The organism is Paraburkholderia sabiae (assembly GCF_030412785.1).
GTDB classification, from domain to species: Bacteria; Pseudomonadota; Gammaproteobacteria; order Burkholderiales; family Burkholderiaceae; genus Paraburkholderia; species Paraburkholderia sabiae.
The window spans coordinates 519,043-576,713 of record NZ_CP125297.1 but is presented as its reverse complement, the minus strand read 5'-3'; the positions used below and the strand labels follow the sequence as shown (position 1 = coordinate 576,713).

Sequence of the window (57,671 nt, the reverse complement as noted above, 5' to 3'; positions counted from 1 at the left end):
GAAACTCATCTGCTGATTTCCGCCATACTCGGTCCTACTTCAGGCCCGCTTGCTTTACCGCTGATGCTTGCCGACTTAGTACTTATGACTGAGAAGGGAGCTTTATGTATGGGTCGGCCGGATATGGTGAAGGCCATGCTGTCGCAGGAGTCCGACGTCTATTCACTAGGCGGAACAAACGTTCACAGCAAGGACTCAGGTTCGGTTCAACTGGTATTTGATGACGAAGGAGGCTTGTTCCGATGCTTAAAAAAATTGGTTAATGACATTTTCAACGGCAGATCACGCAGCGCTTTTGAATATCAAAATCCCGATCCGACGGATTTTGAAAAGTTGATACCATCGGATCACCGAAAACCGTATGACATGCATGATTTGCTATATTCCTTCATCGATAAAGGCAGCCTGACCGAAATAAGCGCACTACACGCAATGGAGATATTGACGGGCTATGCAACCATCCAAGGAAATCTGGTTGCGGTTATCGCCAACAACCCTCGACACAACGGAGGAATAATCCATCGAAAATCTGCGTCCAAAATGGTCAAAATGATAAACATCGCGGCGAAAACCAAAACTCCGATTGTATTTGTTGCTGATGTCCCTGGATTCATGATCGGCAAAGAAGCGGAGCGAAGCGGCATATTCTCTGCGGCAGCAGAATTGTTTCGATCGCATATTCAATGTAAGGTGCCGAAGTTACTTCTCGTTGCTCGAAAAGCTTACACGGGCGGTGTCTACGCTATGTGCGGGCCGGGGTTCGACCCGGTGGCAGTGCTGGCATATCCGCATGCGCACATTGGCGTTTTCAGCCCGGATACGATGAACAAAGTTTTATCCAGCCTTGATGAGGACGCCATGGCTACAGCGCGAACACTAACCAAAGAAATTGAAGACCCCAAGTTATTAAAAATTAGTGGATTAATCACCGATGTCATCAAGATAGAACAAACGAGAGACGAAATAACTAAATATTTATTCCCCAACAGATGACCGACCTCGTATTTTCCCAATCGTTTGCTTTTTAAAGTGTCAAGATTTATAATTATGTGCGAACTACAAGGCGCGATGCACTTCGAATATTTTCGTCAAAACGGCCAAGTATTGGCAGACTTCCTGATGCCTGATTCTGAGAATATTAGAAGCTTTGCGCCATTCCACTCACGATGGTTCCACCAAATCATGTCCTCGGGCTTCGTGGCAGCATTCTTTCGCTATTTTTGATGCAATCATTGCATCACACAGCGCACCGGAAGATGCTTTGGACCACCAACGAAGTTGGACGCGATGAATTCAATTTCACCCGCCGGCTCGATAAACCGCAACCTCGGAATCAGTTCTTCAAACAGGATGCGCATCTCCATGTTTGCGAGATGCTGACCAAGGCACACGTGGGCGCCAACGCCGAATGCAAGATGCCGGTTCGCTTTGCGGTCGATATTGAAATTGAACGGCTCAGGAAAGACTTCCTCATCACAATTTGCTGAGCCGTAGCAAAGCATCAGCCAATCGCCCTTTCGTATTGTTCGTCCTCGGACGTCGGTGTCGACAGTTGCCGTACGCATGAAATGTCGCACTGGCGATGCGTAGCGAAGGGTTTCGTCGAGAAACTGCGGAATCAGCGAATGATCCGCCTGAAGGCGCGGCAGAAGATCAGGGAAGCGGCTCAACGCCCACATCGCGACTGAGATGGACGATGAGACCGTATCGTGCCCCGCCGCGGCGATGATCACGTAATAGCCAAGAAGCGTTGCCTCATCGATAGGCTGGCCATTGACCACCGCGTTGGCTAGTACGCTCGCGATGTCGTTACGCGCATTCGCCCGACGGTCTTCGGTCAGGCGCTTGAAGTAGTCCTTGAAGTCGGCCACAACGGACAGCAGAGCCTTGCCCATTGCGCTGCTCGCGCCGCCTTGGCGCTGCATCTCGCGCTTGTATTCCGCATCCTCGCTTCCGAACATCTCATGGGTCAGAGCCAAAAGCCGCAGCGTATCCTCCTGCGGAACGCCGAGAATATCCATGATCACGTTCAGCGGGTAGTGGGATGCAACGTCGTTCGCAAAATCGATCACTTGTCCGTTTCGCTGCAGCAGTTTCTCGGTCATCGCACGTGCCAGCGATCGAATGCGGCCGTCAAGCTTGATGATGCTGTTCGGCATGAACCATGACTGTGTGAGCGCACGTAGATTCTTATGCTCTTCCCCATCGACATGCACAAGCGAGCGGACAATGTTCGGACTACCAGTTGCGGAAATGACATGCTCAATCGCCGCTCTCGGCCGGCAGACGACAGAATACTCGCCGCTGCAAAATGAGACGGTGTCTCGTGAAATCATGGAGACGTCGGCGTATTTCGTGACGACCCAGAACGGATCATGCCCGTCCGCCATTGCACGCCCGACAGGGTTGTTCGCGCGCGCCCAAGCATACGTTTCATGGAGACGATCAGGGTTGGTATAGTAATGCGGATCAACCAGATGGTTTGCCATGTATTTTGGCAGGTCGAAATTTGACATGTTTATGACGGTAGGACTGTTTAAAATACGTCGTGAAATCGACATGGCCAATAACCACACGCAAAAAAAGCACTGAAGCGGTTGCGACACAATTGCGTTCGCCCCATCGTCCCGCGAAACTTTCTGAGACTGGGACCGATACGCCGTGATGCACGCACTTCACGACCACCACTTGCTGCAACGTTCGCGCAGTCGATGTCCACGCGTGCCCCGAATGATGGCTTGGATGCGCGTAGAGTATCGTGAGCTTGTCAAGTGACTGGCTCGGCGCGCCTGCAATTGCGTCGACATCTGCGCCGATTTCGCGGGCTCCGTGCTCTTTCATTCGGTTATCGACCGTATTCCTCTTGAATGTTGCAGTGAATACACAAATTCCCACCTTGCATGTTGACCGTTCGGGGGCAGAGATCGTACGACTGGTGAAAATCTTACGCTTCTTGCGATCATGAAGGCAACGACCTTAAGCTGATAAAGGTGTTCGCCCCTGCTATCAGGGCGAGGGAACCGAGCGTAGCGAATGCGGCTGACAATATCGCGGTGAGTTGGTTTACTCGAAGTAACTGGCCAAACAGCGAAGCGGTCGACCTATCAATCACGGCATAAGTGTACCGTTGCACCTTTCATCGGAAAAGAGCTTGCAAATAGGCGGCATGATTGAAATCAATGGTTTAGTGCGGCACCAAGCTCGACTGTGACAGCGAAATCGATTTTCGCCAGCATCGGCTCGGGGTCGATACAATCGATCCGGGCTGTGTCGCGATAAAGCGGTCGAGACGAGCATATGCGCCTCGTGTGTGACGTTTGCGATGTTTCGCTCATGCGAGGGCCAGTAGTGATGGCGCGCTCATAGTAGCAGATAGCTTCCGGAAGGCCGCCGGGGTCAGCAAATAGATGGAGAGACACGGGTTGCGTGGGCAACTTTTCGGCCACGTTCCAGGGCAGCAGGTCGTCAATTCGATTGCTTTGTGGTCGGCGACGTGAGCCAGAGCGTTCTGAGCGTAAAACCTGTCAGCCGTTGGCGCATAGCCAGCCAGGCCGCCCTGTTACTATCTTCACTCCTCGACAATCGAGGATTTGGCCAGCTAGGCCCGGCATGATTCTCGCCCCCAGTCGCAGTCATGATCCGGGGGTGTTGTCACCGGGCCTGGTGGGTGGCTGGTGATCGCTAATAGGGGCTCGGCCACGATATCTTGAGGCCGTCCGTAACGTGGATGCCGAGACTTGCCACCGATGTTGCAGGCCAAACCGTTCAACCTGCAAAGCCTTCGATGCAAGAAAACCAACAACATAGCTCAGTCGACGTATTCGTCGGCGTCGATGTCGGCAAAGGCCATCATCATGCCGTCGCCCTCGATCGGACTGGAAAGCGCCTGTACAACAAGGCACTGCCCAACGATGAGGCCAAGCTGCGCGCCCTCATCACCGAACTCAAGACGCACGGCCAGCTCCTGTTCGTCGTCGATCAGCCCGCCACCATCGGCGCGTTGCCCGTGGTAGTCGCCCGTGATGAAGGTGTCCTGGTCGCATATCTACCGGGTCTGGCTATGCGCCGCATCGCCGACCTGCACGCGGGTGAAGCCAAGACCGATGCCCGCGATGCCGCCATCATTGCTGAAGCCGCGCGCTCGATGCCGCATACGCTCCGCTCACTTCGATTGGCTGACGAGCCGCTCGCCGAACTCACCATGCTGTGCGGCTTCGACGACGATCTCGCGGCACAGATCACGCAGACCAGCAACCGCATTCGAGGCCTGCTCACCCAGATCCATCCGGCGTTGGAACGGGTTCTGGGACCGCGCCTCGACCATCCGGCCGTGCTCGATCTGCTTGAACGATATCCGTCACCCGCCGAGCTCGCCTCAGCCAGCGAGAAAACACTCGCCAACCGCCTCATCAAACTCGCACCTCGCATGGGCAAGAGCCTGGCTGCCGAAATCGTCCGGGCGCTCAGCGAACAGGCGGTGATCGTGCCCGGTACTCAGGCAGCAACCATCGTCATGCCACGTCTTGCCCAGCAGCTCGCGTCCTTGCGCAAGCAACGCGAGGAAGTTGCCAGCGAAGTTGAACGCCTGGTGCACGCACACCCTCTTTGGCCGGTCCTGACCAGCATGCCGGGAGTCGGCGTCAGGACCGCCGCCAGACTCCTCACTGAAGTCGCTCACAAAGCGTTCGCCTCAGCCGCGCATCTGGCTGCCTACGCCGGCCTCGCCCCGGTCACCCGACGCTCGGGCTCGTCCATTCGGGGCGAACATCCGTCCCGACGGGGTAACAAGGTGCTCAAGAGAGCGCTCTTCCTCTCGGCCTTCGCTGCCCTGCGCGACCCACTCTCAAGAGGCTATTACCCGCGCAAGGTCCAGCAGGGCAAGCGCCACAATCAGGCGCTCATCGCTCTCGCACGACGACGCTGCGACGTGCTGTTCGCCATGCTGCGCGACGGCACCCTTTACCAACCAAAATCCGCCTCTACTGCTTGACGAATCACATAGGGGCACCCCCCCACAATTGACTGATCCGACACTCGCCCTACAGTTGGGGATTGGCCAGAATAAACGTTTCAAAAGAGTTTGAACTTTGTCTTCTCGCCGCACTGGCTGATCTAATGGCTCAGCGTACCGTAACGATATGGCTGAACGCTCAGTAAGTCACCAGTGCTTTTTCGCTCCAGCTCGCAGGCACTTATCCGACAGATGCACAGGACTCTGTCGGTGCTGCAACAAAGCGCACAAACGCCTTCCACGAGAAGAGCCACCAGACTTACACAATTGCACCCCATCGCGTCGTTCCATTGACAGAAGCTCGCCTGCTGCGCCGGGGAACGTGTACTGGAGCCCTTGTTCCGGTTAGCTCTACCGTCCGTCGAGGAACGCCGGCCTGAACTCGGAGACGACTTCAGGCCAAGTAGGTTCTGTCCGCTGTCATTGCACCTGGGCGAACGGCGTACCCGTCGCGAAGAACCCGGCGTGCCGCGGACAGGCGGGCTGTTGCGCACTAATGCGACGGAAGATGCGCCACTACGAAAGCTAACACTGCCATAGGTCCGACGCCCTTCCGACAGAAAGAGCATGCGCGCCATTCACCTCCGTTTATTCGACGATCAACCCATGCCGGACGGAATACCGTATCATCTCCACATTGTTGGAAAGTCCGAGCTTCTGCATTAGGCGCGTCTTGTATGTACTGATCGTTTTCGCGCTGAGCGAGCACGCGTCGGCGATTTCGTTGATGCTCCCGCCCGCCGCGAGCATCTGCAGCACCTGAAATTCGCGATCCGACAGCACTTCGTGCGGCGGCACGTCGCCGCGCTGTGTTTCGAAGACCATGGCATCGACGAGTTTCGGGTCGATGAAGCGGCCGCCTTCCGTGAGCTTGCGGATCGCCGCGAGCAGCACGTCCGGGTCGCTGTCCTTGGTCAGATAGCCCGTCGCGCCCGCGCGCAATGCGCGCGATGCCACCTGTGCTTCATCGTGAATGCTCAGCACGAGTACAGGCAGCGACGGTTGCTCCACCCGCACTCTGCGGATCAGATCGACACCACTGATGCCGGGCATTGTCATGTCGAGCAGCAGCAGATCCACGACGCAACTGCGCAGCCTGTCGATCACTTCCGTCCCTTGCGCCGCTTCCGCCGCGACCATGATATCGCTCGTGGTTGCGATGATCTGCCTGAGTCCGCCACGAACAATCGCATGATCGTCCGCAATGAGTATTCTAATCATGTTCGACGTCCGCCATCGAGCGGAATGTGAATGGAAACCGTGGTCCGCGCACCCGGCCGGCTGCCGATCAGAAACGATCCACCGATTAGCAGCGCGCGATGCCGCGCATGAAAGCAGCGCCTGAAGACCGTGAGAAACAACGCATCGACTGCCTCGCTCACTAGGTTGACGAGCGCGGTGCGGCGAAGTAGCAATGGAGATTCGACACCGTTACCTCACGCCAATCCGCTGGATATCAGCCTTCACTCGGCGCACAAGATAGTCTTGTTGCACCATCACGATCCAGCGTGATCGCGTAACTAAAGCCGAGCAGCGTCGCGAGAAACCGAAGTTTCGGGGCGTCGCCGCGTGTAGCCAAACCGTTCTACCGCGCGTTCAACCTGACTAACGCCATATTTCCCGCGAGTGTCGCCGTTTGGCTATCCTATTCTGCACTCGGTCTCAAAGACGAATTCACTGCGCCCGCGGGGGTCCGAAATGGCCTGATGAAACGGTGTGCCGCTCCCCGAGTGCGTCTTGCCCTGATTCTTCTCTGCGGTTATTGCCTGCTTCTTCACTCCTTACGCCTGCGACGCTAACCGGGTGCTTTTCCGGCGACACGCCCACAGCCATCGGACTCGCCACGGGCGCCGGGCGTTCGATGAGAACGTCGATCTTGTCCGCCGTTTCGCAAAGCGAGCAAGATCCGTATTTGCCAAGTTAGTCCGTGTCGTAGCGGCGCGATTTACGCATTGTTTTGCCCAAACGTCTCAGCGCGGCAGGCGTTCTGTCTCATCGCTCGCTCCGAGAGATAGGCAATTGTCACACTTCGCGTGCCATGCCATTTTCGACGGCGGAGTTTCGCACAACCGGTTTAACGACACTGTCAGGGTGCACTGGAATACCGAGGCAGAACATCCTGATTAACGCGTCAGGAACTCCTGAGCACCATTTGCTCGTAGAGCCTGCTGGCGATGCTGAAGACGAAATGCGCTTTATCGCGACCATCGCTTCCCGACGATTGCCATCAGTTGCGCTGTGCGACCGTGCTACCGCCTCCAGTTGAGCATGCGCGCATCGAAAAGTTATTGCTCGAACGGAACGTTGCCGTCCACTACGCAATCATTCGACGTTGGTGCAACACGTTCGGCGCAGGCTTCTCACGGTGCGGTCAAAGCGGCTCGCCGCGCATCCCGCACCACACGACATTTGATGACGTGCTTGGACGTTTCGCGGCGCCGTGAGCGCCTCGAGGGCAAGCGCATTCGGCTGAAGTCCTGGTCGGTTGTCGCGCCGTCGCGGGGAGGCGGGTCTCGAGATCGGCGGGCAGAAGTGCACGCTGCGCGGCTGGATGCGCTCAAACGCACACGGGTCGCCGCTTTCCGATTCGCGTAACACCGATTTTCCGGGCGGTCGACCTAACCTGAGCGCCTGTGCTCCACGGCGAACTTGATCTGCTCGGCCTGATCATCAATTTCGAGTTTGCGCTCCAGATTCTGCCGATGCGTTTCAACGGTTCTCACTGACAGACCGCAGCGCTGTGCGATCTGCTTGCTCGACAGACCTTCGGCCAGTTGATCAAGAATGTTACGCTCTCGCGGTGTCAAACGCTCCCTAGGATCACGAAGGGTCGATGCCTGGATAAGCCGCGCGCCAAGTTCTTCGCTGAAGAACGTCTTCCCATCAAGAACCGCACCGATCGCGCAAATGATTTCCGCGCCCGGCAAATCCTTCAAAATATAGGCGCGAGCACCGGCGCGAACGGCGTTGGTCACATACTCAACGTTGTCGTGCATCGACAGCACGAGCACGCGTATGTCAGGAAAGCGCTCATGCAACAGCGCCGCGAGCGTCATCGCGTGTTCCGCATGCCTCGCTTCGCCGACGACTGCAAAGCCTGGCACAGCCTCCAGCCGCGCGCGCAAGCCGTCGCGCACGAGCGGGTGATCGTCGACGAGGATAAGGCGCGCAGCGTCCTTAGAATCGCTCATAAGTGGTTCGCCTCCAGTTCTTCCCGAAGCAAGCCGTTCACGAAAAGCGGCACGGTCGCCATGACTGTCGTATGGCCGGCGCGTGAATCGAATTGCAGGTTGCCGTTGAGCGCCTCGAGCCGCTCGCGCATATTGCGCGGACGGACGCCCGCATGCGGATCGGCCTGCACCCGCGCGACATCGAAGCCCCGTCCGTCGTCGCTGATCGAAAGCGTGACATTGCCGGCCGACACTTCGAGCGACAACGCCGCGCGAGCCGCGTGCGCGCGCCTGAAAATATTGGTCAACGCTTCCTGCGCGATACGGAAGAGCGCCGTCTTCATCGTATCGGGCAAGTGCGCAGCGTGATCGTGCGCAATCTGCGTAAATCAAATTGACAGATGACTCTGCGCGCTCAGTTCGCGCGTCAGCTGTTCGGGCGCGGTGGCAAGATCATCGAGCATCGAGGGACGCAGCACATGCGAAATACGACGCACTTCGCGCAATGCATCGCCAAGCGTTCCGATGCCCGTGGACAATGCAGCTTCCGCCGGCGGGACGCGCGTTGCGCTCAGTTCGAAGCGCGCCAGCGCCGATTCGAGCAACAGCTTCACGGACACCAGCATCTGACTGATGCCGTCATGCAACTCGCGCGACAGCCGCGCGCGCTCGATTTCCTGCGATTCGACCACCTGTTGCGCGAGCCGCTTTAGCTTCGCGTCCGCGCTGCGATATTCGCTGACGTTGAGCACCAACGCGCGCACGGCGATCACGCCCAGACCGGCGAGCGCGATCGCGCCGATCCACAGCATCGCGCGCTCGATATCCGCCGACGCACGCTGGTCGATGCGCACGAGCGTGGTGTCCACGTCGACGAGATAGATGCCGGTGCCGAGCATTCAGCCCCAACGCGGCAACGGCACCACATAGCCGAGCCTCGGCGCGAGCTTGTCGGTCGAAGGACGATGCCACACATAGCGCACATAGCCGTCGCCCTGCGCTGCGGCGGCGATCAGTTGCTGGATGGTCAGCGAGCCCGCCGGGTCGCGCAAGGTCCACAGGTCGCGTCCGACCAGATCCGGCTCGCGCGAGTGCATCAGTGAGCGGCCATGCATGTCGTAGACGAAGAAGTAGCCGTCTTGGCCGAAGTCCATCTTTTCGAGCATCGCAAGCGCACGATCGCGCAAGATCGCGTCGTCGCGCGCGTTGCGGCCTGCTTCGTCGTGGAGCGGCTTGATCGCGGTCGTGGCCAGATCGACGTAATGGCCCAACTCGATCTCCTTGCTCGCCATGTATGACGACTGCGTCGTATTGTGCCGCGATCGCGGCCAAAACGGCACGATGGCGAGCAGGAAAATGTTTGCCTTGAGTTTCATCTGCGAATAGCCGGTCGGACTGCCTACGAAGTTCCACGTAGCGCGCTTACGTAGTTGTGCGCTTGTGGCGCATGCGACGAACACGAATACTACACGCCCAAAGCATCGCACATCTTCGACCATGCGCGGCGTCACGCAATGCGCCGCAATGGACCCGGCCAGCAGCGCTGACGGGTGTTCGTAAAACTATATTGGAGACTCCCATGAACCGGGCATCCAGTTTTCTGGTGTGGGCGGCAGTCGCACTGTTGGGCGCATTCGCGTTCGGCACCATCGCGCTCGCGCACGAAAAGGTCAGCGCCCTCTGGGTCGTGGTGCTTGGTTGCGGACGCGAACTGCGACCGGTGAGCAAGGCCCACGACAAACGTGTCGCACCAACGCCGAATGATTTCGAAGCGGACGACAACGCCCCGGCTGAACGACAACTTTTCGATGTCGCGCAGGCTCAACTGAACCGGGTAAACATGCGCACGGCGCGACTGTTGACGCGTGGCGTCAATCGATGGCCGCGATGAAGCGCAATTCTTTCGCCTTCCGCATCGCCAGATGTTATCCGACCCGCTCGGCAACGTGACAATACCTCCCGACCGAATGTCCGATTCGCGGACCAAGCTATTAAACGGGCTGGCGACACAACCCGCCAATGCGGTACGTTCGCACCGGTACATGTCCGGTCACCTTGTGACTGCTGCTCTCTTTAGATCGCGCCCAACCCCAGTCTCGTCTGACCACATTTCTTCTTCGATCACTGTTTCTTCTTACATTTTATACATGCCATACTTGCGAGGTGCAGCGCATAATGAAGATTCGAACGGCTGAGAGTATGCGGTAAATGAACGTTCCACGTTTTTCCGAAAAACGAAACAACTGCCAAGTCCTCTGGGAGGACGCGGACCGCGTCCTCTGTCGGGTTTGTCAATCTCGCGGCAGCGAAAGCGTTCTGGTTGTGCAGACCACGGCGGCGAATCCCCCAGCCGACACCATCCTTCGCCTCACCCATGAATTCGAGCTGAAGGAGAAACTCAATAGCACATGGGCAGTACGGCCGATAGATATGATTCGCGGAGAAGGCCGGACTGTATTGGTGCTCGAAGACCCGGGCGGTGAGCCGCTCGAACGGATGATCGGCGCGCCGATGGAAATGGGAACTGTTTTACACGTTGCCATCGGCATCGCTGAAGCGCTGGGCAAACTCCACCAGCGCGGTTTCGTCCACAAGGACCTCAAGCCCGCTCATATTTTGGCAAACTGTGCGGATGGTTCCGTGCGGCTCACCGGCTTCGGCATCGCTTCAGAACTGCCCCGCGAGCGTGAATCCTCAGTGCCACCTGAGACGATTGCGGGCACGCTGGCATATATGGCGCCGGAACAGACAGGGCGAATGAATCGCTCGATTGATTCCCGAAGCGACCTCTACTCATTTGGCGTTGTGCTGTACCAGATGCTCACCGGTGTATTGCCGTTCAACGCCGACAATCCGTTGGAATTGGTGCACTGCCACCTTGCGCGCAAGCCGATGGCGCCGAGCGAGCGGGTGGGGAGAATTCTGCCCGTCGTCTCGGAAGTAGTTATGAAGCTGCTCGCTAAAACGCCCGAGGAGCGCTATCAGACTGCGGCTGGTGTGGAACGTGACCTCCGACGTTGTCTCACCGAATGGAAACGTCGGCGGCACATCGAAGTCTTCGCGCTCGGCGAGCACGATACGCCTGATCGGCTGTCGATTCCCAATAAACTTTATGGTCGGCAACGTGAGATCGATGCTATGGTCGCCGCGTTTGACCGCGTCATGGCTAGGGGCACACCGCAATTGGTGCTGGTTTCCGGTTATTCGGGCATCGGCAAGTCCGCGATCGCGAATGAGCTACAGAAGGTGCTCGTGCCGCCACGAGCACTCTGCACATCGGGTAAGTTCGACCAATACAAGCGCGACATACCATACTCGACACTGCTGCCCGCTTTTCGTGATCTGGTGCGCCGACTTCTCACCCTGCGAGAGGCGGAACTGGCGATTTGGCGCGAGGCGTTCACGGAGGCACTGACGCCAAACGCGCGACTCGTAACCGACCTACTCCCCGAACTTAAGCTCGTCATCGGCGACCAGCCGCCCGTCCCCGAACTGGATTTGCATCAGGCACAACGCCGTTTCCAGCTTGCCTTTCGGCGGTTCGTGAGTGTCTTTGCCCGGCAGGAACATCCGCTGGTGCTGTTTTTCGATGACCTCCAATGGCTCGATACCGCGACGCTGGACCTGTTGCAGGATTTTCTAACTTGCCCGGATCTGAAGTATCTGATGATCATTGGCGCCTATCGAAGCAACGAGGTAGACACCAATCATCCGCTGATGAATAAGCTTCGGACATTCAGGAGCATGACCGCGGCGGTTGACGAGATCGTGCTCCTACCGCTCACCCGCGAGAACGTGGGGCAATTGATTGCAGAAGCGCTCCACACAACGCCGGAACTGGTCTCGCCACTTGTGCAGCTCATACATGATAAGACTGGCGGTAATCCGTTTTTCGTCATTCAATTTCTACACGCACTCGCCGACGAGCATTTACTCACTTTCGACCACAACCTGGCCTGTTGGCAGTGGCGTCTGCCACAAATTCGCGCAAAAGGCTACACGGACAACGTGGCAGACCTGATGGTCGTAAAGCTGGCCCGCCTCCCTGCCGAAACACGGGGGGCATTGCAACTGTTCGCCTGTCTCGGCAATACCGCAACGCTCGGGATTCTGTCGAAAGTGTTGGGGAAAACCAAGCAAAGTGCGCGCACGTTGCTGATACCAGCGGTGAAAAAGGAGCTTGTCGATGATCTGGGAGAAGCCTACAGGTTTGCGCACGACCGGGTGCAGGAAGCTGCCTATTCGCTGATCCCAGAAGGCTCGCTTCCGAAAGTCCATCTGCGTATCGGGCGCCTGCTCGCGACACAAACCACTCCCGAGAAGCGAGAGCAGGCGATATTCGATATCGTCAATCAACTCAACCGCGGGACAGCGCTGATGGATGATCAGGAGGAACGCGACCAACTTGCTGCATTCAACCTGATAGCCGGCCAGCGCGCCAAGAAGTCGACGGCCTACGAATCAGCGCTCACTTATCTCATCATGGGTGCGCAACTCCTAGCCGACGACTGCTGGGCGCGCAAGCACGAACTCATCTTCACACTCGAGCTAACTCGAGCCGAATGCGAATTCCTGACCGGGCGACTGTCGAACGCAGAGCAACGCTTGAAAGTGCTGTCACTTCGCGCAACACGTATCATCGAACAGGCGGTCGTCACGTGCCTGCAAATGGACGTTTACCTGACTCTTGATCAGAGCGATCGCGCAGTCGCTGTTTGCCTCGAACATCTCTGTCGCGTCGGGATCCATTGGTCAGCCCATCCTAGTGAAGAAGAAGTACAACGAGAGTACGACCGCATCCGGATCCGGCTTGAGGGTCGAGTGATAGAGGACCTCATCGATTTGCCGCTAATGAACGACCCAGATTCTCTTTCGACGGCTGACGTGCTGAGCAAACTCTTGCGCCCAGCATGGTTCACGGACGCGAATCTGGCTTCGCTGACGATATGCAAAGCGGTCAGTCTCAGCCTGGAGCATGGCAACTGCGACGCGTCCTCTTTCGCGTATGTTATGTTTGCACGGATAGCGGGACCGCGGTTTAACGACTATCAAAAAGGGTTCAAGTTTGCCGATCTCGGCTACAACCTCGTCGAACAACGGGGCCTCAAGCGCTTTCAGGCGGTCACGTATCTTTGCTATGCGCTTTACGTCGCGCGCTGGACGAAACACGTGCGGATGAGCCGTGAGGTGCTGGATAGTGCATTCAAGGCGGCGAATCGAATCGGAGACCTCCCGTCTGCCGCCTACACGTGCTGCCATGTTGTTTCCAACCTGCTCTTTGTCGGCGAGCCATTAGGCGCGGTGGAGCATGAAGCCGAACAGGGCCTAGTCTTTTCCGAAAAGACGGGCTTTGGCATGGTTGTCGATAACCTGAGCACGCAGCTCGCGTTAATTCGAATGCTCCGCGGCTCAACACTCCGATTTGGGAGCCTCGATGATCGCAACGTCAACGAACTTCGCTTCGAGCATCGTTTGTCGGGCAACCCCGCGCTGGCGACCGCTGCGTGCTGGTACTGGATCAGGAAATTGCAGGCCCGCTATATTGCCGGCAACTACGCGGAAGCTGTTGACGCTGCAGGGACGGCGCAACAACTGCTCTGGACGTCTTCGTCACATTTGGAGGAATGTGAGTATCACTTCTATGACGCGCTGGCCCGAGCTGCATATTACGATCATGTTCCGGCCGTAGAGCGGCAGGTTTGCCGAGATGCCATAACGACGCATCACCGGCAACTGAAAATCTGGTCGAAGAACTGCCCCGCAAATTTCACAGATCGCGTGGCGTTGGTCGGTGCCGAGATTGCCCGGTTGGAAAACCGCGATGTTGACGCGATGCGGCTCTTTGAAGAAGCCATCCTGTCAGCGCGCGCTAATGGCTTTGTCCATAACGAAGCTGTAGCGAACGAACTCGCGTCCCGTTTCTACGCGACACGCGGTTTTGAGAAGATCGCACGCATATATGCCAAAGAGGCCCGACAGGCCTACCAACGGTGGGGTGCCGATGGCAAGGTGCGACAACTCGACGACCTTCATCCGCATCTAATGGACGAGGAGCGAGCGCCAACGCCAACTACCACTATCGGGGCGCCCATCGAACAATTGGACCTCGCTACCGTGATCAAAGTATCGCAGGCAATTTCGCGCGAGATCGTCTTGGACAATCTGATCGATACTGTCATGCGCACGGCGATCGAACAGGCGGGCGCGCAGCGGGGGATGCTCATCCTACCAGACGTCGACAAACAATGGATAGCGGCTGAAGCTACAACGGACGGCAGCATGGCTCGCCTGCAGTTGAGGACTGTGCCCATTAAGGCGACGTTGATGCCCGAATCAGTGCTTTACCATGTCTTACGCACGGGGGAGAGTGTCATCCTCGACGATGCCGCAGAGGACCCTGCATTTAGCACGGATCGCTATATCCGCGAGCATCGGCTGCGTTCTATCGTGTGCTTGCCTCTGACGAACCAGGCAAAGCTTACGGGCGTGCTCTATCTCGAAAACAATCTGATCACCCGCGCATTCGCTCCTGCTCGAATTGCAGTGCTTCGCCTTCTGGCCTCACAGGCAGCAACATCGCTTGAGAACACTCGCTTGTATGAGGACCTTACGGAGCGCGAAGCTAGAATCCGTCGCCTCGTCGACGCAAACATCATCGGCATCATCGTGTGGAACGCTAATGGCGACATTCTCGAGGCCAATGACGCATTTCTGAGAATGGTGGGATACGAGCGCGAGGACCTCGTCTCGGGCCGCATACGCTGGAGAGATCTGACGCCACAGGAGTGGCAAGAGACCACGCAAGATGCCCTGGCGCAGATTTTTCGGACGGGGCGCGTGCAGCCATCCGAAAAGGAATACATTAGAAAGGACGGCAGCCGTGTACCTGTTATGGTTGGCAGAGTTGCTTTCGAATCCAGTCGGAAAGAAGGCGTCGCCTTCGTGGTCGATCTGTCGGAGCGAAAAGAAGTGGAGCACCGCTTGCGGGAATCATACGAGATGCTGCGCGAACTCACCTCACGTCGCGAGACGGCACGCGAAGAAGAGCGCAAACGTATTGCACGTGAAATGCACGACGAACTCGGGCAGCATCTCACCGCACTTCGCCTAAGACTCTCGGCTTTGAAGATGAAACTGTACACTGACTGCCCGAAGCTTGTCGAGCAGACGCAGGCACTGGTTTCTCTCGTGGACCAAACAATGCAAGTTGTACGGGGCGTCATCACATCACTACGCCCAGCCGCGCTGGACACAGGCATCGTGGCCGCACTCGAATGGCTCGCTGCCGAGTTCAATCGCAATCGACGTATAGAGTGTCGCCTGCTCGTGCACGATGAGAACATCGCAATGGACGAGGACCGGGCTATCGTGCTGTTTCGCCTAGTTCAGGAGGCACTGACCAACGTCTCTCGTCATGCGAAAGCCACGACGGTGGTCATCACGCTCGAGCGGACGGCTAATGCTTATCTTCTCGAAGTACGTGACGACGGCGAAGGTTTCGACGTTCAGGCTGCCCGAAAGAAATCCTTTGGCCTGGTGGGAATGGAAGAGCGCGTTCTGATGCTCGGCGGCCAAATCGAAATTGTCAGTTCACCGGGTGCCGGAGCTGTAATAAAAGCGAGCCTGCCTGATAGTTAGGAAGAGATGGCAAAATGCGCGATGTTCGTCAACCGCACGCCGCACGCCATGCGTAAGAATTCGCCGCAACGGCACAAACAGTTGGTCCAGACGCCATGCGGTACCGGAGCGCGGGCGCGGCCCGCCGTGGGTAACCCGTGCGAGCGTCGAATGGGTTTCGTTGCGGACGAAAACAGCCCCGTTTCGACAGCAACTTCGCGATGTCGAGCAGTAACCCCAAATCGTTATTACCAGCGCACGGCGCAACAGACAATTTCAATGTGGCCGCCGAGCGGCGGGACGGGGCACTGACCATGACCCCGCGAGAGTTTCTCAGTCCTTTCGTGCTCCTTCCGAGAAAACGAGTGTGCGAGCCCCGTCTTACTCCTGTCGGGCGCACGCGCACCATCGCTGCGCGCCCGTATGGCATCTACGTGAGGACCACACGCACGTCAGCGGACAATATCAAAGCTGTAATCTGTCTTCGAAATATCAATGGTATTCGCGTCCATTGTTTCGAAGAACTCATCCAGCAGCGCCAATAGAATTCGCAAGCCGCCGGAATACCCCCAAGTCGGGTAGCGATGATAGTGATGGCGGTCGAATATCGGAAACACGAGCCGTACGAGGGGCGTTCCAGTGTCGCGCTCCAGATACTTTCCGTATGTGTTGCCAATCAGGAAGTCCACTGGCTCCGTGAATAGCAGCGAGCGCATGTGCCAAAGATCGCGTTTTGGGTAGACCTTACATCCTGCACCGTATGGCGATGCATCCAACAAGGCTCTGACCTTCTCTGCCCAGCCATCGTTGCCATTCGTTGCGAGCACGTGCACCGGCTCCGCACCGAGTTCAAGCAGGAATTGCGTGTACCCGAGCATCTGGTCGGGATCGCCATAAAGGGCGTAGCGTTTGCCGTGCAGATTCGCCTGACTGTCCGCCATGGCATCGACGAGTTGGCCGCGCTCTTTTTCGAGCTCTGCGGGAATTGGTCTGCCGGTCACACGCGAAATCTCCATGAGGAAGTGGTCGGTCCCGCCAACGCCGACGGGCGCATTCAGCGAGATCACTTCCTGGCCATGATCGGCGATGAACTTGGCCGTCTTCTCACAGCAAAACTCCTGAAAGATGAACGTTGCCTTTGCGTTCAACGCACGTTCGACCTCCTCTTTCGTTGTTCCGCCCTGGTACATCCGGAACTCGCCATCGGTTGGCGTATTCCATGTCTCGGAGGGATCACAAATGATGTTGACCTTTACCCCGAACAGATCAAAGATCCGTCGGATCTCTTTCATATTGCCGACCACGAAACCGTCGAATCCACCGATAAAGTTCACGGTGTCGTCCGTCACGCGAGTGAGCGGAGTGGTAGTGCCGGCCTTGCCGTCCCAAAAATACTTCAGAATGCCCAATAGCGCATTGTCGTAGCCGGTCACATGGCTGCCCACAAACGCGGGCGTGTGGGCAAACGGCACGTCATAGTCTTGCGGTACGCTGCCCTTCTGCTTGCTGTTCTTGATGAACGCATCGAGGTCATCGCCGATCACCTCTGCCATACATGTTGTTGAGACGGCAATCATCTCGGGCTTGTACAGGTTGTATGCATTCGCGAGGCCATCGATCATGTTGTTCAGCCCACCGAACACCGCGGCGTCCTCCGTCATCGACGAACTGACGCACGACGTCGGCTCCTTGAAGTGTCGCGAGAAATGCGAGCGGTAATAAGCCACGCAGCCCTGTGAGCCATGCACGAACGGCAATGTCTTGTAAAAACCGTTGGCCACGAAAACTGCGCCAAGCGGCTGGCACGCCTTTGCTGGATTCACTGTCAGCGAATCTCGAGCAAAATTCTTCTGCTTGTAATCCTCAGTCTTCGTCCATTCGGCGACCTGCGTCACGGCCTCATCAGGATGATTGAACTCGAAATTTTCCCTCTTGTTGCGGAGAAGTTCCTGATACTCTGGCTCGCGAAAAAGCAGTTCGTGATCGAGAATTTTATCGGTGGATTGGGGCATGACACGCTCCTGAATCGAAAATCTGAACAGCCGTCTGTCGGCACCGTTGTGGCATTAGCGCCCGGTTGCGCTCAGGCAGCCTTTTTCCACGGAGCCTTCGAGAGACCCCATACTGGACTCGAGATCGCCATGTCCATGTCGCGCGCAAAGATCGCGAAGCCGTCGTAGCCGTGATAGGGGCCGGAGTAATCCCAGCTGTGCATCTGCCGGAAGGGGACGCCCATCTTCTGAAAGACGTACTTTTCCTTGATGCCCGAGCCGACGAGATCCGGCCTCGTGTGCTCAACAAATTTCTCGAATTCATAGCCGGTCACGTCGTCGTAGATCAGTGTGCCGTCGTTAACGTGGTGCGTCGTGCGCTGGTAGTCGTCGTTGTGAGCGAACTCGTAGCCGGTACCGACGACTTCCATGCCAAGGTCTTCGTACGCCCCGATAACGTGACGCGGGCGCAAGCCGCCCACAAACAGCATCACCTTCTTGCCTTGCAGACGCGGCTTATACCTAGCTATGACAGCATCCATCAACGCGCGGTATTTAGCGATCACTTTTTCGGCATTCGCCTTGATCGTGTCATCAAATCGGCTCGCGATCTCACGCAGACTCTTCTCGATCATTGACGGACCGAAAAAGTTGTACTCGACCCACGGAGTCCCATACTTCTCTTCCATGTGCCGGCTGATGTAGTTCATTGACCGGTAGCAGTGCAGCAGGTTAAGCTTGGATCTCGGCGTACTTTCGAGTTCAGCAAGCGTGCCATCGCCCGACCACTGCGCGATGACACGCAAACCCATCTCCTCAAGAAGGATCCGGCTTGACCACGCATCGCCGCCGATGTTGTAGTCACCGATGATCGCGACGTCGTAAGGTGTCGACTCAAGTGAGGGCCGCCTGTTCGGATCGGCGTGGTCGAACACGCAATCGCGGATCGCATCGTTTGCAAGATGATGGCCGAGTGACTGCGACACACCGCGAAAACCCTCGCAGCGTACCGGCACGATCGTGTGCCGCCCGTACTGCGTGCTCTTCTTCTTTGAGACTGCCTCGATGTCGTCACCGATCAGACCGATCGGACATTCAGTCTGGATGGAGATACCTCTGTTGAGCGGAAAGAGCTCCTGGATCTCGTCGATGATCTTGTCGAGCTTCTTGTCGCCGCCGAACACGATGTCCTTCTCCTGGAAATCGGAAGTGAACTGCATCGTGACGAACGTATCGATGCCCGTTGTGCCGACGTAGTAGTTGCGGCGCGAACCCCACGAGTACTGGCCGCAGCCGACGGGGCCGTGACTGATGTGAATCATATCCTTGATCGGCCCCCAGACAACGCCCTTAGAGCCGGCGTACGCGCAGCCGCGAATCGTCATCACGCCGGGCAGCGACTTGATGTTGGACTTCACCCCACAGTCGGGCTTGCCCTGTTCAAAGGAACCCAGATGCTTGGCGCGGCGCTTGGCCATCTTTTCGGGGTAGGCCTGCAGCACTTCGTCGATCAGGGCCTTGTTGGCGGCCTTGCGTTCTTCAACCGTCGCGGTCATTGCATATCCCATAAGTGGAGAATGTCATCGCCGGATCCGGCCGCCGCACGGCGACCTTCGCCCGGCATTCGTCAGGCGGTCAGTTCGGCCGCCGTTTTGCCGACCTGCGACTCGTCGACCTGCACCATGATGCCTTTCTCCATCAGCAGGTCTTCGAGCTGGTCCATCGTGATCGGCGTCGGAACCACGCCATTGCCGCCGTTGTGATGAACCTTCTCGGCAAGCGCGCGATACTGGCCCGCCTGTGAGCTGTCCGGCGCATACTCGATCACGGTCATTCGCCGCAGTTCCGCGTGCTGGACGATGTTGTCGCGCGGCACGAAGTGGATCAGCTTCGTGCCGAGCATCGTCGCGAGCGATTCGGCAAGCTCCAGTTCCTTGTCGGTCTTGCGCTCGTTGCAGATGAGCCCGCCCAGGCGCACGCCGCCACTGTTCGCATATTTCAGGATGCCCTTCGAGATGTTGTTCGCTGCGTACATCGCCATCATCTCGCCTGACATGACAATGTAGATTTCCTGCGCCTTGTTTTCGCGAATGGGCATGGCGAAACCACCGCACACCACGTCGCCGAGCACGTCGTACGATACGTAGTCCACGCCGTCATACGCGCCGTTCTCCTCGAGGAAATTGATCGACGTGATGACGCCACGGCCCGCGCAGCCGACGCCCGGCTCAGGACCACCCGACTCGACGCAGCGGATGTCCTTGTAGCCGATCTTCATCACGTCATCGAGTTCCAGGTCCTCGACCGAACCCGCTTCCGCCGCAAGCGAGAGAATTGTGTCCTGTGCCTTCGCGTGCAGTATCAGGCGCGTCGAGTCAGCCTTTGGATCACACCCTACGATCAGGATCTTCTGCCCGAGGTCGCTCAACGCTGCAAGCGTATTTTGCGACGTGGTGGACTTGCCGATGCCGCCTTTGCCGTAGAAGGCGATTTGCCGAAGTTGAGACATTGTCGTACTCCATTGACATGGAAGGTGAAACCAGGGTTGCGAGTCAGATCTGCAAAGCAGCGACCATGTCCTCAGCCTGCGGTGTCCGTATGGTCTTCTTCTGTCGAGTCACGCATCGGCCGGAATGTGTCCGCGCGGCCCCATCGATGCAGCTTTTGTGCCATGAGTGCGCAGATCGTCGAAACCCTGGCCGGGCCGGGTTTCCGCCGGGTTCCCCCGAGTGGCCACCTGCGACGTTCGCGACGTCGCCTTCCCGACAAATCGCGCGCCTTTTGTCGCAAACGACATGGGCAGCACCGGGCAGCCTGTCCGTATAGCCTGCCTGGCGTTGGCCCCTGGCATTGGTACGGATGTTGCAAAGTTCCCCGCACATCCCGCCGGGATGTGTGAACCAGCGCACCGGTCCGCGCATGCAATATCCATCAAAGAGGAACACTAATGACTGACACGATCAGCCACCATGAACTCGATGAAACCCCGTTGGCCAGGCTGCAACACCAGGGCCGACTCCTCAACGCGGTCTTCAGGGGGCATACGAACGCGCCTCGCCGGATCGGTTTTCGCGGCGAGCTCGCGCTACGCTTCGGACCGCGGCTCGCCGACGAGGCGCGCCCGCCCGAGCTTTCCTGCGAACAGGTCATGGCCGTAGCGGACGTCAACGACCCGCACCTGTCGTTCTTTGCGGGTTGGCTACTGAGCTTCGAATACCTGCGAGACGTCGCGGAAGTGCTCGGCAATGTCCTCTCGCCCCGCGGAAAGTATTTCCTGTTCTGCGACAACGTCGATCTGTCCAGACGCTACCAGGTGCCGTATAACGGAGCAGTGTTCTACGTGCTGCCGATTGTGGAATCGACCGTCTACAACGAGATGCTTGAGCTCCTGCATTTGGAGAAGAGCGAGCTGAAAACGAAAGACACGGCCGGCAAGCTCGACGCGGTCGCCGACGCCGCGATTCTCTTCGAGCTGTCGTTTGACACGATCAGCTACGCGGAAGGACTCGAAGCGATGGGGCCGGTTCGCAATCCAAACGAAAACAGGCCAGTCTGACCTATCATTTCAGCGTTTCGGGCGCGCGTGACGGCGACGCCTATCCGCACGGCGAAGACAGCATAGCTGCCGCGTTGCTGGGTGAAGGTCCACACGTCGGCGCGCTCGACGACGAAGGTCAGGCACTCTGGCACGCGTGTCCGGGCGGCGCACCCGCATCGATCCTACGATTGGTCGGGCCCGTCCTCGATATCGATCACACGAATGGGAACGACATCACGTGCCTGATGCAGGCCGCCGCCAGCGGCCGGCTCGAGGTGATGTGGCTGCTGATATCGCTCGGCGCCAGCGACAGCCTCGTTGCGCCCGACGGTCGAAATGCATTCGACATGTCCACCGATTCCGGACTGCAGCTCTTGCATACGGTAGGCCGGCTCAGGGACGCCCGGCGGGGATCGATTTCCGCCACCGATCGGTACGTCGCGGAACTGAGGCAACCACGAATTCCGGGTAGCGTCCTGCCGGATAACTTTTTGCGCTGAAGGAACTCATGCCGCTATACGACTATCTATGCCGCAACTGCGCGTTGCATTTCGAGGCGCTGGTGCGTGCTGGAACGACGCCTCTTTGTCCACGCTGTCGCAGTACCTCGCTGGATAAACGGGTCAGTGCGCCGTGTGCTCCCGCCCGCAGCAAAGCAATAATTGCGGCGGCGCGCCGCCAGGCCGCGCGCGACGGCCATTTCAGCAACTACACGGCCATAGAACGCAGCAACCTTCTGCGCCGCGGTTGAAGCAGCAGCAACATTTACGGTGGCTTGTCTGGCCGGGAGTTGAAGCTGGCCCCTTGAAGGACAGATAGCGGCTTCAGCGCCGAAGTTGATCGCCGTGCCTGCGTATCCACGCGTAATCAAACGCCGATTCTAGGGCAAGCCGAACATGAAGCCACGGCAAACCGAACACAGATTCCACGGTCGCCCGAACGCACTTTCCACGCTCGGGCGGACACTGAGGCGATGGAGTAGCGACGCGGATAATCATGGTTGTTGGCGCCGATGCAAAACTGACCCGGCGCGGGTCAACGGTGGCACCCTCGACAATTTTTGTCGGAGTGCCCATTGGCAAATACTAGGTTGACCATGCGCAAGACTCGAGAAGTACTGCGGCTGCATTTCGAGTGCGACCGCAGCCATCGTGAGATCGCCCAGGCGATGGGCACGTCGACCTCGACGGTGTGGCAGTATCTGCGCGGCACGAGGCTGGCAGGGCTGAGCTGGCCGTTGCCGGCAGATCTGCAGACTGACGACGTCGCCCTTGAAGCACGCCTTTATCCGCCGCCGACGCAGCGCGAACCGCCTTGCGGCATGCCGCACTGGCCAACGGTACATCGCGAGATCGGCAGGCCGGGCGTGACGCTGGACCTGCTGTGGCAGGAATACAAGGCGCAGCACCCCGACGGTTACGGTTACAGCTGGTTCTGCAAGGCCTATCAGGAATGGGCACAACGACTACCGGTTACGCTGCGACAGACCCACGTGCCGGGACAGAAGCTGTTCGTCGATTACTCGGGCAAGAAGCTCGGCATCACCAATCCGGACACCGGCGAAATCCGCGAGGCAGACTTGTTGTTAGCGCCGATGTGAAACTGACCCACCCGCCGAGGTAAACCTGACCCACCTGGGAGAGGATGGCGGCTTTTTGCCGCCGATGCTGACTCAGGAGCAAGCAGTGGAAATCAAGGTATTGGCAAGACGGGGAACGGCGGTACGGGAGATAGCGCGACAGACGGGCCTGACACGCAACACGGTGCGTCGCTATCTGCGCGACGACCAGGCTGGCCGCTACAAGCAACGCGAGCCACGCCCGACGAAGCTCGAGCCGTTCAAGGACTACGTGCTCGAACGTGTTGCCGCCGCGCGCCCGCACTGGATTCCGGCAACAGTGCTGCATCGGGAGCTGCAGGAAGCTGGCTACGAAGGGAGCATCAGCCAGCTCAAGGCGTTCCTGGCGCCGTACAAGCGCCATGAAGCGGAGCCGGTGGTTCGGTTCGAGACACCGCCGGGCAAACAGATGCAGGCCGACTTCACGGTCATCCGTCGCGGCCGTGCGCCGTTGCTGGCGCTGGTGGCGACGCTTGGATACAGCCGCGCGAGCTTCGTGCGCTTTACCGCTGGCGAGGACGCCGCAACGCTGTGCGAGTTGCCTGCGCGAAGCGTTCGTCTACTTCGGCGGCACACGAGCTATAGCGCGTTGAGCCATTCGATGAGTGATTTGTCGTCTTTCCAGACGGCGCGAGCGCGGGATACCCCCGAATTTGAAGAACTTATCTCGCAGGCACGTAACGCTTCGGTCTTGGCGCGTAACGTCAGCTCGGCATATCGATTGGTGGTATCGAGGCTAACGTGTCCGAGCCAGCCTCGGATGACGTTGACTTCGACACCAGATTCAAGGAGGTGGACGGCGGCAGTATGTCGAAAAAGATGAGGACTGACATGTCGCGGCTGCGGACCGTCCGTGTCCCACGGCGCTGCATGTCGCCGCACTATCTTGTAGATACCAAAGCGTGTCAGGGGGCGGTTCTTAACTGCGCCGAACACCGGACCATTGGGCAATGTGCGTTGCTCATCGAGCAGTTGCTGAAGATATTTTACTGTTTCATCCCAGAGCGGGCACACGCGCCACTTGTCGCCTTTGCCGTGCAGATGGACCTTGGCTGGAGGCGCTAAATCGAGATGTTCCCTACGAAGTTCGGCGACTTCCTGAACCCGGGCGCCCGTGTTGTATAGAAAGAGCAACAGTGTTCGGTCGCGAAGTGCAAAACGCCCTTGCTTTGGAAGAGACCGAAACAATGCTGTCACCTCCTCTTGCTCGAGGTAATGGGTATCGGGCAATGATGTCCGCTTGACGGGAATTGCCGCGATTTGCTGGCATGCTGCCAACATCTCTGGCACGCGCAGCGCGAGGTACGCGTAGAAGGTATTCAGCGCCGCCCGCCGCTGGTTGCGAGTACGCACGGAGTTGCCGCGCTGCTGCTCCAGATACTTGAGGAACGTCAGCACGCGCTCAAAGGTGAGGTCCTCGACCTTCAGAGAAGTAATTGAAGTGCGGCGTTGCTCGGATACAAATCCGAGAAACAGGCGAACTGTGTCGCGATAACTTCGGATCGAACCTTGGCGCAGGCCTTTCTGCACGGGAAGGTGATCGATAAAGAATGACTGTATCAATGAGCCGAGAGATGGGTTCATGATGGGAGAACCTCCCTGAGAGTTGCCGCAGCGAATGCCTTGTAACGGCGATTAGCCTGCTCAAGGAGCTCAGGTGTCGTCGACAGGTACACCGCGGTGGAGCTCACGTCGACATGCCCCATGAACGTCGAGAGCGCGAGGAGATTTGCCTGTGGATCAAGGCCGAGACGGTACCATCGTGTGAGCACGCCGACGGCGAATGCGTGGCGGAGATCGTGCAAGTGCGGATACGAGATGCCCAGTGGAATCTCAAGGTGCAGTTTGGGAATGAGGGCGTGAAAAGTCTGGCTGATCGTGCATGGGTTGATTGCCCTTCCACCACGTAAGCAGAACAGCGGACTCTCATCCTGAGCGGGGTATGTGGCCGCTGTCTCGCGTTGACGCAAATGCCCGGCGAGCAATGCCCCAACCTTCGGGCCGAAAGGTACCAGGCGGCTCTTGTAGAACTTCGTTTCGCGGATGACGAGCAGTTGACGCTGAAGGTCAACGTCCTTGATTCGCAGCCTGCAGACCTCGCCGACCCGCAATCCGAGTCCGTACAGAACAGCGAAAATGACGAAATACGTGTCGCCTCGCCCTATGGTGCCGCCTTTATCGGGAAGCGTCTTGGCAAGCGCAAGCAACTTCTTAATCGACGCCGTGTCGAAAATGAAAGGCGTTCGTTCATATCGTGATCGGCGCGGTGGTGATAGTAGTGGCGTCGCGACAAGCTTCCCATGATTGACGAGATACGCGAACAACCTCCCAATCGTACAGCGCAGATGGTTGTAGCTTCTTGGATGTGGTCGCGGACGCGAGAGCAGGAACTCATCCACGACGGTCGGGGTCACCTGGGAAAAACTGCGGATCTGCTTGCGTAGCAGGTATGCGTCGAATAGAGCGAGTGCCTTCTCTTCGACGTCGAAACGCCTGCCCAGCGAGCGCTTGTAGCCGAGGAACTGTTCGATATCTGGACCGAGAAAGCTCTGGAAGCTGGTAGAAGATCTCATAGCACATCCTCTCCATCGCCTTGCGCGACATCGCGAAGTTGATCGATTGCCAGCTTGCCGTAAATCTGGGTCGAAGAGATGCTTCGATGGCCAACATAGTCGCCAATATGCTTGAGGGAGAAGTGAGCATTCAGCAAGCGCTGTACGCAGCTGTGCCGTAGTACGTGTGAGCCTGCCCGTGGAACGCTGATGCCTGCTTTGCGAATGAAGTGGGCAGCCCGGCACACCACGGCCGCGTGACCAATCGGAGCAAGCGGCGCCGACATGCGCATGAAGATCTCGCGATGCGTTGTGGCCGGTCGCCCATTCTTGAGGTAGTCGACGATCGCTGATCCGGCCACTGCCGAAAGCGGATAAGTGGTGGTGTTGCCTGCCTTGCGGTCCCGGACTCTAAACCGCTCGTTGCGCCAGTCGATATCGTCCAGGGTAAGCGAGGCAACTTCGCACGCCCGCAGGCCGTATGTAGACAGCAGCAACAGCATCGCGTAGTCGCGCCTGCCACAGGGAGAACGCCGGTCAACGCTTGCCAGGACCTGTTCGACCTGATCCCAGCTGATAGATCGGGGGATACCTGCGTGTCGATATGATTGTGGAAACTCGACGAGCGGGCTCAGGTCCCGGGACAAGACTCCTTCCCGATACAGATAGCGCAGAAAGACGCGCAACGTTCCGCACGCGTTACAAAGCGTTGTCCACGCAACACGTGGACCATACTCGGCAATGAACCCGCTGATTACGGTTGGCGAAACAGCCTGTAACCGGATGCTGTTGCGCTCGAGGTAGGTGGCGAACTGATGCAGATGGAAGCGGTAGTGGAGAATGGTACGTGGCCGAAGCCCCTTCTCCTCAACAAGAAACGCCATGAATAGCGGAGCCTCTCGTTCGAACGGGTTATCTGGCTTTGTGGACGACTTGGGCCATCGTAACCCTCAACTACCAGGCGAAGCATTTGGCAAATAGGATTGCGAACCTCATGAGAAAACTTGCTCCGCCGGGCAGCACTGCGTCCACGCCCATGTCGACAGATCCAAGTCTGCACAAACGGCTCGACGTAATCGCTTAGCTGCGCGAAATCCCTCGCACCGCGCGCCTTCGCGTACTCCCAAAGCTCACCAGCACGGGCACGCGATGCAACACACTACGGGCCGTGTAGTGAGCCTCTGTCAGCCAAGTGACGTATTCCTCAATCGCCGGAGCGAGCCATGACAAACGAATGCGGTCGACGGTCTCTGGACGAAAGTAATAGTGCTCGAGCATGACAATCTCCCAAGGAAAGTGGGAAATCACCATGCCACAGCAAGCGCGTTATGTTGCCTAGCAGTGCAGCAGAGCGGCTCTCAACGTCCGGATGAAGACGAATGGCCACATAACAGTCTCGGGCACAGAAGTTCGATAACGCGAAGTCCGTGGTCATCGAGCGCGACGCGTTTGGTGAAGGCGATGGTGAATCGATGCGCAAGGCGCGAAGCTCGTTGACTGCAACGACCGAGTCCGAGTAAAAGGGCAAAGCTCCCGCGTCGCTGCGTCCTGTTCGCGACGGCGTGGAATACGCATGTATCCCTCACCGAAGGCTTCGTGGTGCGTCTTGTCACCCTCTTCACAATGCTGGTGCTTGCATACTGTGCAGGGCTTCGGGGATGCGAGGTCGCGCGTTTGATGCTGGGCGACGTCGATCTGCGTGACCAGTGTTGAGCGGATGTCTTATGTCGCAGAACATGAACTCGCGGCAAACTCTCGAGATCCGGGAGACGAAGTTTTTCAAGAACCGTCGGCTGCCGCTGGCTCCTGGAGTCATGACCTCCCCTCAAGCACTATCTTGTTGTGCGTGAGCAAGCCGGCGCTCCAACGAAACCTCTTCCATGAAGGGATGGCAAGCAGAGGAATCTTTCCCAGCACACGGTATGCTCCTATCGCGACACGTGGAAGATGTTCCTTCAATTTACCGCCGGTCGTGGGCGACGGAAGATCACGCAGCTGTCGCTAGCGGAACTGCAGGCCAGTGAGGTGCTCGTGTTCCTCGACTATTTGAAGAAAGACAGGCAGGTGTCCATCGGCACGCGCCACTGTCGACTCGCCGTCAGCTTCTTTGCCTTCGTCGCCTATCGCGAGCCACTGGCGATCGCGCAGTGCACAGAGATCGCACACATCCCGGTCAAGAAGACGTCCCCGGCCCGCCATGTGTTACATGGATGCCGAGGAGATTGCGGCGGTCCTTCGAGAGCCGGACCAATCGAGCCTGGAAGGGCAGCAGCGAGATCACGCGTTGCTGTACAACACGGGAGCACGAATCCAGGAGGCGCTGGATGTGTGTCCAAGAGCCATCCGCTTTGAATCTCCTTCGCAAGTAGAGCTATTCGGCAAAGGACGAAAGCGTCGTATTTGTCCTTTGTGGCCGGAAACGGTGGCCGTAATCAAGGCGCTGCTCAGGCGACAGCCGCGTAAGGATAACGAGCCTATCTTCGTCAATCGATATAGGCAGCCGCTCAGTGCAGACGGGGTTCGCTTCAAGCTCAAGGAGTACGTTTAGTCAGCTTCGCAGCAGGTTCCATCGCTCGCGACAAAAAGGATCACACCGCACACGTGGCGTCACGGCGTCGGAGTTCAGCTCGTCGCTGCCGGTGCCGAGGTGACGGTGATCCGCAGCTACCTCGGCCGTGTTCGACTGGATACGACCAATCACGACGGGCGTAATGACGCCCTCGTCGAACACGACATAGTCGGCCCTGCAAAATTCATTCTGCGAGTTGAGGCAAACCGAGCGAGGGGTGTAAAGGCAGCCTCATCGGTATGAAGTCGGCGAACAGGCGCAGGACCGCAAGAACGAAAAAAACGGGCTTGATGCCCAGCCGCACGATAGCGCGCAGCAGCCAGCGCAGGTTATAGCCGACGGCGCACAGCACGGAATGCAGTGCATCGCCGGTTTGTCCTTTGAGCCAGCAGCGTCGCATGCCGTGATCCTGCTTGACGTGACCGATGATCGGCTCGATGGCCTGTCGTCGTTTCAGCCAGCGCCGCTGGGGTGCCGACAGGGTCCTGCTCTTGCCGCGGTGCACGAGCTGTACCGGCGCAACGTCGGCATCGACACCACGAAACCCGAGATCGACGAGTGTCGTCTTCACACGCGGTGTGCCCGGCACGTCCTGCAACGGGATCGATGTCTGCTCGAGCTGTTCAGCCAGGGTGTGGCCGTCGTAGGGGTTGCCCGGGAACGCGCGTGCCCCGACGATCAGTCCTTGTTTCTCCGTGATCGCCAGACTGACCTTGACGCCGAACTCGTAAGGCTGGCGCGCCTTGCCCTTGCCGATGCATTCAACTTCCGGCGCATGCAATGCGTACAGTTTGTTCTTGTCCTTCGCACGCTGGCGGCAGATGCGCCACGCCCGCTCAAGCCAGGCGCGCAGCTGTGCCTGCCGTTCGTCCGGAGCCTCGGACAGCTTGCGTTCGATGTCACGCAGCAACCGGCCCAATACCGTGCGCTGACGTTTGAGTACACGACGCAGGCGCCTGAACTGCTTTGCGTGCGCATAGCCGCCGGCACGGCGACGCAAGCGCTTGCCCTCACGTTCGTAAGTCTGCTTCAGGTTCAAACCGGCACGCTGGGCCAGTTGCACGAGCCGGGCGCGCGCCACATCAAGCAGCCGGCTGTCGGTCGGATACGCGATCGCCTTCTCTTGCACCGTAGTGTCGACGATTACCCGCTCGAATTCGCCGGCGTGACCGTCTTCATCTACACCGCAGCGGTGATCGTCGTCGCCAGCAACTCCTCGACACCCGCTTCGCCCAAGGCCTGACGAAAGCGCACCAGATTGGTCGGGTCGCACGGCAAACGCGGCTGGAAGTACTCCTCGCCGCAGAAAAACTGGAAGTACACGTCCTGCGCCCAACGCTCGCACACCGTCTCGTCGCTCTCGTTGTACGCGTGCTTCAGGTAGAGCAGACCGACCATCAACCGAACCGGCAACCGTGGCCGGCCAGCCGCGCTCGGGCCACCTCCAGCCAGCACCGGTGCCACGCCGAACAGATCGATGCCTTCACTGACCTGGTCTTCACGAGCACGCCGCTCGAACACCGGACCCAGCGTTGCTTCGATCGACATCCACGGCATCCTCGTGGCCAGCACCGCCAGCGGGTGACGAAGATCGATCATCGTGTCCAGGCGGCTGCGGAAAAAGTCGGGGGTGCTCATCGGCGGCGCTCGCAAACTCCCAGAAAGAAATTCAGATCAATATCGTTTCTGGGAGTTCAGTGAATCACAAATCCACGGCGAATCCTTACTGCACCTGCCCGTTCGGACTTCTGAAGAACCGACGACATAGCTGACTGTGCCACCGAAGTACCGGAAGGCTTCTTCGTGCAGTTGTGCCCAGACCTGCACCTGTACGAGCCGGAGATCAGTCGGACTGGCGAAGAGGTATCCCGCCCGACTCGTCGAGCAGGCGTGCGATCACGCGCTGCGCCATCCAATCCCAAACTGCCGCCTCAGGCGTGCTTCCAGCTGCATACACTGAAGTTCATCGCCGAAGGCAGCAACGCACTGATCATCGGCAAACCGGGTACTGGCAAGTCGCACGTTGCGAAGGCCATTGCCTACCGGGCCGTCCTGCGGGGCTACAAGCTGCAGTACCCCGAGACCAGTGAGTTCTTCAACCGCTACGTTCTCAGTCCACCCGCGCAGCGGGAAACGCGCCTGCGCGCCATCCCCGATGGCGATCTGCTCGTGCTCCACGACCTGTTCCTGTCACGAACGATTCCCGACGACGCCGACTCGCTGTTGCAAACGTTGATCCACCAACGCTGAAGCTGCGTCGCAGCGCCGTCGTGACGTCCAACCGCGTCGTCCAGGACTGGAGCACTTACCTTGGCGACAACACGATGAGCACCACAATCCTCGACCGCCTCATGCATTACTGCCACCTGCTCGAGTTCGACGGTCGCAGCTATCGACTCAAAGAGGCCGCTGAAACCTTGCGCGAGAAACAAAAGAGAGCTAAATAACGTCCACGTCCTGCTTCACGGGGTGAGGGAATTTAACTGTCCATAAGTGGAGGAGTTTGAACTGCCCGTCCAGGCCTGTCGCAAAAGAAAAAGGACAAAACCAAGCTTTACGCCCTGCATCCGCCAGAGGTAGAGTGCCTGGCCAAGGGCGAGGCGCGCACGCCCTATGAGTTCGGCGTGAAGGTGTCGATTACGACGACCACAGGGAAGGTCTGGTCGTTGACATGCGCTCGATGCCAGGCAAACCATACGACGGCCACACACTTGCAGGAGCGCTCGAACAGGCGCGATCCTGAGCGACGTCACGCCAGAAATCGCCGTCGCGGATCGTGGATACAAGGGGGCGTAGACATCGAAGGTGTGAAGATCTAACACCCGGGGCTGAGGCGAGGCATCACGCGCGGATTACGGGCGATGATCAGACGGCGCAGCGCGATTGAGCCAGCCATCGGCCACATGAAGACAGATGGCAAACTCGGTCAGCGCTGGCTGAAGGGCGCGCTCGGTGACGCGATGCACGCGGTGTTATGCGGCGCCGGTCACAACCTGCGAATGATCCGCAGGAAGTTGAAGGTTTTTTACGCCCTCATTCTTGCTACCTCGCTTACCCCATGCGGTTATACACAAGTTGACGGTAGAGGAATAGCAAAGCAGTCAGAGAGGGGTTGTTAACGACGCGGATTTCGCGTTTACTCTCGGATTTTCGGCATGCAAATTCGAGACGACGCGGGAGCATGGGTGGACGAGGAATTTGAAACGCTGGATCTGGGCGATCCACGGCGAGACCGACGCGCGAAGGAACTGATCAAACGGTTTGCCAGCCGGCCGACGGCCAGTATCCCGGGCGCGTGCGAAGGCTGGACCGAGACGATGGGTGCCTATCGCTTTCTGGGCAATGAGCGCATCGACTGGCGCGACATGATGCAGCCGCATTGGGATCGCACCACAGCACGCATGGGGCAGTTGCCGGTGGTGCTGTGCATTGGCGATACAACCGAGTTGAACTTTAACGGCCAGGATATCGAGGGGGCTGGCCCGCTCAGTTATGAAGCGCAGGTGGGCATGTATCTTCACGCGACCTATGCGGTGACGCCGGATCGGGAGCCGCTGGGTGTCATCAATTCCTGGATGTGGGCGCGCGAGCCACGCGATGCAAACGGCAGGCGTGGTGGTGTCAGGGAGAGTACACGTTGGGTTGAAAGTTATGAGATCGTGGCCGAACAGGCACAGGCCCTGCCTGACACGCGGCTGGTGTACGTGGCCGACCGCGAAGGCGATATCGCCGCGCTCATGCAGCGTGCGCAGGAACTGGGTAATCCGGCTGACTGGCTGATCCGCTCCCAGCACAATCGCGCCCTGACGGATGAAGAAAAGCTGTGGGACAAGGTGCACGCGAGTCACATGCTCGGCCATATCAGCTTCGTGTTGCCCGGGCGCAGTGGCCAGAAGGCGCGTGAAGTGAAGCAGGAACTGCGTAGCCAGCGCATCACGCTGCCCGGCCGGGCCGGTGTCACTCTCACCTGCGTCGAGGCGTGCGAGGTGGATGCGCCAGCGGGCGTGAAGCCGGTCATCTGGCGTCTTGTGACCAACCGCGAAGCGGTTGATGCGGATGCGCTCATCGAACTCATTGACTGGTATCGCGCGAGGTGGGAGATTGAAATGTACTTCAATGTCCTGAAGAACGCCTGCCGGGTTGAGGCGCTGCAGCTCTCGCAGATGGAGCGCATCGAGAAGGCACTCGCACTGTATATGGTCGTGTCGTGGCGCATCGCACGGCTCATGCGTCTAGGCAGAACGTGTCCAGAGCTGGACGCATCACTGTTCTTTGCAGCTGACGAGATACATGGCGCTCACGTGCTCTCGAAAAAGCCACGCCCGAAAAAGACGCCAACGCTCAACCAGATGATACGGATGATTGCATCACTTGGCGGATTCCTCGGGCGTAAGAGCGACGGTGAACTGGGTGCGAAGACGCTGTGGATCGGTATGCAGCGGGTCATGGATGCTGTGATCACCATCCAGATCTTGCGCGACGGTTACGACACTTCCGTATAAGGGGATGCGCTTACCCCTCTCGTGCGAATCATGCTCCGCGCATGACACCGCCGCCGGGCAAAACGCATTATTCAGGGACGACCGAAAAATGGTGCCGACCTCGACCACCGCGACCTCATGATCATATGCCTTCCATGATCTGCCTGCAGCAGTCGTGCGCTTCATCTTTCGGGGTCGGGCAAAACCCGTTGAATCACTCTCAAGAGTGGGAGCCTCCACAAAATCCGTGGGCCCTTCCAGTTGGCTCAGAGTGAGTCACTCCTCCGAAACTAATCGTGCGACTTCAGCGACCGTCTTGTTTCCGATTCGGTCAGCCAAGAACCGGAAAAACACCTTATCAAATAGTGCTTCTAATTCTCTGCAACTGGATTTCGGACTCGCAATGACAGCGGCATGCGCAGCGTCGTGTGCATGGTCTAGCATGCTTATAAGTTCGTATCTTTCCATGATCAATCAAACGGATATCTTCGCAGAGTGTCTGCTGGTACGGGGCAATTCGTGTGAGACGCACGTTCATTCTGCGCTCATGCGAAATCCCCGATCGACCTGTAGCTTACGATAATTTCGATCAAACTCCCTGATCCTTTCTGGTCGCTGGAAGAGATATCCCTGTGCATAGCGGATTCCCGTACTTTTAACCGCATCCCGTTGCTTCGCTTCCTCGATACCCTCTGCGATTACCCTCGCATCAATCTTCTTCGCCAAGTCGGCGATTCCTTCGACAAGTCCTTTACCGCCGTGCGGTAGTTCTGTCATGAACTGCTTGTCAAGTTTGATATAGTCAAATTCAAACGTTCGCAACAATGCCAAGTTGCTACTCTCTGTTCCAAAGTCGTCAACTGCATACTTTACACCTTGCCTCCTTAAACTGATGAGGCGCTCACGACATACTGGAAGTTGACTTAGCATCCCCCGCTCGGTAAGCTCAAGTACGACTTCGAACCGTGAAGGCGCACACTTCAGCGTTTTGGCCAAGTCATCTGGAAAGCAAGGCATTTCGACGTGTTTTGATGCGAGGTTCACATGAATCCTAAAATCCTTAGGAAAGCAGCAAGAACCGAGCTCGGCTAAAGCCGTAGCAAGCACGAATTCAGTAAGCGGCGCAATAGCGCGCGTACGCTCAAGCTGTCCGATAAAGGTGCTCGGACGGACTAGCCCTAACCGCGGATGCCGCCAGCGCAACAATGCCTCCGCGCCAACCCACTGTCCAGTGTTTAAATCGACTATCGCCTGATATTCCAAGTAGAACTCGTTACGTTCGATCGCAGATCGAGTACGACCCTCGATCCGGCGATGTGATCTTGACGCGAGAACGTATCGGATAAACGCTGCTACACACGCGGTCGCGATTGCAAACAATCCGACGATGTGGAAGAGATAGGCTCCGACATCCAAATTACTGAGAACATATGGCCGCATGTTTCATATCTCTTTTAACGTGTGCGTTGAACAACACCGACGCCTCAATGTGGGGCACGAATGGCGTCCACAGGCTGGAAAAAGACGCGAAAAGCGGTCGCCAGTAGATAAATCGATGTCGGCTTGACGGCCCCCATACATCCTATTGTGTAACTGCAAGTTTCGATGTTGAGATTCGGATCTATGTAGAGGTTGTACTTGGTCAAATGCGCATAGAGTGCATCGAACTCACGTTGACTATTGATCGTGCCATGAGATGTAAGCGCGACACACGTTGGCGAACGCACGCGAGGCCCGAGTAGCGGAATCGCGTATTTCTCCGTCGCACGAACGATTTCGTCAGAAACCGCTGCGTATCGGATACTACGTTTATTAATCCCCTCCACCGCTAGGACTTCAAGCGCCTTTTTGCAGGCTTGCACAACATGGGTGGGTGGCATCGAATGCCATTGACCGGTTTTCTCTATACTGCGCCAATGGTTGCGCACGTCCAGAATTAGTGAGCCAAGATCGCTGACAGATGATTCGAGCTCGTCCAGCGATGCGATCACAAAGGAAATTCCCGGTGGCGCTTCGATGCATTTGTCGCTGACTGTTACCAGTACGTCGAATGGCGTCCGTCTGGCGGAGATTTCTAGCGCACCGAAAGAGTTCACTGCGTCAACAATCGTTTTGACCTTATGTTGCTTGGCCAACTGAACGAGTTCATTAATCGGATTGACCACACCCGTCGGTGATTCGCAGTGAACAAGGCAAACGTGACTGATGTCGGGATCTGCTTCCAGGCACCTACCGAGCTCATTTACGGAAATTGGCCGGTCGCATGGCGTGCGCAGACTGCGCGCCCTGATGCCCCGATGCCTCATTATCTCCAGAATCTGCTCACCGCAATTTCCGTTAACGCATACCAGAGGACGATCGGTTCGCGACACGAAAGACGCCAAGGCGGCCTCCATGCCATATGACCCGCCGCCCGGAAGGGGGACAACGGAATGCGTTCCATTGCCATCCACCATGCCGAGGATCAGTTCACGTATGAAGGCAGTAGTCAACCTGAACTGAAGGCTTCTTGAATCGACATCAAGCTGCATCTCAGCTTTGACCTCGTTACTAAGAGCTAGAGACCCGGTCGTCATCAAGATCGCATGCTTCTCCATTGCTCACCTATCGAAATTTGCACTATTGGCCATCCTTTGCAAGCCGCCGATTGTGTCACGCTCACTTTGACGAAACTTTACCTGCAGCCACCTCAACCACGCGCGGTCGAACATGACGCCCACCAACAGCAACGATCGTGATCATCAAGATTCGGCAACAGATAATCGCCACAAAATATCGGCGCGCACAAGCCCACCAAGACGGCAATCGCTCGACTAAATAAAGGAGAGAGAAACTTCAATGGATGAATGATACATGCTGGGAGGACCATCTTAGGCATCAATTTTATTTATTCGCATTATCCGGGTCTTTGATGGTGTGCTTTAGAATCAACGAAATTCTGCTACCACGCAAAGCGAAACCGAGATTGCCAGACATGACAGCACTGCGCAGCCAGCAGTGCCGTTCTATTTTATTAACCTCCCCAGATGGGCGCGACCTGCGGCTAAAGGTCCAGTCTAGCTACGCCTTGGGGCCGAGGCCGTGTGAAAACACAAAGAGCTCGGTTTCGGGTGTCACTTTACCCTTTCCGGGTCGCCGCCAAGCCAATACGCGTCGATCTGAAGGGGCGACCTTTGAGAAGGTCTATTGAACATCGCGTTTTCACACGACCTCTGCCAGCTTGCACCTCCTCGCGGTGCATGCCGCGATAAGCCTCCGAGTTTTTCAAGTTTGAAGTGCAACACCCTCACTGACCCCGGAATAACTCCAGACAAAGTTGTGATAATGCCACGAGGTTCCGAGTTTGGTCCGGGAGCCCGATTTCTCCTGCGTTCAGTACGTCGTCGATGACCGGAGAAGATGGCGCAATTGCCGGAACGTCTCGATGTCGACTTTCATTTCATCTCCTGTTGCCTAGCGATAGGGCTCTCTTCGCCGAGGGACCTCACCACTCAGCTTCTGCTGGATACGCGGTCTACGGTGTCCTGTCTGCCGGTACGAAACGCTCAGCTAACCGCGCCCTCCAGGCACAAAAAATGACTGCCATGGCGCTGTCACGCAGCGACTCCGCGCTCTGCGCGTTCTATCGTCGCCTGTGCGGGCGGACAAGCCGTGAGCGAACCTCCGGTGGCCCACAAGCTCGCCCGCATGGGTGTATTTCATGCTCACACGCGGCAAGATTTTGGTCGACCAAGGGCGGCAGCGCCATGAAGAGCAGCAAGAGCCGCGCAGTGTCGGCGCTCTCGCGCCGCATCAAGGCGCCGACTTCCGCATTGAGCCCGAAACGGCAGCGTAAAACCGTCGCCAGAGGACTTGTGTTTCTTGAGAATACGTATTGCGCTAAACGAGATGAAACGTGACGCACTGGAAATCTTCTGGCAGCATGCCGGGATTCGGCAGTCCGTGCAAAGGCATGGAAGCCTACACCGGACCTTCTGGCGTTTCTGGACTCCCTTTGACTGACAGGATTTATGTAGTGTCCAGCGATGCACAGCCACTGTCGGTGCAACGTTCACGGCGTCAGAATCCACATAAAACTCAACTCGGGATAATGCGCCTTGTACTAAACCGCTGACGCGGTAGTGGGAGGTGGGCACAGGTCTATGACTGACGTTTCATGAAGTGGGTCGTCTGGCGCTGAACCCCAGCGAAGCGGTGACCGGTATCACCAGGAGCAGTATGTGAACGCCCGGTTGGGCATTCCAGCCACTGCTTCCAGGAGGCTCGCCATGACGCCACTGCGCCAACGCATGCTGCATGACATGCAGATCCGCAACCTTGCAGATAATACCCAGAAGTCCTATCTGATTCAGGTATCCAGTTTCGCCCGACACTTCCGCCGTTCGCCCGAACTGCTGGGTCCCGAAGAGATCCGGGCCTGGCTCATCTATCTCCGCGAAGAACGCGAGCTGGCACCCGCCAGTCTCAGCCCGGCGATCGGTGCACTGCGCTTTCTCTATCGCGTGACGCTCAAACGTGACTGGAGTGACGAGGATTTCCCATTGCCCAGGAAGCCGGTCCGCCTGCCGGTTATCCTCAGCCTGGAGGAGATCACCACCTTCTTCGACTCGATCCCCAGCCTGAAGCATCGGACCATCCTGATGGTTGCCTACGCAGCCGGCCTGCGCGTGTCGGAAGTCGCCCACCTGCAGGTCACGGACATCGACAGCAAGCGCATGGTCATCCGTGTGAACCAGGGCAAGAACCGCAAAGACCGCTACGTCATGCTCTCGCCGCGTCTGCTCGAGATCCTCAGAACGTACTGGCAGGACGCTCACCCCCGCGGCTGGCTGTTTCCCGGTGATATTCCTGGACACCCCATCACGCGGGGCGCCGTCTCGCGAATCTGCGCTCTCGCACGCCAACGATGTGGCATCCAGAAGCCGATAACACCGCATTCCCTAAGGCATGCGTTCGCCACGCATCTGCTGGAAGCCGGTACCGATGTGCGCAGGATCCAGCTGCTCATGGGCCATAGGTCCCTCGCGACTACTTCGCGCTACCTGAGAATCGCGACCAGCACCGTGTGTGCCACAGCGAGTCCCTTCGATCTGCTGCCGCACCCCGCACCGATTCCATCGCCGCCACCTTCGCCCGAGTACTTCTGAAGCCGGCGATGCGCCCGGCGCTCGAGGTGGCGGACATCCTTCGCCGCTGTGGTCCGCAGTATCGGCAAACCCATGCCGAGGGGCTCACTCGTGTCCAGCGGCGGGTGATGAGTGCGATCGAGCTTTGTCGTACCGCCGCGCTTGGCGGGCATGTCGAGCGGTGCGACGCGTGCGGCCATCAGCGCATCGCCTACGACTCGTGCCGCAATAGACATTGCCCGAAGTGCCAGTCGCTCGCCCGCGCGCAATGGCTTGAACGCCGGCAGGCCGAGCTGCTTCCCGAGACCGAGTACTTCCATGTCGTCTTCACGCTTCCCGAACCCATCGCGGCTCTCGCGTACCAGAACAAACGCGTGCTCTACGACATGCTGTTTCGCGCCAGCGCCGAGACGCTGCGCACGATCGCCGCCGACCCCAGACATCTCGGTGCCGAAATCGGCTTCATCACGATCCTGCACACGTGGGGGCACAATCTGCTGCATCATCCGCACGTGCATTGCGTTGTGCCGGGCGGCGGCATCGCCCCGGATGGCGAGCACTGGATCGCCTGCCGCCCCGGCTTCTTCCTGCCGGTGCGGGTCCTGTCACGGCTCTTCCGACGGCTCTTTACACAGCAGCTGCGCCGCGCATTCGACGCCGGCACGTTGCGCTTCCATGGCCAGCTCGAGCCGCTGCGTGATGCCCGGGCGTTCGCGGCCTGGCTTGCACCCGCGGCACGGGCGGAGTGGGTGGTCTACGCCAAGCCACCCTTGGGCGGTGCCGAACACGTGCTCGATTACCTGGGCCGCTAAACCCACCGCGTCGCCATCTCCAACAACCGGCTGCTCGCCTTCGACGGGCACACCGTGCAGTTCCGCTGGAAGGACTACCAGCACGAGTCCAGACAAAGAACCATGACGCTCACAGTCGACGAGTTCATCCGTCGCTTCCTGCTGCATGTGCTGCCTGACGGCTTCAAGCGCATTCGCAGCTACGGGTGGCTCGCCAACCGCCACCGTGCCGACAAGCTCGCCACCTGCAGGCAGCTGCTCGGTGTCGAGGCTCCCGCCGCTGCCGCAGCCGAGCCCGGGGAAGACTACCGTGACCGCTACGAGCGACTCACCGGCAAGTCACTGCGCGACTGCCCCGTATGTGGCAAGGGACACATGCTCCGCATCGAAGACATGCCCGGCTAGATAGCGTCAAGCAGCATGGCCGGTTTACCGACAATCATCTTGGCCGGTCGACCGGGATGGTTGTCGGTAGTTATCCGGTCATGGTTGTCGCTCCTTGTTGTTGATTGTCGCCGGATGATTGTCGGCGCCGGCTGTTCTGTTTGTCGCTGGCCGTGCGACGACGGTAGCTTTCGACATTCATCTCGAAGATCGTCGAATGATGGACGAGCCGGTCGATTGCAGCGACGGTCATGCCGGGATCCGGAAACACGTCATTCCAGCCCGAGAACGGCTGGTTGGCGGTGATCAGAAGGCTGCGACGCTCGTATCTTTCGGCAATCAGTTCGAACAGCACACTGGTTTCGGCTTGGTCCTTCCTGGCATACGACAGGTCGTCCAGGATGATCAGGTCGAAGCGGTCGAGCTTGGCAAGGGCTGAAGGCAACTGCAGGCTCTGACGTGCAGCCTGCAGCTTCTGCACAAGTTCGCTGGTCCGTGTGAACAGCACCCGGTAGCCGGCGTCGATCAGCGCATGTCCAATGGCACATCCCAAGTGACTTTTTCCTGCTCCGGGCGGGCCAAACAGAAGCGCTGTGGCGCCTTTCTCAAGCCATGAATCGCCGGTCGCGAGCGCCATGACGTGCGCCTTCGAAACCATCGGCACCATGCTGAAGTCGAAGGTCGCGATCGTCTTGGTCGGGTCCAGATGCGACTCGGCACGGTGTCGTTCGATGCGCCGTTTGGCCCGCTCGGCCAGTTCGTGTTCGAGCAGTGCGCCGATCAGCCGCGTCGCCTGCCAGCCCTCCTTGTCGGAGCGCTCTGCAAACTCGGGCCACAGGCGGGCGATGGTCGGCAGACGCAGTTCATTGAGCATCAAGGCAAGACGGCCGGCATCGTAGGCGGGCGTGCTCATGCGACCTCCTTGCCCAGCAGGTCGTCATAGCTGCTTGCGGGTGGCATCTCGACATTGACGACTGGGCACTCGGCGTGACGCGGTGCAAACTCCTCACGAAGAGTCTTCAGATCAGGCAGCTTGCCGTCAACCAGCAACGCGTTCAGGCGCGCGGCCAGCACGGCCTCGACGCCATCGAGCGCGGCGAGCTCAAGCAATCCAACGATGACTTTGCACGCCTCGCGTTGCGTCAGCCTCGCCTCCAGCTGTTCCCACGTCCGGCGATACGCCTCACGCGGAAACAGCTCATCTCGAAACGCAAGCCCCTTGAAGGCCTGTGGCTTGCGTTTGAGGCTCTCAATGAAGTGTCGGTAATCCAGTGCGCGGCGGTTGTCGCTGGCGCGCGAGCCTCGCGAGGTGCTATGCACCAGCGCGCCCGACAGATAGCAGTCGAGCCGGTCACCGTACACGCGCACTTTCAGGCGGTGACCGATCAGGCGCGACGGCGCGCTGTAAAGAATGCCGCGAACAGTGAAGGTGCTGCAGCGTGTAACGCGTGCTTCTTCCTCGACGAAGTCGGTCGTGCGCCTTAACGGCAGATCCATGAGCTGTTCGCGCTCAAGACGGAACGCCGCTGCGTTACGCCGGTTGCGACGCATGACGACCTCGCGCAGAAACTCATCATAGGCCGCACGATCGGCGAAGTCCCGGTGACCGCGCAACATCAACGCCTGGTCGACGGCTTCCTTCAGATAGCGATGCGATGACTCAACGCTACCGTTCTCGTGACCCAGGCCGCGATTGTTGCGCGTCCCGTTCATGCCATAGTGCTCGAGCAGCGCCGCATAGCGCACCGTGAAGTCGTCTTCGTCCGCGAGGTTTCTGAACGCCGCTGACAGACTGTCAGTGCGATGCTCGCGCGGACATCCTCCGGCCTGCCAAAGTGCGTTCTGCAATCCCATGGACAGTGCTTCGAAGCTCTCACCGCCTTCAACGACATTGGCGTATTCCCAGCGCGAGAACGCGAGCACGAAGTGGTACAGCCGGTGTTCGAATGGCACACCAGCGATCGTCACTCGCAGTTCGGCCATGTCGGTAAAGTCGGACAGGCCGCGTGCGCCGGGCTCGTGCAGCTGCGGGAAGAAGACTTCCTTCGGTGGGCCCGACATCGCCCTCCAGTGCCGCACGCGTCGCTCGAGTGTGCGGCGTGTGCTGTCGGGATATTCCCCGGGATGATCATCCTGAAGCTTGCGCAGGATCGTGACCGCCTGAAGTTCCGGCGCGTTCGCGAGCATCGGAACGACTTCAGTATCCCAGACGTCAGCGAAGGGGTCGGGACGGGAACGCCAGTAACGACGAGGTTTCTGGGATGGCAGTAAGGCGTCTCGTTCTATGCGGCGCGCGCTGCGCACGCTGATGCCGGCCTTCGCGGCGGCGATCTCCTGAGAGTGATGTTTGCGTTTGGACATGTAGAGGCGAACCTGTTGGTCGGTAATACGGGTTCCGGACATGCGGCTGATCGCTTCTTCTTGATTTGATCAGCCATCGTAGAACCCAGCCGACTCGGCGCCGCCGTTGGGGAGAGCTCTCCGGCGGCTACGCCGCCTCCGACCTCTCCCCAACGGCCAAAACCTCTGTCGCTATACCGGCCAAGATGATTGTCGCCGCGCACCCGGCACCCTTCCACGAGCCCCGCCAGGCCCCACCCATGCGCGCTAGTTGCCACCGCACCTGTTTCCGTACACGTTCGCCTTTCCTGACGAGGCCAACGCGGCTGCACTCGTGCCTTCGACCCACTGGCGCACCAGCGTACTCCAGAATGGCGGGTGATTTGCCGGTTCACGCGCACATTCCCGCTTTCTTTACAGGTGATGCTTCCCACTCTCGCCAGAAGTCCCGGTCTGATCGCCCCTGCAAGACATCACAAATTACCGCGGCGGTCATTCAATGCCCATAGCGGCCACCGCCTGTGGAGCGGTTCAGCACAAACATTTTTTTGATTACCGGTCGCGGATCAGGTCCGACGACATGGTGATGCGCTGGTTGCCGCGACCGCCAACCAAAAAAATCTCTGCCTTATGCCGAGCTCGGCATAAGGATCACGCCAGGCGATATCTCTACGATGTTCATGTGCGTACACCCACCGAAGCGACAAGGCATGTGCTTGAGCTAATTGGCGAACTTTACGGAATCGAGGCTCATATTCGCGGCGCACCGCCAGGCGAGAGGCGGCAGGTACGGCAGCACAGGAGCATACCGGTGTTAGCGGCCATCAATGCATGGATGACACATAAGCGCGCGACACTGTCGGCAAAGTCGGAGCTGGCCAAAGCGATCAACTACCCACTCAATCAATGGGACGCGCTCGTTCTGTACTGTGACGACGGTCGTGTCGAGATAAGCAACGCGCTGGCCGAAAACGCCTTGCGCTGCGTAAGTCTGGGGAGGAAGAAATTCCTCTTCGCAGGCTCGGACAGTGGCGGGGAACGAGCTGGCGCAATGTACGGCCCGATTGGATCATGCAAGCTCAATGGGATGAACCCGCTCAATTACCTTGAACATGTCCTGACCCACATCGCCGATCACAAAATCAGTCGCATCGGTGAACTGCTGCCATGGAACGTGGCAGACAGACTGCCCGTCCTGTCACCTCCACCGATCTCCCTCTGATCATTACCCTTCGGTCCAGTATCACTATCATCCCTCGCGAGCCGCTTACGTTAAACGGATGAAGACCAAAACTGATGCCCGCAGGCACACCTGGGAAAGGTGGTGGTGCAAGTGGTGGCTGATGAAATCACGCAAACCGCGCCGGCTCACGCATTCAGGGCAAGTCTGCTGGCGAGAAGACAACCTGGATCGCTCAGGCCATGCAAGCGTGGCCGTCGACCGAGAGTGGCCGGCTGGACACTGGGAGACCGTGAGAATTCACAAGCTGATCATCGAACGGATGCCGGATCGGCTGGCGTTACCATTCTACCTGTGGACCCGCGGGTCGGTAGCGCAGCTCATCGAGGCGAGTATGGCATCAAGGTTCTGCGTGAACGGTCAGTCGATACCTGAAGCAGGCCCATCGCTCCAGCATGACGACTGCAATACGCATGAATGAGTTCGTTCTCTCGTCGCGACGGGCTGGCTCGCCAAGCGCGATTTCAATAGTCTCCATCGTAGGCGCCCTCTTCGGCTAAGATAAGCATATCGGCCTCACCGGCTTCCGCTGTCACGGAGACGCAAACGCCTGTTGACGCCGCAAAATAGACGCGGCGACCACGAAATTCCACCGCCGGCTCTTCATTGTACAGTTCGACCGCGCTGATCCGAATGACACGCACGTCGGGATAGCGCTTGCGCCAACCTGCTGCGACTTCCGACAACGTCGGCTCGTTGATAACCAATTCGGTTATCGTATTTATCTGAGCTGCAGTAAGCGCCATGTTAGTCGTGACCACCCGCCAGGCGCTGTGCTTCCACGGTGACCGGAAGCACGGTGTCGGGCGCCAACTCAGGCAACTCGAACTGCCAGCCGTTTGCGAGCGTGACGAGCCCACCCCACATCCGCGCCCGCGCGATCGAAACAATTGGCTCCTCCAAATCCGTCCTCGGAATGTAGGCGCAGAGTATGCCGTTCCTATCTTTTCGGATCGTGATTTTCACAGTAAAAGCTCCTCGTTTGGTTAGGAAATTTGCGCCGTGCGAACATACATCGTTTTGAATACAGCGCGAGCAAAGTGGCGACGCTGGCAGCATCAGAGAAATGCCGCCGCAGCCAATACTCACGCGCCTAGCTCGTCTCCTTGCGCTATGGTCTCACGGCGCAGAAACAGTTTTGTCCTCCGGGCAGCCGACCCAAAGCCGTCAAAGAGAGGCACATCGGCGCGCCGTTCTTAACCACCTACCCGACGTCGACGATCTCGCCGAGGGAGCCTGCCCTCAGGAGACACTTACCTTCGCCCGGTCGCGATATCCGCCGTCGTTGTAGCTTTCGTGCAGTACGACCACGCTCATGCCTCATGAATAGGGCTAGCTCGCAACTCGATTGTCCGATGCATTGCCCTAGTACCCGTGTGCCAAAGGCTTCGCCCATCCGCCGGGGTCGGAGTCGGCAGTATCTGGTCAATCGAGCTCAGAACCGTGGCCCGCTCGCCCAGACATGCGAGCACGTGATCAGGAAGATAATCGAGCGTGCACAGTTCCTTCGCGCGCATGCCGACCTTGCGATCGGTTTCAACGAAATGAACCGCATAGATGTAAAACCGTTGCAGGAACATGTCGATCCGGGTGACATAGCCTGTGTCGCCCTTGCTCACGAGAAGCTCGCCCATATTCTTGCCGGCATAGGTGCCATCGTTGCGAATTACCGAGCGCGCGATCACACGCTCGCCAATGCTGAACGATGGCGCACACGTGACCTCGATGGCGTCCTCGTTTTGCAAGTCACCCATCATTTGCTCCTGCGAAAGGCCAAGGTGTGCACTTCACGATGCCGGCGGCGGCAACAAGGGACGCCCGTGTCCGATCGCACCCACTTCAACGCGCCTGACACCGGGTTCGCCTTCGCTGGCGGCAACACCAGGTCCCGAATTGTCCTTCATAAACGCGAAACCCGACCGGTCAGGTGTGTCGACGAAGTCGATCGTCACACCGTCCAGCAGCAGGCGGCTTTCTGCGGGCAGGAAAAGACGCAGACCATTGATCTCCATCGCCTCGTCGCCTAGCTGCGCCCCGGTTACGGCACTGAATCCGGCATCGTATCCGGAGCATCCACCAGAGTTCACCAGCAGACGAAATCCCGCACCAGATGGCAAGCCGGAAAAGCGCACAACACGGCGCATGAACTTTTCGGCAGCGGGTGTAACGGTAAGGTTGGGCAGCATGATTTCGATTCTGTCAAAGTGAGCAGTTGTTAGACGCAGGTGGCGCGACGCGCGGGGAAACGGGCTAGGCCGGAACGATGCATCCGTCCACGGGGCACACCGCCACGCATTGCGGAGTATCGAACTGTCCGTCGCACTCCGTGCATTTCTTCGGATCGATTGCAAAGACACCGTTTTTCTCACAGATGGCGACATTGGCACACTGCGGCTCGCAGGCGGAGCAGCCGGTACACGTTGACGCAATGATCTTCAGGGCCATGCGACACTCCTTGCAATGATGATCGGTGTACGCCCGGTCAGACAGGCATGACTATCCACCTGCCGCTCAAGCAGCTGCATCTGCGGTCGCAGCCAACGCCCCCGGCGGGATTGTGGCCTCGCCACGTTCCGCATGCACGATCATGCCAGCGGCTACACGGCTGCAATAGTCGGCGAACCACGCAAGCGCCGCCTTTTCGATGAATTCGCCCGCATACTGGTCCACGGGCTCGACGCCCGCGCGCGATAGTTCCTTGCGCGGACACGCGCCGATCTTTGCAACCAAGACAGCATGACAATCGCTGATCGCGCGCGTGAGCCGCGGCAGGCCCTCGTCGTCGCCATAGCCGCCTTGGCAATAAAGGTCCACACGGCGGTGGCCGACGAAGAACGCTCCGGCAGCGCCAACCTCGAAAATCTGGAATTCGGAGACATGCCCGAAATGCGCGTTCACCCGGCCGCGCCCCTTCGTCGCGACGGCAATCAAAACCGTCCTGTCGCCCTGCACCGCGCTCGCCTGCGCGAAGGCGAGCGCCTCTTGTTTCGCACCGCGCTGCATATCGACCTCGGCTCCCAGGCGTCGCTGAAACTCGCGGCGACCGTCGAGGTCATAGTCGACTTCCATGTGGTCGATCCTGGCGAGCGTGAACTCCTCGCGGCGATCCTCGCCGAGAAGCCCCACCGCGTCGGCACGACACTGCCGGCAATGGCGCATCAGGTTCGTGCCGCCCATGCACGCCTCCTGCACGGCCTTAAGCTCACGCGCAGTCGGACCACGCTGTCCGCGCAGGCCGAAATACGTGCCATGCTCTGGCTGGGAGATCAGCGGCATGATGTTGTGCAGAAAGGCACCGCGCCTCTTTACCTCGCGATTTACCTCGATAAGGTGTTCGTCGTTGATGCCTGGAATCAACACCGAGTTGATCTTCGTAAGTACGCCACGCGCAGTCAGCATCTCGAGTCCTCGCATTTGCCGCTCGTGCAAGATGCGCGCGGCCTCTTTACCCGTGAGTCGTCGGTGGCCCCAGAAAATCCACGGATATATCTTTTCGCCGATGACGGGATCGACCATGTTAATGGTGATGGTTACGTGGTCAATCTTGTGCTCGCAAATCTCGTCGACAAGGTCCGGCAACGCGAGTCCATTCGTCGACAAGCATAGCCCGATGTCCGGAGTCCGCTCGCGAAGCATACGGAAGGTGTCGAAAGTCTTTTTCGCATCAGCCAGCGAATCGCCGGGACCCGCAATGCCAAGCACGGTCAGCTGCGGGATCCGGCCGGCGACGGCCACTACCTTTTTTACCGCCTGCTCCGGCGTCAGCTTCTCTGACACGACGCCAGGCCGGGACTCGTTCGAACAGTCATATTTGCGATTGCAGTAGTTGCACTGAATGTTGCACGCCGGGGCCACCGCCACATGCATCCGCGCGTAATGACGATGCGCCTCTTCTGAATAACAGGGGTGATTCTTTATCTTTTCCCACACCTCTGTCGGCAGGTCATCGACTATGCCTGACGAACCACGGCCAGACTGACCATCGCCACCGCTGCGTGGACAACAACCGCCGCCCGAGGAAGCGAGCGCTTCCACGGTGGACCCCAAGCGCGTTATCTCCCCGATGCTAATACAGGCAGTTGAGGGCAGCATGCTGTGGTTCGCGCTATCTTCCATGGATATCTCCTCGCAACCGACGGCGGTCGTGCGCTAAGCCAGAGCGAAATCCGTGCCACTCGAACGCGATTCGCTTCGGGTCTCGTTCAATCTTGGAGTTAGTCGGACAACGGTGATAGGGCCGATCAGGCTTCTCGGGCTTGCGCCGGCATTCAAACTCGACAAACCCGACTAATCTGTCGCTTTTGCGACAGATGTCACAATTGCGATGTTTTGTTCGCACACGTTACTTCGTATACCGAATTATTATAATAGCCGGTGCGGCGCTCAATCCACTCGTAGTCGCCTGATGAAGGTCAGCACTGTCAGGAAAAGGACATAGGCGACACGAATAGCCGGTTGAAATGCCCCGCAAAGCACTCTGTCACCGGTGATGCTTGTCTGGCACAAGCCTTGCAAGGCCATCGGCGACTATTCAATAGGCCGTAGACATGCTCAAACCGATAATCAACGACACGACCCTCCGCGACGGGGAGCAGGCCGCCGGTGTCGCGTTTCGCCCCGAGGAAAAATGCGCGATCGCCGCATCACTTTCGCGCGCTGGCGTGGCCGAACTGGAAATCGGAATTCCGGCAATCGGCGAAGACGAAATCGCGTGCATCGAGGCCATTGTCGATCTTAAGCTCGACGCCAGTCTGATGGTTTGGGGCCGCCTCACCGATGGGGATCTCGCTGCCGCATTGCGCTGCCGCGCTGATATCGTTCATCTCTCGATCCCGGTTTCGGACATTCATTTGCAGTATAAGCTGCGTCAGTCGCGCGGCTGGGTACTAGCGCAGATAGCACGCGTCGTCGAGGAGGCAGCGAAAAATCACCCTAAGATTTCTCTTGGCATGGAGGACGCTTCGCGCGCGGACCCCTCGTTCCTCATAGAAGTCGCTTGCTGCGCGCAGCGATATGGAGCGCAGCGTGTGCGGTTTGCGGATACCGTGGGTGTGCTGGATCCCTTTAAGACCTTCCACGCCATTGCAGCGCTGCGCAGTGCTGTTGATCTTGAGATCGAAATTCATGCACACAATGACCTCGGGCTTGCCACAGCTAACACACTCGCCGCTCTTGAGGCCGGCGCCACCCACGCGAACACCACTGTCAACGGCTTGGGTGAGCGGGCCGGCAATGCGGCGCTGGAAGAAATCGTGATGGGCGTGCGGCATCTACTAGGACGCGACACAGGCGTCGACACGCGAGCGCTGCTCGACATTTCCTCCTTGGTAGAACAGGCGTCAGGCCGTACCATTTCGTTCAACAAGAGCATCGTCGGTCGAGGTGTCTTTAGTCACGAATCGAGCATACACACCGACGGCATCGCCAAGCATCCCACCACCTACGAAGGATTCGACCCAGCTGAGCTCGGCCGGCAACGGTCGATGATTCTCGGGAAACATTCTGGATCTCAAAGTGTGCGCGACGCCTACAACGCTTTAGGCGTGAGGGTCGCTGAGCGACTCATCCCGCCGCTGCTTGCGCGCATTCGTTCTTTCGCCATGCAGCACAAACAGGCGCCCAGCGCAAAGGATCTGCATCGCATCCTGACCCAAGTTCGCGGCACGCGAGTGGAGGCGTCATGAGTGTGCTCATCGCGGCCAAACCAGTCCAATAGGAGCAACGACATGCAAAGAGCTACCGAGCAACTGTATCACCTCTCATCGATCGAGGATTTCATGCGATTCTTCGAGATCGCATTTGATGAAAAGGTGGTGAACGTGAGCCGCTTGCACATCCTCAAGCGCTTCTTCCAGTACATCGAGCAACAGAAAGAACTGCCGCGGGACAACGCGACGGGCGTGCTCAACGTCTACCGAACTCTGCTCCAGAAGGCTTACAACGACTTTGTTGTGTCCACGCCTGCGGAGCAGAAGGTATTCAAAGTTTTCCAGGAAGCTGACGGACGGAGGCTCGTCCCCCTTGACAAGGTGCGCGCGTCGTTGCCCACCCGCGACGCCGCCTGACCCGGAGTCCCTCAATGCATATTGTCGTCTGCATCAAGCAGGTCCCGGATTCGGCGCAGATCCGGGTTCACCCAGTCAACAACACGATCATGCGCCAAGGCGTGCCGGCAATCGTGAACCCGTACGATCTGTTCTCGCTGGAGGAAGCGTTGCGGATAAAGGATCGCTTTGGCGGCGCAGTCACGATGCTCTGCATGGGACCGCCACAGGCTGAGGAAGCGCTCCGTAAATGCATCAGCTACGGCGCCGACGACGCCGTGCTCGTCACCGATCGTGCGTTCGCTGGCGCCGATACGCTCGCAACATCGTATGCGCTTGCCGCCGCGATCAGGCAGATCGCAACAGAACAGGCGGTGGACATCGTCTTCACTGGCAAACAGACGATCGACGGCGACACCGCTCAGGTCGGCCCCGGCATTGCCAAGCGCCTCGGCGCCCAGTTACTCACCTATGTGTCCAGGATCGTCGAGATCGACGTCGACACGCGCACGATCGTCGTCGAGCGTCGTGCCGAAGGCGGCGTGCAGGTACTCAAAACTGCATTGCCATGTCTTGTGACGATGCTTGAGAACACTAACGAACTGCGCTTCGCAACACTGCCCGCCATGATTCACGCGGCAGGCTTCCCCGTGCGCAAGTGGAACCGCGAACAGGCCGGCATTGAGGACGCGAACAAGATCGGGCTGAAAGGTTCACCGACCGTGGTCAGCAAAGTGTTCGGCCCGACGCCGCGCGCTGAAACGGCTGAAATGCTCGAACTCGACGCGTCCAGCCTCGGCGATGTGTCGTTGAAACTGATGCATAAGATATTCACTCGCCATCCGACTCTAGAGGCGGACGTGCTGATGAAGAGGGACTCATGAACTCGCCCGCTCCCTCAAACAAGAAGCCGGCCGTGCCAGCCAAACCGGCCGGAGGCCGTAACCTCGATCTGCCGGGGCACCTGAAAGCCTATCAGGGTGTCTGGGTCTTTCTTGAGCACGATCGGGGTCACGTACATAGCGTGTCGTGGGAACTGCTCGGTGAGGCGCGCAAGCTCGCAGACAAACTCGGCAGCGACGTCGCCGTGGCGGCGCTCGGCGGTAAGGACGAGCCACTTGAACAGTTTGCCACCCAGGCGTTTAGTTTCGGCGCCGACAAGGCATACGTGATTCACGATCCGGTATTGCTCGGTTACCGCAACGAGCCGTTCACAAAAGGACTGACCGATCTGGTCAACAAGTACCGCCCTGAAATCCTGCTGCTCGGTGCAACCTCAATGGGCCGAGATCTCGCCGGCTCTGTCGCAACGACGCTCTCGACCGGCCTCACCGCCGACTGCACCGAGTTAAAGATTGATCCAGGCTCGCGCGCGCTGGCGGCCACGCGGCCGACTTTCGGCGGCTCGCTACTTTGTACGATCATGACGCTCGCATACCGCCCGCAGATGGCGACGGTGCGCCCGCGGGTCATGGCGATGCCGCAGGCACAAACGGGGCGCGGCGGCGAGATCGTGAAGGAGGCGCTTGGGATCGTTGAGGCCGACATTGTGACCAAATTGCTCGACTTCGTCGCCGATGACAAAGGTAATCAGGTCAACCTGCCCTACGCGGACGTCATAGTTAGCGGCGGCAAGGGGCTAAAGAACCCGGAGAATTTCCGGCTCCTGTTCGATCTGGCACGCGTGCTCGGCGGCGAAGTTGGAGCAACCCGTCCGTGCGTGCAGGCGGGCTGGGTGGAGGCCGATCGGCAAGTCGGGCAGACAGGCAAAACCGTGCGGCCGAAACTTTACATCGCTGCGGGCATCTCGGGCGCGATCCAGCACCGCGTCGGCATGGAGAGTTCTGATCTCATCGTCGCGATCAACACCGACCCGAACGCTCCGATTTTCGACTACGCGCACTATGGCATCGTCGCGGACGCGCTTCAACTGCTGCCGGCGCTCACGTACGCGTGCAATGACCATCTGAAACTGAAGCAGATGCGTAGCAAAAGGAGAGCACGATGAAAAATACTTCACGATTCGATGCGATCGTCGTTGGTGCCGGACCGTCTGGCAACGCCGCAGCTTACGTGATGGCCAAGGGCGGACTGGAGGTGCTTCAGATCGAGCGCGGCGAATATCCTGGCAGCAAAAACGTTCAAGGCGCGATTCTCTACGCAAACGCGCTGGAACAGATCATTCCGGACTTTCGTGATCACGCTCCGCTCGAGCGCCACATCATCGAGCAGCGCATGTGGATGCTCGACGATACTTCCTTCGTGGGCACGCACGTGCGTAGCGACGACTACAACAAGCCACCGTACAACCGCTACACGATCATCCGTGCGCAGTTCGACAAGTGGTTCTCATCGAAGGTGCGCGAGGCCGGCGCATTACTGATCTGCGAGACCACGGTGAATCACCTGATCATGGATGGAGACCAGGTGGTCGGCGTGCAATGCGATCGGGAGCAGGGCGAGGTCTACGCGGACATTGTGATTCTCGCTGACGGGGTCAATTCAACGCTCGCACGCAAGGCGGGCTTTCACGGCGAAATCGAGGCGAGCAACGTCGCGCTGGCTGTGAAGGAAATTCTCTTCATGCCAGAGGAGACCATTCGCCAGCGCTTTAACATCGGCGATGAAGAAGGCGTCGTGATCGAGATGGTTGGCCGGATCACCGAAGGCATGGCGGGAACGGGGTTCCTCTACACCAACAAAGAGTCCCTGACCATTGGGGTCGGTTGCATGCTGAGTGACTTCAAAAAGAACTCGAACCGCGTAAGCCCGTATGTGCTGCTCGAAAGAATGAAGCGTCATCCGTCAATCGTGCCGCTCATCGTAGGGGGCGAGATGAAGGAGTACTGCGCTCACCTGATTCCCGAAGGAGGCTTCCATGCGATACCGCAATTGTACGGCAATGGCTGGATGATCGTCGGTGACTCAGGCGGCTTCGTCAATGCCGCGCATCGCGAAGGTTGCAATCTCGCCATGACAACAGGGCGCCTCGCTGCCGAAACCGCCATCGCCGCAAAAGCGGTTGGCCGTGGCTACCGCGCTAACGCACTAGCCACGTATAAAGACGCCCTCGACGACAGCTTCGTGATGAAAGACTTATACAGATACCGCGACATGCCGAAAATCCTACACCGCAATCCACAGTTCTTTACGACATACCCTGATCTTGTCGCCAAGGCGGCCCGTACCATGATGACCGTGGATGGCATCGACAAGAAGACCAAAAAGCACGAGGTTATGTCCAGTTTCCGCGAAAGCCGCTCCCTGACCGGGCTCGTCGGCGACGCGTACAAATTCTGGAGGGCCTTCCGATGAAAGCGGTCGATGTCAATATTGAGGAAAAGCTGTTTCAGAACCGCTACCGCGTGGACGTAGGCCGGCCGCACGTCCATATCAAAAATGTTGACGTCTGCACCAACGACTGTGCCGACAAAAGCTGCACCTTCGTATGCCCTGCGTCCTGCTATCGGGAGGAGAACAACGGCTCGGTCATGCTAATTACCGACGGCTGCCTAGAATGCGGCAGTTGCCGCATTCTATGCACAGAACACCACAACCTCGAATGGGCGTACCCACGTGGCGGGCATGGCATCCTGTTCAAATTCGGGTAGAGAAACACATCTTAATCAAATCGGCTCCCGAACTTCACGAAAGGCGGGGGAGCACCATCATCGGAGCAAGTTAATGAACCTCATTACCGGTATCGAATCGACCAACCTCTTTGGCGGCAACGTCCCCGCAGCCGTGCTACAGCTGATGGATACGGCTCGCGGCGGCGACGATGAGGATGTGGCCGCCGCGCTATGGACTGCGGTTCTGACGTACCCGCGCTGCCTTCCCCCCTACTATCTTCTGTATAAGTTCCATGCAAACCGCGGTGAACTTGGCGAGGCGCAGGAGGTCGCGACCAAGGCCTTGGTGGTCGCCGCCCGACAAGCGTCGATCGACAGCAACTGGTGTGCGGTACAACCGGGCGATGCGGACTTCACCATTCCCGGTCCTAGCCGCTTCTGGCTATTCACGCTCAAGGCACTGGCGTTCATCAGCGTGCGGCGCGGCAACCGCGCCGTTGCACTGAAGCTGATCGCCAAGCTACGCAAGCTTGACCCTACCGATAGCGTCGGGTTCGATGTCGTGGAAGCTTTGCTGAAACAGCCCGGATCACGATAATTGCCTCTGACTGGCAGTACATCCTCGGCACGGCTACCGAGAAACTACGTGTGAGTTTCTGGGGCGTTCGAGTTTCAGTGTCGGACCTGACAGTCATCGTGCACCTTCCCCGCAGGCGCATGCTCATTCGGGCAGCCAGAATCTTCATTCCGGTCCGAAGCAATCCACAAAATCCGCGCAGTCGCTGCAGTACGGGGCCTTGCAAATAGACAAGGCCTCTCGCTCGCACAGTTGCTTATGGAGGAATTTTTTCCACTTCATGCCGTGGACGTTTTTCTCAGCAAGCCGTGGAAACCAGTAGCCGAGCAGCGCCGACAATTCATGCCGCGAACGAAGGCGCAAGTCCTGCCAGAGGTGTTTGTCCCGCACACAGGCGCAGGCTAGGGCATGGGAAATACAATGGACTTCGCTGGTTGTCCCTGCGCGCGGATCAGCATGCGCCTTGAACAAGGCTATGAGGTCTTCGACCTCGTCGTTTCGCGAGCCACGCTGTGGGATGGTCACAGCCGATGCGCCCTGTGGCAGCGATAATGCGCCGTCCGCGCCTGGGAACCACCGTGCAAGTAGCCAGCTGGTCTCGTCGGCATTGAGTCCGCAGATAGGCAGTATGCGCACGCCGGCTTCCTCGAACGCCGCTGAAAGCACTCCAGCAAGTGCAAGGACCGTGCAGTCGTTAGGGTTTATCGCGTGGAGCATCAGCGTCGCATGGAAATCCATAGTGATACTCTCCCGCTCAAATCTGCGCCGGGACGTGCCTGTAGCACTTTTTCGGACAGATCTTCGCGCACGCCGTGCAGCCGATACACAACTGCGGGTGCGCAATTGTCATGACCTTCTTTTGGTACTCGTCTTCATCATCGTCATCGAACGGAATGAGCGCGCCGTCCTCGCTTACACCAACGAGTTGAAGGACACCTTGAGAACAGACTCGAAAGCATCGCCCGCAGCCAATGCATTTTTGCTCGTCGAGCGAGCAGACAAATGCCGGAGTCCAGATTTTTCCACCGGGTAGCTTCACGCTGAAGGTACCGTTCATGTCAGCCCCCGGGGCGGTTCACCCGGAACCGCCGCTACGGTTTTGCGCGCGTCCATCAGCGCGGCGTGCGCGTCGTGACAGCGCTGGGCGACCATCAGGATCTGCTCCCAACCGGTCGGCAGTTCCTCCGACAGGTCATGCAGATCCATCTTGGCTTGCATTGCCAACGCATTGAGCTTTTTCAGGCGCGCCTTAAGTTCTCGCGGGTCATTCATCATGTCTTCCCTCTCACACGAACCACTTCGGGCGTCGCGGGGACGCCAGCGCGGCAATCGTGTCAGTGATTGAGTTAGCGATAAAGTATCTCGTCATCCTCTGCAATATCGTATGACCTGCCAGCATTTTTGGTGAGCGCCTTGCGCAACCACGGTGGCGGCGTGCCCTTCAGGACGTCCGTCAGTTTGATCAGGATGTCCTCGATCGACTCGGGCTGCGAAACTTTTACCGGATGGACTTTCAGCGCAACCACGCGTGCCGCGCCCGAACCGCCGATAGCCGCGACGTACAGAATCGCACAGCCCTGGATCACTTCAAGCTTCTGCGTGAGCTTGTCCTCGTCGCCGTCCTCGACCAGATTGTCACCAAAATAAAAGGCTTCCACGAACGTATGGCTGTCGGCCGTTACATCGTACGTAACGATGTTCTTCGCCGACCCGAAGTGCGCGTCGACATGCACCTTATCCTGTGTGGCAAATGCAATTTTCATGCGATGGATTCCTAGTGATTTTCATGGTGCTGGCTTTAATCACCAGCACCGTCATTTCATAGCCGGGACTGCTGCGGCGGCGGCGATGGCGGCAACACCCAGTCGGCTGGATGGCGGTGTACAATCTGTTCGATCAGCAGATTTGTGATTTCGAAGATAAGGTTCATTGTGCCTCGATAGCCGATCTGGCAACGATGTGCGTTACCGATGCGGTCAAACACGGGAAAGCCTACGCGCATGAGTGGCTTGTCAAGGCGTGCGGCCATCTGCCTGCCGTGCGAATGAGTAATGAGCAGATCGCACGCGGTCGCGGCTCGCTCCATGTCTTCCAGGTCACCCAGCACCACCGTGCTCGCCGGCAGTAGCGCATGCGACGCCGATGTGGTCGTGCTGACGCAGACCGACAGATCCGCGCCCATTTCCTGTAGCAGGGAACCGATTGCGAGCAGCAAATCAGGTTCCGCACCCAAGGCCGCCTTGATACCGCCGGTGTAAAAATGGCCGTCGAGCATCGCATCGACCAGTTGGCTGCGCTGCCGGCGGTACTTTGCCGGAACGGCCTGCCCCGACAGTTGCGCGAGGCGCTGCAAGAACCGGTCATTGGGTTCGAGCCCGGTGAGCCGCTCGAAAATTTCGAACGGCGTCCCAGCTATCGACTCGAGCGTCTGCGCACCTTCACGGGTTTGTTCGCCAACTCCGATCGTAAAGGCCGAACCACCCGCCATCCGGATCTGATCGAGCGTAGTTCCGCCTAGCGTTGTACCGCGCCAGACAGGCGAAAGATGGCCGTCGAGCGAACGCGAGACGTCGGGGAGTATGATCGGGTTTAGCCCGAATGCGCTGACGATCTCTCGCAATTCGTCAATATCGCCAGGCGATAGATGACAACCGGGTAGCAGATTGACCTGTCGGTGTACAGTAGGCAGCGGCTTGACCAGCGTCTTCACGATCGCGGTAAGAGCATGCCTGTATCCATCCTCAAAGGCGCCAACATAATCCGGCGTCGAAACGTAGACGAGCTCAGTGTCGTTCAGTTCGGGCTTGCGACTGCGCACCATCGCGAGATGGCCCACGATGTCTTCCCCGTTCGTCTCGGTGAGCCCAGTCGAGCAGAGCACGATGATTTTTGGCGCCGCGCGCCTACGGATGTTTAGCAGCGCTGTCTCGACGTTTTCATATCCGCCGAGAATAGTGGTAACTTCATTCATCGCTGTTGTCTGCAGCGGAATTGCCTCTCTGAAATGGCGCACCAGCAGCACGAGGCCGAACGACGTGCAGCCTTGCGAGCCGTGCATCACCGGCATGCACGCGTCGAGTCCCATGGCCGCATAGCTCGCGCCCAGCGGTTGGCTCGTTTTCAGCGGATTGACCGTGCAGGCTTTCTTTGACTCAACGACTACAGCCATGATGTTCGCTCCGTGCTCCGCGCTGCGCTCAAGGTGTGACGCCCGGACAAACCCCCAGTCGCGCAACCCTGCACGCTTTCATGCGGCAACTCTGGCGTCCTGTCCTCCGCGAACTGCGGCAGACCAGCACTGACGTTCTCACCCTCGTCATCCCACGGCGCCGGAATACGCACCAGATCCCAGACCGGGTTATGGATCGCGCGGTCGATTTCGCGCACTAGCGCGACGATGCCCTCATACCCGGCGTATGGATGATGGCGTTCCTGGTTGACGTCGAGCCATGGCGTGCGCGCCTTCAGCGCGACATACTGCGAGCGCCCACCAGACAGCATGATGTCGGCTTTCGCCTCGCAGAGCATCGCGTACATCTCCCGTGCCGTCATATTCTCGACCATGCGCGCGTCGTCTCCCATGATCTCTTTGATCCGGTCCTTGTCGCCCTCCGTGCTCTTCTTAACACTCGTGCCGACGATCTCAAGCCCCGCCTCCTGCAATGCCGCCACAACCGACCACGACTTCACACCGCCCGTGATCAGCAACACCCGCTTGCCATCGAGTTGCTCGCGGTACGGAGCAATGCGAGCCCAAGCACGTGCCTCTTCTGCCGCAATCAACCGCTCGGTACGCGCAAGCAGATTCTCAGGCGCGCCCTGCTGCACCAGCAGCTTCGCGAGCCGGCGTAGCGCATCGCTCATATCGCCGATTCCGTAAAACGAGCCCTCAAAGTACGGAATGCCGTAGCGCTGCCGCATCCTTGTCGCGACGTTGATCATCGACTTCGAGCACACCACCATATTGACCTTCGCGCGGTGCGCAGTCGCTATCTCACTGTACCGGCCATCGCCGGAAATGCAGGACAATATACGGATACCGAGTGCATCGAAGAGCGGCTTCGTCTGCCACAATTCACCCGACAGGTTATATTCGCCGATGATATTAATGTCCCAAGGCGTCGTATACGCCGGTTCACGAGTGCCAATCACGTAATCGAGAAGCGCCTCGCCCCCAAGTTTGTTTCCCGCGTTTTTCGATCCGGCGAAGCCGGGAGCATTCACCGGTATAACGGGCTTCCCGAACTTTTCGGATGCGTGTTTGCAAACCGCTTCTATGTCGTCGCCGATGAGCGCGGTCACGCACGTCTGATATACGAACACGGCGGGCGGATCGTACTTTTCTATGATCTCGCGCACACTACTGAAGAGCCGCCTCTCGCCCCCATAGATCACATCGAGTTCATTGAGGTCAGTCGTGAAGCCTGTGCGGTAGAGCGTCGACCCGGAAGATGCCGCATGCCTGTTATCCCAGGAGTTCCCCTCGCATGCGATCGGGCCGTGAACGAGGTGAGCAACGTCAACAACCGGCTGCAATGCGATCTTCGCGCCGTCGAACGCGCACCCGCCAGCCGCCGTCCCCGGTGAGGCCTGTTTCGCGCAGCCCTGCTTTCGCTCCTTCTCGCTCTTGGCCTGGTTCTTCGAGCAACCTGGCTCGTCGAACACTACGGCAGTGCTCGTCTTGAACAACATCGCGACTCCTGACAATTGAGGTCCACGACGAAACGCAAGTTGCATACCATCGATGTGGAGCGCATGCGGCGCCATTACGGCGCTTGCAGGGACAGGAATTGTCGTCATCGCCGTCATTCCGACAGAGTTGAAAGGATTGCGACATTGCACGACAATGCAGATGTACTTACGGGCCTCGTGTCTAGAAGCGACGTACCTCGATCTCGTGCTTGCGCAGCGCGTAGCCAATTTGCCGCGGCGTGATGCCGAGGAGCCGGGCTGCTTTCGCCTGCACCCACCCACAACGCTCCATTGCCCAGACGAGCCGCTCACGCTCGCCCTCCGGCCTGCCGTCGCCGCCACGGACATCGAACCGGCC

The 57,671-nt window shown here is 58.5% G+C and carries 45 protein-coding genes and 7 pseudogenes (2 of these 52 only partly in view); 24 read left to right on the top strand and 28 right to left on the bottom strand.

The window, feature by feature from the left end; translation table 11 throughout:
• Positions 1-993, top strand: the 3' portion of a protein-coding gene (locus tag QEN71_RS42440) for a carboxyl transferase domain-containing protein (RefSeq protein ID WP_201661276.1). 366 nt of this gene lie to the left of the window's left edge; only the last 993 of its 1,359 coding nucleotides appear in the window; its start codon lies off the left edge, out of view; it ends in the stop codon at positions 991-993.
• Positions 994-1,229: 236 nt separating this feature from the next.
• Here the strand turns inward: QEN71_RS42440 and QEN71_RS42435 are convergent, their stop codons facing one another.
• Positions 1,230-2,522 (bottom strand): cytochrome P450, encoded by a 1,293-nt coding sequence (locus QEN71_RS42435; protein ID WP_201661323.1) that lies wholly within the window; start codon positions 2,520-2,522, stop codon positions 1,230-1,232.
• Between the two features lie 1,262 nt (positions 2,523-3,784).
• Here QEN71_RS42435 and QEN71_RS42430 point away from each other — a divergent pair.
• On the top strand, positions 3,785-4,990 hold the full coding sequence (locus QEN71_RS42430) for an IS110 family RNA-guided transposase (protein WP_201661279.1): 1,206 nt from the start codon (positions 3,785-3,787) through the stop codon (positions 4,988-4,990).
• A gap of 609 nt (positions 4,991-5,599) precedes the next feature.
• On the opposite strand, the gene QEN71_RS42425 is transcribed toward QEN71_RS42430, so the two are convergent.
• The 3 genes and pseudogenes from QEN71_RS42425 to QEN71_RS42415 form a co-directional block, all read right to left on the bottom strand.
• Entirely contained in the window at positions 5,600-6,232 is a 633-nt protein-coding gene (locus QEN71_RS42425; protein ID WP_201661282.1) for a response regulator, read from the bottom strand.
• A gap of 1,397 nt (positions 6,233-7,629) precedes the next feature.
• On the bottom strand, positions 7,630-8,202 hold the full coding sequence (locus QEN71_RS42420; protein WP_201661285.1) for a LuxR C-terminal-related transcriptional regulator: 573 nt from the start codon (positions 8,200-8,202) through the stop codon (positions 7,630-7,632).
• Positions 8,199-9,557, bottom strand: a pseudogene (locus QEN71_RS42415) (cache domain-containing protein). Before QEN71_RS42415 ends, QEN71_RS42420 begins: the two are co-directional and overlap by 4 nt.
• Positions 9,558-9,760: 203 nt before the next feature.
• Between QEN71_RS42415 and QEN71_RS42410 the strand changes: the two are divergent.
• Both QEN71_RS42410 and QEN71_RS42405 read left to right on the top strand, forming a co-directional pair.
• Positions 9,761-10,072 (top strand): hypothetical protein, encoded by a 312-nt coding sequence (locus QEN71_RS42410; protein WP_201661326.1) that lies wholly within the window; start codon positions 9,761-9,763, stop codon positions 10,070-10,072.
• Positions 10,073-10,389: 317 nt separating this feature from the next.
• Positions 10,390-15,819: an AAA family ATPase gene (locus QEN71_RS42405; protein WP_201661289.1), complete on the top strand. Its 5,430-nt coding sequence runs from the start codon at positions 10,390-10,392 to the stop codon at positions 15,817-15,819.
• A gap of 431 nt (positions 15,820-16,250) precedes the next feature.
• Here the strand turns inward: QEN71_RS42405 and nifK are convergent, their stop codons facing one another.
• From nifK to nifH, 3 genes are all read right to left on the bottom strand, one after another.
• Positions 16,251-17,810 carry a nitrogenase molybdenum-iron protein subunit beta gene (nifK, locus tag QEN71_RS42400; protein ID WP_201661292.1) on the bottom strand — a complete coding sequence of 520 codons (1,560 nt, stop codon included), beginning with the start codon at positions 17,808-17,810 and terminating at the stop codon, positions 16,251-16,253.
• 71 nt (positions 17,811-17,881) lie between these two features.
• Positions 17,882-19,345, bottom strand: coding sequence for a nitrogenase molybdenum-iron protein alpha chain (gene nifD / locus QEN71_RS42395; protein WP_201661294.1), 1,464 nt, complete (start codon positions 19,343-19,345; stop codon positions 17,882-17,884).
• 71 nt (positions 19,346-19,416) lie between these two features.
• Complete coding sequence (gene nifH, locus QEN71_RS42390; protein ID WP_201661297.1) at positions 19,417-20,298, bottom strand: nitrogenase iron protein; 882 nt, start codon at positions 20,296-20,298, stop codon at positions 19,417-19,419.
• A 438-nt stretch (positions 20,299-20,736) separates the two neighbouring features.
• On the opposite strand from nifH, the gene QEN71_RS42385 reads away from it, so the two are divergent.
• The 5 genes and pseudogenes from QEN71_RS42385 to istA (QEN71_RS42365) form a co-directional block, all read left to right on the top strand.
• Positions 20,737-21,345 carry a hypothetical protein gene (locus QEN71_RS42385; RefSeq protein WP_201661300.1) on the top strand — a complete coding sequence of 203 codons (609 nt, stop codon included), beginning with the start codon at positions 20,737-20,739 and terminating at the stop codon, positions 21,343-21,345.
• 170 nt (positions 21,346-21,515) lie between these two features.
• Complete coding sequence (locus QEN71_RS42380) at positions 21,516-21,827, top strand: ankyrin repeat domain-containing protein (RefSeq protein ID WP_233472151.1); 312 nt, start codon at positions 21,516-21,518, stop codon at positions 21,825-21,827.
• An 8-nt stretch (positions 21,828-21,835) separates the two neighbouring features.
• A complete protein-coding gene (locus QEN71_RS42375; protein ID WP_201661303.1) occupies positions 21,836-22,078 on the top strand; it encodes an FmdB family zinc ribbon protein in 243 nt (80 codons plus the stop codon).
• A 345-nt stretch (positions 22,079-22,423) separates the two neighbouring features.
• Positions 22,424-22,927, top strand: a complete 504-nt coding sequence (locus tag QEN71_RS42370) for a sigma factor-like helix-turn-helix DNA-binding protein (RefSeq protein ID WP_201661306.1) — start codon at positions 22,424-22,426, stop codon at positions 22,925-22,927.
• A gap of 64 nt (positions 22,928-22,991) precedes the next feature.
• Positions 22,992-23,520: pseudogene (gene istA / locus QEN71_RS42365) on the top strand (IS21 family transposase); the annotation flags it as partial.
• 4 nt (positions 23,521-23,524) lie between these two features.
• Here the strand turns inward: istA (QEN71_RS42365) and QEN71_RS42360 are convergent.
• From QEN71_RS42360 to QEN71_RS42350, 3 genes are read right to left on the bottom strand one after another with little or no spacing between them, the layout of a single operon-like run.
• The gene (locus tag QEN71_RS42360) at positions 23,525-24,529 is read right to left on the bottom strand and encodes a tyrosine-type recombinase/integrase (RefSeq protein WP_054927111.1); all 1,005 of its coding nucleotides are present in this window, start codon (positions 24,527-24,529) and stop codon (positions 23,525-23,527) included.
• A complete protein-coding gene (locus QEN71_RS42355) occupies positions 24,526-25,518 on the bottom strand; it encodes a tyrosine-type recombinase/integrase (protein ID WP_201661309.1) in 993 nt (330 codons plus the stop codon). Before QEN71_RS42355 ends, QEN71_RS42360 begins: the two co-directional genes overlap by 4 nt.
• Positions 25,515-26,381: a site-specific integrase gene (locus QEN71_RS42350; protein ID WP_233472152.1), complete on the bottom strand. Its 867-nt coding sequence runs from the start codon at positions 26,379-26,381 to the stop codon at positions 25,515-25,517. Before QEN71_RS42350 ends, QEN71_RS42355 begins: the two co-directional genes overlap by 4 nt.
• A gap of 1,322 nt (positions 26,382-27,703) precedes the next feature.
• Here QEN71_RS42350 and QEN71_RS42340 point away from each other — a divergent pair.
• Positions 27,704-28,045, top strand: a complete 342-nt coding sequence (locus QEN71_RS42340) for a tyrosine-type recombinase/integrase (protein ID WP_233472153.1) — start codon at positions 27,704-27,706, stop codon at positions 28,043-28,045.
• Between the two features lie 205 nt (positions 28,046-28,250).
• Here QEN71_RS42340 and QEN71_RS42335 read toward each other — a convergent pair.
• A pseudogene (locus QEN71_RS42335) lies at positions 28,251-29,704 on the bottom strand (IS5 family transposase).
• 276 nt (positions 29,705-29,980) lie between these two features.
• Between QEN71_RS42335 and QEN71_RS42330 the strand changes: the two are divergent.
• From QEN71_RS42330 to QEN71_RS42320, 3 genes and pseudogenes are all read left to right on the top strand, one after another.
• Positions 29,981-30,513: pseudogene (locus QEN71_RS42330) on the top strand (ATP-binding protein); the annotation flags it as partial.
• A 75-nt stretch (positions 30,514-30,588) separates the two neighbouring features.
• Positions 30,589-31,185, top strand: a pseudogene (locus QEN71_RS42325) (transposase); the annotation flags it as partial.
• Between the two features lie 36 nt (positions 31,186-31,221).
• The gene (locus tag QEN71_RS42320; protein ID WP_201661312.1) at positions 31,222-32,568 is read left to right on the top strand and encodes an IS4 family transposase; all 1,347 of its coding nucleotides are present in this window, start codon (positions 31,222-31,224) and stop codon (positions 32,566-32,568) included.
• Positions 32,569-33,081: 513 nt separating this feature from the next.
• Here QEN71_RS42320 and QEN71_RS42315 read toward each other — a convergent pair.
• Together QEN71_RS42315 and QEN71_RS42310 are read right to left on the bottom strand one after the other, a co-directional pair.
• Complete coding sequence (locus QEN71_RS42315) at positions 33,082-33,987, bottom strand: EAL domain-containing protein (RefSeq protein ID WP_201661315.1); 906 nt, start codon at positions 33,985-33,987, stop codon at positions 33,082-33,084.
• Positions 33,988-34,031: 44 nt separating this feature from the next.
• Complete coding sequence (locus QEN71_RS42310; protein ID WP_201661318.1) at positions 34,032-35,144, bottom strand: aminotransferase class V-fold PLP-dependent enzyme; 1,113 nt, start codon at positions 35,142-35,144, stop codon at positions 34,032-34,034.
• Positions 35,145-36,068: 924 nt separating this feature from the next.
• On the opposite strand from QEN71_RS42310, the pseudogene QEN71_RS42305 reads away from it, so the two are divergent.
• From QEN71_RS42305 to QEN71_RS42295, 3 genes and pseudogenes are all read left to right on the top strand, one after another.
• A pseudogene (locus tag QEN71_RS42305) lies at positions 36,069-36,382 on the top strand (IS110 family transposase); the annotation flags it as partial.
• Between the two features lie 433 nt (positions 36,383-36,815).
• Entirely contained in the window at positions 36,816-37,694 is an 879-nt protein-coding gene (locus QEN71_RS42300) for a tyrosine-type recombinase/integrase (protein ID WP_290468283.1), read from the top strand.
• Positions 37,695-37,702: 8 nt separating this feature from the next.
• Positions 37,703-38,869 (top strand): annotated as a pseudogene (locus QEN71_RS42295) (IS91 family transposase).
• A 70-nt stretch (positions 38,870-38,939) separates the two neighbouring features.
• Here the strand turns inward: QEN71_RS42295 and istB are convergent.
• Positions 38,940-39,761 carry an IS21-like element helper ATPase IstB gene (gene istB, locus QEN71_RS42290; RefSeq protein WP_201662960.1) on the bottom strand — a complete coding sequence of 274 codons (822 nt, stop codon included), beginning with the start codon at positions 39,759-39,761 and terminating at the stop codon, positions 38,940-38,942.
• Positions 39,758-41,251: an IS21 family transposase gene (gene istA / locus QEN71_RS42285; RefSeq protein ID WP_201662963.1), complete on the bottom strand. Its 1,494-nt coding sequence runs from the start codon at positions 41,249-41,251 to the stop codon at positions 39,758-39,760. Before istA (QEN71_RS42285) ends, istB begins: the two co-directional genes overlap by 4 nt.
• 436 nt (positions 41,252-41,687) lie before the next feature.
• On the opposite strand from istA (QEN71_RS42285), the gene QEN71_RS42280 reads away from it, so the two are divergent.
• A complete protein-coding gene (locus QEN71_RS42280) occupies positions 41,688-42,410 on the top strand; it encodes an IS66 family transposase (protein ID WP_407675475.1) in 723 nt (240 codons plus the stop codon).
• A 482-nt stretch (positions 42,411-42,892) separates the two neighbouring features.
• Here QEN71_RS42280 and QEN71_RS42270 read toward each other — a convergent pair whose 3' ends face one another.
• From QEN71_RS42270 to nifB, 6 genes are all read right to left on the bottom strand, one after another.
• The gene (locus QEN71_RS42270; RefSeq protein WP_201661266.1) at positions 42,893-43,174 is read right to left on the bottom strand and encodes a hypothetical protein; all 282 of its coding nucleotides are present in this window, start codon (positions 43,172-43,174) and stop codon (positions 42,893-42,895) included.
• A 1-nt stretch (position 43,175) separates the two neighbouring features.
• Positions 43,176-43,394: a putative nitrogen fixation protein NifT gene (gene nifT / locus QEN71_RS42265; protein WP_201661263.1), complete on the bottom strand. Its 219-nt coding sequence runs from the start codon at positions 43,392-43,394 to the stop codon at positions 43,176-43,178.
• A 347-nt stretch (positions 43,395-43,741) separates the two neighbouring features.
• Complete coding sequence (locus QEN71_RS42260; RefSeq protein ID WP_407675480.1) at positions 43,742-44,182, bottom strand: nitrogen fixation protein NifZ; 441 nt, start codon at positions 44,180-44,182, stop codon at positions 43,742-43,744.
• Between the two features lie 33 nt (positions 44,183-44,215).
• Positions 44,216-44,614, bottom strand: a complete 399-nt coding sequence (locus QEN71_RS42255; protein WP_201661260.1) for a HesB/IscA family protein — start codon at positions 44,612-44,614, stop codon at positions 44,216-44,218.
• 64 nt (positions 44,615-44,678) lie between these two features.
• Positions 44,679-44,873, bottom strand: coding sequence for a 4Fe-4S dicluster domain-containing protein (locus QEN71_RS42250; RefSeq protein ID WP_201661257.1), 195 nt, complete (start codon positions 44,871-44,873; stop codon positions 44,679-44,681).
• Between the two features lie 66 nt (positions 44,874-44,939).
• Positions 44,940-46,544: a nitrogenase cofactor biosynthesis protein NifB gene (nifB, locus tag QEN71_RS42245; RefSeq protein ID WP_201661255.1), complete on the bottom strand. Its 1,605-nt coding sequence runs from the start codon at positions 46,542-46,544 to the stop codon at positions 44,940-44,942.
• Positions 46,545-46,975: 431 nt separating this feature from the next.
• Between nifB and nifV the strand changes: the two genes are divergently transcribed.
• From nifV to QEN71_RS42210, 7 genes are all read left to right on the top strand, one after another.
• Positions 46,976-48,112: a homocitrate synthase gene (nifV, locus tag QEN71_RS42240; protein WP_201661253.1), complete on the top strand. Its 1,137-nt coding sequence runs from the start codon at positions 46,976-46,978 to the stop codon at positions 48,110-48,112.
• Between the two features lie 42 nt (positions 48,113-48,154).
• Positions 48,155-48,493, top strand: a complete 339-nt coding sequence (gene nifW, locus QEN71_RS42235; RefSeq protein WP_201661251.1) for a nitrogenase stabilizing/protective protein NifW — start codon at positions 48,155-48,157, stop codon at positions 48,491-48,493.
• Between the two features lie 14 nt (positions 48,494-48,507).
• Positions 48,508-49,356 carry an electron transfer flavoprotein subunit beta/FixA family protein gene (locus QEN71_RS42230; protein ID WP_201661249.1) on the top strand — a complete coding sequence of 283 codons (849 nt, stop codon included), beginning with the start codon at positions 48,508-48,510 and terminating at the stop codon, positions 49,354-49,356.
• The gene (locus tag QEN71_RS42225; protein WP_201661247.1) at positions 49,353-50,480 is read left to right on the top strand and encodes an electron transfer flavoprotein subunit alpha/FixB family protein; all 1,128 of its coding nucleotides are present in this window, start codon (positions 49,353-49,355) and stop codon (positions 50,478-50,480) included. The genes QEN71_RS42230 and QEN71_RS42225 overlap by 4 nt, the downstream gene beginning before the upstream one ends.
• Positions 50,477-51,787 (top strand): FAD-dependent monooxygenase, encoded by a 1,311-nt coding sequence (locus QEN71_RS42220; protein ID WP_201661244.1) that lies wholly within the window; start codon positions 50,477-50,479, stop codon positions 51,785-51,787. The genes QEN71_RS42225 and QEN71_RS42220 overlap by 4 nt, the downstream gene beginning before the upstream one ends.
• Positions 51,784-52,083 (top strand): ferredoxin family protein, encoded by a 300-nt coding sequence (locus QEN71_RS42215; protein WP_201661241.1) that lies wholly within the window; start codon positions 51,784-51,786, stop codon positions 52,081-52,083. Before QEN71_RS42220 ends, QEN71_RS42215 begins: the two co-directional genes overlap by 4 nt.
• Before the next feature lie 73 nt (positions 52,084-52,156).
• Positions 52,157-52,642, top strand: coding sequence for a hypothetical protein (locus QEN71_RS42210; protein WP_201661238.1), 486 nt, complete (start codon positions 52,157-52,159; stop codon positions 52,640-52,642).
• A 144-nt stretch (positions 52,643-52,786) separates the two neighbouring features.
• Here the strand turns inward: QEN71_RS42210 and QEN71_RS42205 are convergent, their stop codons facing one another.
• From QEN71_RS42205 to nifA, 7 genes are all read right to left on the bottom strand, one after another.
• Positions 52,787-53,359 (bottom strand): nitrogen fixation protein NifQ, encoded by a 573-nt coding sequence (locus QEN71_RS42205; RefSeq protein ID WP_201661235.1) that lies wholly within the window; start codon positions 53,357-53,359, stop codon positions 52,787-52,789.
• Positions 53,360-53,375: 16 nt separating this feature from the next.
• Entirely contained in the window at positions 53,376-53,678 is a 303-nt protein-coding gene (gene fdxB, locus QEN71_RS42200; RefSeq protein WP_201661232.1) for a ferredoxin III, nif-specific, read from the bottom strand.
• A complete protein-coding gene (locus QEN71_RS42195; protein WP_201661229.1) occupies positions 53,675-53,896 on the bottom strand; it encodes a CCE_0567 family metalloprotein in 222 nt (73 codons plus the stop codon). The genes fdxB and QEN71_RS42195 overlap by 4 nt, the downstream gene beginning before the upstream one ends.
• Positions 53,897-53,967: 71 nt before the next feature.
• The gene (nifX, locus tag QEN71_RS42190) at positions 53,968-54,384 is read right to left on the bottom strand and encodes a nitrogen fixation protein NifX (protein WP_201661226.1); all 417 of its coding nucleotides are present in this window, start codon (positions 54,382-54,384) and stop codon (positions 53,968-53,970) included.
• Positions 54,385-54,440: 56 nt separating this feature from the next.
• On the bottom strand, positions 54,441-55,790 hold the full coding sequence (gene nifN / locus QEN71_RS42185; protein WP_201661223.1) for a nitrogenase iron-molybdenum cofactor biosynthesis protein NifN: 1,350 nt from the start codon (positions 55,788-55,790) through the stop codon (positions 54,441-54,443).
• The gene (nifE, locus tag QEN71_RS42180) at positions 55,781-57,313 is read right to left on the bottom strand and encodes a nitrogenase iron-molybdenum cofactor biosynthesis protein NifE (RefSeq protein WP_233472146.1); all 1,533 of its coding nucleotides are present in this window, start codon (positions 57,311-57,313) and stop codon (positions 55,781-55,783) included. Before nifE ends, nifN begins: the two co-directional genes overlap by 10 nt.
• A 181-nt stretch (positions 57,314-57,494) precedes the next feature.
• Positions 57,495-57,671: the 3' portion of a nif-specific transcriptional activator NifA gene (nifA, locus tag QEN71_RS42175; protein WP_201661220.1), read on the bottom strand. Its footprint extends 1,467 nt past the window's final position; only the last 177 of its 1,644 coding nucleotides appear in the window; its start codon lies off the right edge, out of view; the stop codon is at positions 57,495-57,497.

Bases quoted from the DNA above. Each gene is read 5' to 3' on its own strand.
- QEN71_RS42310 (WP_201661318.1), bottom strand. From the start codon at position 35,144: ATGGAGAAGCATGCGATCTTGATGACGACCGGGTCTCTAGCTCTTAGT.
- QEN71_RS42250 (WP_201661257.1), bottom strand. From the start codon at position 44,873: ATGGCCCTGAAGATCATTGCGTCAACGTGTACCGGCTGCTCCGCCTGC.
- QEN71_RS42350 (WP_233472152.1), bottom strand. From the start codon at position 26,381: ATGGCGTTTCTTGTTGAGGAGAAGGGGCTTCGGCCACGTACCATTCTC.
- QEN71_RS42425 (WP_201661282.1), bottom strand. From the start codon at position 6,232: ATGATTAGAATACTCATTGCGGACGATCATGCGATTGTTCGTGGCGGA.
- QEN71_RS42410 (WP_201661326.1), top strand. From the start codon at position 9,761: ATGAACCGGGCATCCAGTTTTCTGGTGTGGGCGGCAGTCGCACTGTTG.
- QEN71_RS42340 (WP_233472153.1), top strand. From the start codon at position 27,704: ATGGATGCCGAGGAGATTGCGGCGGTCCTTCGAGAGCCGGACCAATCG.
- QEN71_RS42370 (WP_201661306.1), top strand. From the start codon at position 22,424: ATGCGCAAGACTCGAGAAGTACTGCGGCTGCATTTCGAGTGCGACCGC.
- QEN71_RS42355 (WP_201661309.1), bottom strand. From the start codon at position 25,518: ATGAGATCTTCTACCAGCTTCCAGAGCTTTCTCGGTCCAGATATCGAA.
- QEN71_RS42375 (WP_201661303.1), top strand. From the start codon at position 21,836: ATGCCGCTATACGACTATCTATGCCGCAACTGCGCGTTGCATTTCGAG.
- QEN71_RS42270 (WP_201661266.1), bottom strand. From the start codon at position 43,174: ATGGCGCTTACTGCAGCTCAGATAAATACGATAACCGAATTGGTTATC.
- QEN71_RS42405 (WP_201661289.1), top strand. From the start codon at position 10,390: ATGAACGTTCCACGTTTTTCCGAAAAACGAAACAACTGCCAAGTCCTC.
- QEN71_RS42210 (WP_201661238.1), top strand. From the start codon at position 52,157: ATGAACCTCATTACCGGTATCGAATCGACCAACCTCTTTGGCGGCAAC.
- QEN71_RS42220 (WP_201661244.1), top strand. From the start codon at position 50,477: ATGAAAAATACTTCACGATTCGATGCGATCGTCGTTGGTGCCGGACCG.
- QEN71_RS42205 (WP_201661235.1), bottom strand. From the start codon at position 53,359: ATGGATTTCCATGCGACGCTGATGCTCCACGCGATAAACCCTAACGAC.
- QEN71_RS42225 (WP_201661247.1), top strand. From the start codon at position 49,353: ATGAACTCGCCCGCTCCCTCAAACAAGAAGCCGGCCGTGCCAGCCAAA.
- QEN71_RS42300 (WP_290468283.1), top strand. From the start codon at position 36,816: ATGACGCCACTGCGCCAACGCATGCTGCATGACATGCAGATCCGCAAC.
- fdxB (WP_201661232.1), bottom strand. From the start codon at position 53,678: ATGAACGGTACCTTCAGCGTGAAGCTACCCGGTGGAAAAATCTGGACT.
- QEN71_RS42260 (WP_407675480.1), bottom strand. From the start codon at position 44,182: ATGGGTGACTTGCAAAACGAGGACGCCATCGAGGTCACGTGTGCGCCA.
- nifB (WP_201661255.1), bottom strand. From the start codon at position 46,544: ATGGAAGATAGCGCGAACCACAGCATGCTGCCCTCAACTGCCTGTATT.
- nifH (WP_201661297.1), bottom strand. From the start codon at position 20,298: ATGTCTCAACTTCGGCAAATCGCCTTCTACGGCAAAGGCGGCATCGGC.
- QEN71_RS42385 (WP_201661300.1), top strand. From the start codon at position 20,737: ATGACTGACACGATCAGCCACCATGAACTCGATGAAACCCCGTTGGCC.
- nifV (WP_201661253.1), top strand. From the start codon at position 46,976: ATGCTCAAACCGATAATCAACGACACGACCCTCCGCGACGGGGAGCAG.
- QEN71_RS42230 (WP_201661249.1), top strand. From the start codon at position 48,508: ATGCATATTGTCGTCTGCATCAAGCAGGTCCCGGATTCGGCGCAGATC.
- QEN71_RS42215 (WP_201661241.1), top strand. From the start codon at position 51,784: ATGAAAGCGGTCGATGTCAATATTGAGGAAAAGCTGTTTCAGAACCGC.
- QEN71_RS42430 (WP_201661279.1), top strand. From the start codon at position 3,785: ATGCAAGAAAACCAACAACATAGCTCAGTCGACGTATTCGTCGGCGTC.
- QEN71_RS42360 (WP_054927111.1), bottom strand. From the start codon at position 24,529: ATGAACCCATCTCTCGGCTCATTGATACAGTCATTCTTTATCGATCAC.
- istA (WP_201662963.1), bottom strand. From the start codon at position 41,251: ATGTCCGGAACCCGTATTACCGACCAACAGGTTCGCCTCTACATGTCC.
- nifX (WP_201661226.1), bottom strand. From the start codon at position 54,384: ATGAAAATTGCATTTGCCACACAGGATAAGGTGCATGTCGACGCGCAC.
- QEN71_RS42280 (WP_407675475.1), top strand. From the start codon at position 41,688: ATGCCCATAGCGGCCACCGCCTGTGGAGCGGTTCAGCACAAACATTTT.
- nifW (WP_201661251.1), top strand. From the start codon at position 48,155: ATGCAAAGAGCTACCGAGCAACTGTATCACCTCTCATCGATCGAGGAT.
- istB (WP_201662960.1), bottom strand. From the start codon at position 39,761: ATGAGCACGCCCGCCTACGATGCCGGCCGTCTTGCCTTGATGCTCAAT.
- QEN71_RS42255 (WP_201661260.1), bottom strand. From the start codon at position 44,614: ATGCTGCCCAACCTTACCGTTACACCCGCTGCCGAAAAGTTCATGCGC.
- nifN (WP_201661223.1), bottom strand. From the start codon at position 55,790: ATGGCTGTAGTCGTTGAGTCAAAGAAAGCCTGCACGGTCAATCCGCTG.
- QEN71_RS42195 (WP_201661229.1), bottom strand. From the start codon at position 53,896: ATGATGAATGACCCGCGAGAACTTAAGGCGCGCCTGAAAAAGCTCAAT.
- QEN71_RS42315 (WP_201661315.1), bottom strand. From the start codon at position 33,987: ATGCGGCCATATGTTCTCAGTAATTTGGATGTCGGAGCCTATCTCTTC.
- nifD (WP_201661294.1), bottom strand. From the start codon at position 19,345: ATGACCGCGACGGTTGAAGAACGCAAGGCCGCCAACAAGGCCCTGATC.
- nifK (WP_201661292.1), bottom strand. From the start codon at position 17,810: ATGCCCCAATCCACCGATAAAATTCTCGATCACGAACTGCTTTTTCGC.
- QEN71_RS42420 (WP_201661285.1), bottom strand. From the start codon at position 8,202: ATGAGCGATTCTAAGGACGCTGCGCGCCTTATCCTCGTCGACGATCAC.
- nifE (WP_233472146.1), bottom strand. From the start codon at position 57,313: ATGTTGTTCAAGACGAGCACTGCCGTAGTGTTCGACGAGCCAGGTTGC.
- QEN71_RS42320 (WP_201661312.1), top strand. From the start codon at position 31,222: ATGCAAATTCGAGACGACGCGGGAGCATGGGTGGACGAGGAATTTGAA.